This is a genomic window from Sphingopyxis sp. GW247-27LB, from assembly GCF_002277025.1.
In the GTDB taxonomy this organism is placed as follows: Bacteria; Pseudomonadota; Alphaproteobacteria; order Sphingomonadales; family Sphingomonadaceae; genus Sphingopyxis.
Window position 1 is genome coordinate 1 of record NZ_NIWD01000013.1, and the last position, 55856, is coordinate 55856.

55 protein-coding genes and 3 pseudogenes (1 of these 58 running past the window's edge) are annotated in these 55856 nt (G+C 65.8%); 25 read left to right on the forward strand and 33 right to left on the reverse strand.

Going from position 1 to position 55856, the window contains the following annotated elements; genetic code table 11:
- Positions 1–155: 155 nt before the first annotated feature.
- Genes CD928_RS16995 through groES form a run of 3 tightly spaced genes read right to left on the reverse strand, consistent with a single transcriptional unit; the run spans position 156 to position 2387 of the window.
- Positions 156–407 (reverse strand): hypothetical protein, encoded by a 252-nt coding sequence (locus CD928_RS16995; protein WP_095388288.1) that lies wholly within the window; start codon positions 405–407, stop codon positions 156–158.
- Between the two features lies 1 nt (position 408).
- Positions 409–2028 (reverse strand): chaperonin GroEL, encoded by a 1620-nt coding sequence (gene groL, locus CD928_RS17000; protein WP_095388289.1) that lies wholly within the window; start codon positions 2026–2028, stop codon positions 409–411.
- 44 nt (positions 2029–2072) lie between these two features.
- A complete protein-coding gene (groES, locus tag CD928_RS17005; protein WP_095388290.1) occupies positions 2073–2387 on the reverse strand; it encodes a co-chaperone GroES in 315 nt (104 codons plus the stop codon).
- Between the two features lie 260 nt (positions 2388–2647).
- On the opposite strand from groES, the gene CD928_RS17010 reads away from it, so the two are divergent.
- Both CD928_RS17010 and CD928_RS17015 read left to right on the forward strand, forming a co-directional pair.
- The gene (locus CD928_RS17010; RefSeq protein WP_095388291.1) at positions 2648–2875 is read left to right on the forward strand and encodes a hypothetical protein; all 228 of its coding nucleotides are present in this window, start codon (positions 2648–2650) and stop codon (positions 2873–2875) included.
- Positions 2872–3141 (forward strand): usg protein, encoded by a 270-nt coding sequence (locus tag CD928_RS17015; RefSeq protein ID WP_095388292.1) that lies wholly within the window; start codon positions 2872–2874, stop codon positions 3139–3141. The genes CD928_RS17010 and CD928_RS17015 overlap by 4 nt, the downstream gene beginning before the upstream one ends.
- Positions 3142–3240: 99 nt before the next feature.
- Here CD928_RS17015 and CD928_RS17020 read toward each other — a convergent pair whose 3' ends face one another.
- On the reverse strand, positions 3241–3720 hold the full coding sequence (locus CD928_RS17020; protein ID WP_095388293.1) for an Hsp20 family protein: 480 nt from the start codon (positions 3718–3720) through the stop codon (positions 3241–3243).
- A gap of 227 nt (positions 3721–3947) precedes the next feature.
- On the reverse strand, positions 3948–4133 hold the full coding sequence (locus tag CD928_RS17025) for a YdcH family protein (RefSeq protein WP_095388294.1): 186 nt from the start codon (positions 4131–4133) through the stop codon (positions 3948–3950).
- Positions 4134–5122: 989 nt separating this feature from the next.
- Here CD928_RS17025 and CD928_RS17030 point away from each other — a divergent pair.
- From CD928_RS17030 to CD928_RS17040, 3 genes are all read left to right on the forward strand, one after another.
- A complete protein-coding gene (locus CD928_RS17030) occupies positions 5123–6337 on the forward strand; it encodes an NAD(P)/FAD-dependent oxidoreductase (RefSeq protein WP_095388295.1) in 1215 nt (404 codons plus the stop codon).
- A 115-nt stretch (positions 6338–6452) separates the two neighbouring features.
- Complete coding sequence (locus CD928_RS17035; protein ID WP_095388296.1) at positions 6453–7436, forward strand: SDR family NAD(P)-dependent oxidoreductase; 984 nt, start codon at positions 6453–6455, stop codon at positions 7434–7436.
- Positions 7436–8044 (forward strand): TIGR00730 family Rossman fold protein, encoded by a 609-nt coding sequence (locus CD928_RS17040; RefSeq protein WP_095388297.1) that lies wholly within the window; start codon positions 7436–7438, stop codon positions 8042–8044. Before CD928_RS17035 ends, CD928_RS17040 begins: the two co-directional genes overlap by 1 nt.
- Positions 8045–8101: 57 nt before the next feature.
- On the opposite strand, the gene CD928_RS17045 is transcribed toward CD928_RS17040, so the two are convergent.
- The 9 genes from CD928_RS17045 to CD928_RS17085 all read right to left on the reverse strand — a co-directional run bounded on the left by CD928_RS17045 (position 8102) and on the right by CD928_RS17085 (position 16740).
- Complete coding sequence (locus CD928_RS17045) at positions 8102–8932, reverse strand: alpha/beta fold hydrolase (protein WP_095388298.1); 831 nt, start codon at positions 8930–8932, stop codon at positions 8102–8104.
- Positions 8933–9215: 283 nt separating this feature from the next.
- The gene (locus tag CD928_RS17050; protein ID WP_095388299.1) at positions 9216–11069 is read right to left on the reverse strand and encodes a PAS domain-containing sensor histidine kinase; all 1854 of its coding nucleotides are present in this window, start codon (positions 11067–11069) and stop codon (positions 9216–9218) included.
- Positions 11066–13099, reverse strand: a complete 2034-nt coding sequence (locus CD928_RS17055; RefSeq protein WP_095388300.1) for an ATP-binding protein — start codon at positions 13097–13099, stop codon at positions 11066–11068. The genes CD928_RS17050 and CD928_RS17055 overlap by 4 nt, the downstream gene beginning before the upstream one ends.
- A complete protein-coding gene (locus tag CD928_RS17060) occupies positions 13096–13476 on the reverse strand; it encodes a response regulator transcription factor (RefSeq protein WP_095388301.1) in 381 nt (126 codons plus the stop codon). The genes CD928_RS17055 and CD928_RS17060 overlap by 4 nt, the downstream gene beginning before the upstream one ends.
- 94 nt (positions 13477–13570) lie before the next feature.
- Complete coding sequence (locus CD928_RS17065) at positions 13571–14221, reverse strand: response regulator transcription factor (protein WP_095388302.1); 651 nt, start codon at positions 14219–14221, stop codon at positions 13571–13573.
- Positions 14218–14757 (reverse strand): Rrf2 family transcriptional regulator, encoded by a 540-nt coding sequence (locus CD928_RS17070; RefSeq protein WP_095388303.1) that lies wholly within the window; start codon positions 14755–14757, stop codon positions 14218–14220. Before CD928_RS17070 ends, CD928_RS17065 begins: the two co-directional genes overlap by 4 nt.
- 95 nt (positions 14758–14852) lie before the next feature.
- Positions 14853–15464 carry an outer membrane protein gene (locus tag CD928_RS17075; RefSeq protein WP_095388304.1) on the reverse strand — a complete coding sequence of 204 codons (612 nt, stop codon included), beginning with the start codon at positions 15462–15464 and terminating at the stop codon, positions 14853–14855.
- Between the two features lie 74 nt (positions 15465–15538).
- Entirely contained in the window at positions 15539–15961 is a 423-nt protein-coding gene (locus tag CD928_RS17080; RefSeq protein WP_095388305.1) for a hypothetical protein, read from the reverse strand.
- A gap of 29 nt (positions 15962–15990) precedes the next feature.
- On the reverse strand, positions 15991–16740 hold the full coding sequence (locus CD928_RS17085; protein WP_095388306.1) for an SDR family NAD(P)-dependent oxidoreductase: 750 nt from the start codon (positions 16738–16740) through the stop codon (positions 15991–15993).
- A gap of 98 nt (positions 16741–16838) precedes the next feature.
- Here CD928_RS17085 and CD928_RS17090 point away from each other — a divergent pair, with 98 nt between their 5' ends.
- On the forward strand, positions 16839–17732 hold the full coding sequence (locus CD928_RS17090) for a LysR family transcriptional regulator (protein ID WP_095388307.1): 894 nt from the start codon (positions 16839–16841) through the stop codon (positions 17730–17732).
- A 143-nt stretch (positions 17733–17875) separates the two neighbouring features.
- Here the strand turns inward: CD928_RS17090 and CD928_RS17095 are convergent, their stop codons facing one another.
- Positions 17876–18790 carry an MBL fold metallo-hydrolase gene (locus tag CD928_RS17095; protein ID WP_095388308.1) on the reverse strand — a complete coding sequence of 305 codons (915 nt, stop codon included), beginning with the start codon at positions 18788–18790 and terminating at the stop codon, positions 17876–17878.
- A gap of 402 nt (positions 18791–19192) precedes the next feature.
- Here CD928_RS17095 and CD928_RS17100 point away from each other — a divergent pair.
- Positions 19193–19525, forward strand: a pseudogene (locus CD928_RS17100) (ATP-binding protein); the annotation flags it as partial.
- 165 nt (positions 19526–19690) lie between these two features.
- Here CD928_RS17100 and CD928_RS17105 read toward each other — a convergent pair.
- Positions 19691–20134 (reverse strand): annotated as a pseudogene (locus tag CD928_RS17105) (Arm DNA-binding domain-containing protein); the annotation flags it as partial.
- Between the two features lie 328 nt (positions 20135–20462).
- Complete coding sequence (locus CD928_RS17110) at positions 20463–20741, reverse strand: zf-TFIIB domain-containing protein (protein WP_095388309.1); 279 nt, start codon at positions 20739–20741, stop codon at positions 20463–20465.
- Positions 20742–21023: 282 nt separating this feature from the next.
- Between CD928_RS17110 and CD928_RS17115 the strand changes: the two genes are divergently transcribed.
- From CD928_RS17115 to CD928_RS17130, 4 genes are all read left to right on the forward strand, one after another.
- Positions 21024–21704, forward strand: a complete 681-nt coding sequence (locus tag CD928_RS17115; RefSeq protein WP_095388310.1) for a hypothetical protein — start codon at positions 21024–21026, stop codon at positions 21702–21704.
- Positions 21705–21938: 234 nt separating this feature from the next.
- Complete coding sequence (locus tag CD928_RS17120) at positions 21939–22523, forward strand: hypothetical protein (protein ID WP_095388311.1); 585 nt, start codon at positions 21939–21941, stop codon at positions 22521–22523.
- Positions 22516–23055, forward strand: a complete 540-nt coding sequence (locus tag CD928_RS17125; protein WP_255247251.1) for an RNA polymerase sigma factor — start codon at positions 22516–22518, stop codon at positions 23053–23055. The genes CD928_RS17120 and CD928_RS17125 overlap by 8 nt, the downstream gene beginning before the upstream one ends.
- Entirely contained in the window at positions 23052–23375 is a 324-nt protein-coding gene (locus tag CD928_RS17130; RefSeq protein ID WP_095388313.1) for a hypothetical protein, read from the forward strand. The genes CD928_RS17125 and CD928_RS17130 overlap by 4 nt, the downstream gene beginning before the upstream one ends.
- A 12-nt stretch (positions 23376–23387) precedes the next feature.
- Here the strand turns inward: CD928_RS17130 and CD928_RS17135 are convergent, their stop codons facing one another.
- From CD928_RS17135 to CD928_RS17145, 3 genes are all read right to left on the reverse strand, one after another.
- The gene (locus CD928_RS17135) at positions 23388–24116 is read right to left on the reverse strand and encodes a hypothetical protein (protein ID WP_255247225.1); all 729 of its coding nucleotides are present in this window, start codon (positions 24114–24116) and stop codon (positions 23388–23390) included.
- A gap of 13 nt (positions 24117–24129) precedes the next feature.
- Positions 24130–25341, reverse strand: a complete 1212-nt coding sequence (locus CD928_RS17140) for a toxic anion resistance protein (protein ID WP_095388315.1) — start codon at positions 25339–25341, stop codon at positions 24130–24132.
- A gap of 63 nt (positions 25342–25404) precedes the next feature.
- Positions 25405–26364, reverse strand: coding sequence for a bile acid:sodium symporter family protein (locus CD928_RS17145; protein WP_095388316.1), 960 nt, complete (start codon positions 26362–26364; stop codon positions 25405–25407).
- Positions 26365–26732: 368 nt separating this feature from the next.
- Between CD928_RS17145 and CD928_RS17150 the strand changes: the two genes are divergently transcribed.
- The 5 genes from CD928_RS17150 (at position 26733) to CD928_RS17170 (ending at position 31726) form a co-directional block, all read left to right on the forward strand.
- Complete coding sequence (locus tag CD928_RS17150) at positions 26733–27389, forward strand: 5'-methylthioadenosine/S-adenosylhomocysteine nucleosidase (RefSeq protein ID WP_095388317.1); 657 nt, start codon at positions 26733–26735, stop codon at positions 27387–27389.
- A complete protein-coding gene (locus CD928_RS17155) occupies positions 27386–28006 on the forward strand; it encodes a D-Ala-D-Ala carboxypeptidase family metallohydrolase (RefSeq protein WP_095388318.1) in 621 nt (206 codons plus the stop codon). The genes CD928_RS17150 and CD928_RS17155 overlap by 4 nt, the downstream gene beginning before the upstream one ends.
- A gap of 99 nt (positions 28007–28105) precedes the next feature.
- Positions 28106–29938: a translational GTPase TypA gene (gene typA / locus CD928_RS17160; protein ID WP_095388319.1), complete on the forward strand. Its 1833-nt coding sequence runs from the start codon at positions 28106–28108 to the stop codon at positions 29936–29938.
- 88 nt (positions 29939–30026) lie between these two features.
- Positions 30027–30776, forward strand: a complete 750-nt coding sequence (locus CD928_RS17165) for a hypothetical protein (RefSeq protein ID WP_141237187.1) — start codon at positions 30027–30029, stop codon at positions 30774–30776.
- On the forward strand, positions 30773–31726 hold the full coding sequence (locus tag CD928_RS17170) for a hypothetical protein (RefSeq protein ID WP_095388321.1): 954 nt from the start codon (positions 30773–30775) through the stop codon (positions 31724–31726). The genes CD928_RS17165 and CD928_RS17170 overlap by 4 nt, the downstream gene beginning before the upstream one ends.
- A gap of 40 nt (positions 31727–31766) precedes the next feature.
- Here CD928_RS17170 and CD928_RS17175 read toward each other — a convergent pair whose 3' ends face one another.
- From CD928_RS17175 to CD928_RS17185, 3 genes are all read right to left on the reverse strand, one after another.
- Positions 31767–34805, reverse strand: a complete 3039-nt coding sequence (locus CD928_RS17175) for a TonB-dependent receptor (protein WP_095388322.1) — start codon at positions 34803–34805, stop codon at positions 31767–31769.
- Positions 34806–35029: 224 nt separating this feature from the next.
- Positions 35030–37534 (reverse strand): DNA ligase D, encoded by a 2505-nt coding sequence (gene ligD / locus CD928_RS17180; RefSeq protein WP_095388323.1) that lies wholly within the window; start codon positions 37532–37534, stop codon positions 35030–35032.
- A gap of 1 nt (position 37535) precedes the next feature.
- Entirely contained in the window at positions 37536–38411 is an 876-nt protein-coding gene (locus CD928_RS17185) for a Ku protein (protein ID WP_095388324.1), read from the reverse strand.
- A gap of 139 nt (positions 38412–38550) precedes the next feature.
- On the opposite strand from CD928_RS17185, the gene CD928_RS17190 reads away from it, so the two are divergent.
- Both CD928_RS17190 and CD928_RS17195 read left to right on the forward strand, forming a co-directional pair.
- Positions 38551–38997, forward strand: a complete 447-nt coding sequence (locus CD928_RS17190) for a hemerythrin domain-containing protein (RefSeq protein WP_095388325.1) — start codon at positions 38551–38553, stop codon at positions 38995–38997.
- A gap of 99 nt (positions 38998–39096) precedes the next feature.
- The gene (locus CD928_RS17195; RefSeq protein ID WP_095388326.1) at positions 39097–39369 is read left to right on the forward strand and encodes a DUF3297 family protein; all 273 of its coding nucleotides are present in this window, start codon (positions 39097–39099) and stop codon (positions 39367–39369) included.
- A gap of 50 nt (positions 39370–39419) precedes the next feature.
- Here CD928_RS17195 and CD928_RS17200 read toward each other — a convergent pair whose 3' ends face one another.
- The 3 genes from CD928_RS17200 to CD928_RS17210 form a co-directional block, all read right to left on the reverse strand.
- Positions 39420–39989: a CHAP domain-containing protein gene (locus tag CD928_RS17200; RefSeq protein ID WP_095388327.1), complete on the reverse strand. Its 570-nt coding sequence runs from the start codon at positions 39987–39989 to the stop codon at positions 39420–39422.
- 175 nt (positions 39990–40164) lie between these two features.
- Complete coding sequence (locus tag CD928_RS17205; protein ID WP_095388663.1) at positions 40165–42519, reverse strand: bifunctional diguanylate cyclase/phosphodiesterase; 2355 nt, start codon at positions 42517–42519, stop codon at positions 40165–40167.
- 271 nt (positions 42520–42790) lie between these two features.
- On the reverse strand, positions 42791–44542 hold the full coding sequence (locus tag CD928_RS17210; RefSeq protein WP_095388328.1) for a fatty acyl-AMP ligase: 1752 nt from the start codon (positions 44540–44542) through the stop codon (positions 42791–42793).
- A 223-nt stretch (positions 44543–44765) separates the two neighbouring features.
- On the opposite strand from CD928_RS17210, the gene CD928_RS17215 reads away from it, so the two are divergent.
- The 4 genes and pseudogenes from CD928_RS17215 to CD928_RS23880 form a co-directional block, all read left to right on the forward strand.
- Positions 44766–45296, forward strand: a complete 531-nt coding sequence (locus CD928_RS17215) for a RecX family transcriptional regulator (protein ID WP_255247226.1) — start codon at positions 44766–44768, stop codon at positions 45294–45296.
- 33 nt (positions 45297–45329) lie between these two features.
- On the forward strand, positions 45330–45791 hold the full coding sequence (locus CD928_RS17220) for a DUF192 domain-containing protein (RefSeq protein WP_095388330.1): 462 nt from the start codon (positions 45330–45332) through the stop codon (positions 45789–45791).
- Positions 45792–45867: 76 nt separating this feature from the next.
- Complete coding sequence (locus CD928_RS17225) at positions 45868–46254, forward strand: NADH:ubiquinone oxidoreductase subunit NDUFA12 (protein WP_095388331.1); 387 nt, start codon at positions 45868–45870, stop codon at positions 46252–46254.
- Positions 46255–46493: 239 nt separating this feature from the next.
- Positions 46494–46664: pseudogene (locus CD928_RS23880) on the forward strand (DUF2155 domain-containing protein); the annotation flags it as partial.
- A 44-nt stretch (positions 46665–46708) separates the two neighbouring features.
- On the opposite strand, the gene aat reads toward CD928_RS23880, so the two are convergent.
- Positions 46709–47467, reverse strand: a complete 759-nt coding sequence (gene aat, locus CD928_RS17235) for a leucyl/phenylalanyl-tRNA--protein transferase (protein WP_095388332.1) — start codon at positions 47465–47467, stop codon at positions 46709–46711.
- Between the two features lie 8 nt (positions 47468–47475).
- Positions 47476–48303 carry a class I SAM-dependent methyltransferase gene (locus CD928_RS17240; RefSeq protein ID WP_095388333.1) on the reverse strand — a complete coding sequence of 276 codons (828 nt, stop codon included), beginning with the start codon at positions 48301–48303 and terminating at the stop codon, positions 47476–47478.
- A gap of 79 nt (positions 48304–48382) precedes the next feature.
- On the opposite strand from CD928_RS17240, the gene CD928_RS17245 reads away from it, so the two are divergent.
- Together CD928_RS17245 and CD928_RS17250 are read left to right on the forward strand one after the other, a co-directional pair.
- Complete coding sequence (locus tag CD928_RS17245; RefSeq protein ID WP_141237188.1) at positions 48383–48580, forward strand: hypothetical protein; 198 nt, start codon at positions 48383–48385, stop codon at positions 48578–48580.
- Between the two features lie 41 nt (positions 48581–48621).
- The gene (locus CD928_RS17250; RefSeq protein WP_095388664.1) at positions 48622–49110 is read left to right on the forward strand and encodes a demethoxyubiquinone hydroxylase family protein; all 489 of its coding nucleotides are present in this window, start codon (positions 48622–48624) and stop codon (positions 49108–49110) included.
- Positions 49111–49113: 3 nt separating this feature from the next.
- On the opposite strand, the gene CD928_RS17255 is transcribed toward CD928_RS17250, so the two are convergent.
- Positions 49114–50598 (reverse strand): CpaF family protein, encoded by a 1485-nt coding sequence (locus tag CD928_RS17255; protein WP_095388335.1) that lies wholly within the window; start codon positions 50596–50598, stop codon positions 49114–49116.
- Between the two features lie 148 nt (positions 50599–50746).
- Here CD928_RS17255 and CD928_RS17260 point away from each other — a divergent pair, with 148 nt between their 5' ends.
- Complete coding sequence (locus tag CD928_RS17260; protein WP_255247227.1) at positions 50747–51208, forward strand: DUF6265 family protein; 462 nt, start codon at positions 50747–50749, stop codon at positions 51206–51208.
- A 259-nt stretch (positions 51209–51467) separates the two neighbouring features.
- Here CD928_RS17260 and CD928_RS17265 read toward each other — a convergent pair whose 3' ends face one another.
- The 4 genes from CD928_RS17265 to atpA form a co-directional block, all read right to left on the reverse strand.
- Complete coding sequence (locus CD928_RS17265; protein WP_095388666.1) at positions 51468–51725, reverse strand: ATP synthase F1 subunit epsilon; 258 nt, start codon at positions 51723–51725, stop codon at positions 51468–51470.
- A gap of 145 nt (positions 51726–51870) precedes the next feature.
- Positions 51871–53424 (reverse strand): F0F1 ATP synthase subunit beta, encoded by a 1554-nt coding sequence (gene atpD, locus CD928_RS17270; RefSeq protein WP_095388336.1) that lies wholly within the window; start codon positions 53422–53424, stop codon positions 51871–51873.
- A 24-nt stretch (positions 53425–53448) separates the two neighbouring features.
- Positions 53449–54324, reverse strand: coding sequence for a F0F1 ATP synthase subunit gamma (locus CD928_RS17275; protein WP_095388337.1), 876 nt, complete (start codon positions 54322–54324; stop codon positions 53449–53451).
- A 56-nt stretch (positions 54325–54380) separates the two neighbouring features.
- Positions 54381–55856 carry the 3' portion of a F0F1 ATP synthase subunit alpha gene (gene atpA, locus CD928_RS17280; RefSeq protein WP_095388338.1) on the reverse strand. Its footprint extends 54 nt past the window's final position, so the window shows 1476 of its 1530 coding nt (coding positions 55–1530); its start codon lies beyond the right edge, outside the window; it ends in the stop codon at positions 54381–54383.

The window sequence follows — 55856 nt, forward strand, 5'->3', positions numbered from 1 at the left end:
CCAATCTGGATAAGCTCGTTCATCGTTCGACTCCTCTGTTGAAGGAGCCGAAAGGGTCTGCCTGCGGCAGCCCGCGTTCAATCAGGCGTGACGCTCGCTGGGGCGCTTTACATCGAGGCTAACGCCAATCCGCGGAGCGGTTCGTGCAACGGCCATCAGTGACGCGAGAGCTTTCGGTTGAGGTCTTCGCGGACGGCTTCCCAAAACGCGATTTCTTCCTCATTGCCGCGTTCGCGCGCCCACCGAGCCTGACGGGCGACGATAAACGCCGCCTGCCTGCCGTGCTGGAGCTTGATTTGCGCTGCGCAGCTTCGAATGCTTTGTCCGCCAAAGGGCATAACATATCTCCCGTCATTCTCCTTCTCGCCAAGACGTAGGAGGGCGGCGAAGATCGCCGCCCTCCGCATGTCAGAAGTCCATCGCCGGCATCGGCGCGGCCTTCTCCTCTTTCGGCAACTCTGCGACGAGCGCCTCGGTGGTAATCAGCAGCGAAGCCACCGACGCGGCATCCTGCAGCGCGGTGCGAACCACCTTGGCGGGGTCGATCACGCCCGCCTTGACGAGGTCCTGATATTCGCCGGTCGCGGCATTGAAGCCCCAGCTATAGTCATCGCTTTCGAGCAGCTTGCCGACGATCCACGCGCCGTCCTCGCCGGCATTGTCGGCGATCTGGCGCGCCGGGGCGCGGAGCGCGCGGCGGACGATGTCGATTCCCGACTGCTGGTCGTCGTTCGCTGCCTTGAGGCCCTCGAGTGCCTTCAGCGAGCGGAGCAGCGCAATGCCGCCGCCGGGAAGGATACCTTCTTCCACGGCCGCGCGCGTCGCGTGCAGCGCGTCGTCGACGCGGTCCTTCTTCTCCTTGACCTCGACCTCGGTCGCGCCGCCGACGCGGATCACCGCGACGCCCCCCGCGAGCTTGGCAAGCCGCTCCTGCAGCTTCTCGCGGTCGTAATCGCTTGTGGTCGTCTCGATCTGCTGGCGGATCTGCGCGACCCGGCTATCGATATCGGACTTCGAGCCGACCCCGTCGACGATCGTCGTATTATCCTTGTCGATGACGACCTTCTTCGCGCGCCCGAGCATGTTGATCGTGACGCTCTCGAGCTTGATGCCAAGCTCCTCGCTGACGACATTGCCGCCGGTGAGTACCGCGATATCCTCGAGCATCGCCTTGCGGCGGTCGCCGAAGCCCGGCGCCTTGACCGCGGCGACCTTGAGTCCACCGCGCAGGCGATTGACGACAAGCGTCGCGAGCGCGTCGCCCTCGACATCCTCGGCGATGATGAGCAACGGCCGCCCCGACTGGACGACGCTCTCGAGCAGCGGCAGCATCGCCTGCAGGTTCGAGAGCTTCTTCTCGTGGATGAGGATGTACGGATCGTCGAGTTCGACCTTCAGCTTCTCGGCGTTGGTGATGAAGTAAGGCGAGAGATAGCCGCGATCGAACTGCATGCCCTCGACCGTTTCGAGTTCGGTTGCGAGGCTCTTCGCTTCCTCGACGGTGATCACGCCCTCGTTGCCGACCTTCTCCATCGCTTCCGCGAGGATTTTGCCGACCTCTTCGTCGCCATTGGCCGAGATGGTCGCGACCTGCGCGATCTCGCTGTTCGCCTCGACCGACTTGGCGTGCGCCTTGAGGTCCTCGACGACCTTGGTCACGGCGAGATCGATGCCGCGTTTGACGTCCATCGGGTTCATGCCCGCGGCGACGGCCTTCGAGCCTTCGCGGACGATCGCCTGCGCGAGCACCGTCGCGGTCGTCGTGCCGTCGCCGGCCTTGTCATTCTGCTTCGATGCGACTTCGCGGAGCATCTGCGCGCCCATATTTTCGAACTTGTCGGCAAGCTCGATTTCCTTGGCGACGGTGACGCCGTCCTTGGTGATGCGCGGCGCGCCGAAGCTTTTGTCGATCACGACGTTGCGGCCCTTGGGGCCCAGCGTGACCTTCACTGCATTCGCAAGCGTATCCACGCCGCGCAGCATGCGATCACGCGCGTCCGACGCAAATTTCACTTCCTTGGCAGCCATTTTTTCCTCCTTCTTGCTGTCCTTTCAGTGTTGATGAATTGGCGTTACGCCGCCTGCCTGAGCGCCTCGGCCTGCTCCATCACGCCGAGGATGTCGCTCTCCTTCATGATGAGCAGCTCCTCGCCGTCGATCCGCACCTCGGTGCCCGACCATTTGCCGAACAGGATGCGGTCGCCCGCCTTCACGTCGAGCGCGGTGACCGTGCCGTCCTCCGCGCGAGCGCCGGGACCGACGGCGACGACTTCGCCTTCCTGCGGCTTTTCCTTGGCGGTGTCGGGGATGATGATGCCGCCCGAAGTCTTCTCCTCGGCTTCGATGCGGCGGACGACCACATGGTCGTGCAAGGGACGGAAATGCATGCATAACCTCCATGTTGCATAACGATATGATAAGCCGGCGCGCCTGTCCGGGACGCCCGGCGCCGATGAGCTAGGAAGTGAATTTTTTCGCTTCAAGAGGGTCGGCAAAAATTTTTCGATGGCATATCCCGCAAGAAACTAACGCCCCTTATCAAAGGCCTGAACCCTCTTGACTCGACTCGCTTCGCTCCCAAAATCTGTCCCTGAGGCGCTTTGCCGCACGACGAGAAAGGAATGGCGACAAGGAAGGAGGCACGATCATGTCCGAGCCATTTTCCCGTTTTCTTCACCCCTTCGACGTGGCGCATCACCCGAGCCTTGAGCCCGAGGTCAAGCGCGCCCTTCTCGCATCCTGGGCCTCGGATCGCTCGGCGGTCCGCAACAAGCCCGCGCTTCGCAAACCCCCGGGGGCGAAGCGTGCGGTTCCGGTCGACGATGTGCTCGCGGCGCTGCGGTCGCTCGACGGCGGCGCGGCGCGCGCGCCATGACCGACCGGGCGCTGCTCGCGCAGCTGGACGGCTATGGGCTGACAACCGCCGAGATCCATTATTACCGGCCCGATTATCCCTCGCTGCTCCAGCTCTTCGTCTGGCAGGATTATGATCTGCCGCCGGACTTTCCGGTGCTGTTCGATTTTCTGGCGATGTGGCGTCGGCAGATCGTAGCCGCGCTTCATTCGGTGAGGATCGCGCATGATGCGCTGATCGGTCCCGTCGAGTGGCGCGCGGCCGATATCGTCCGGGCGATCGACTGACAGGGCAGGGCGCGCGGCCGCGTGCCGGACGCTTCACGGCGCTGTTGTTCGCCCAGTACAGAATGCGGGGCCGCCGCTTGGGAGCGGCCCCGCGAGGCGTCAGGCGTTCTCGGGTGTCTTTTCCCTCGACGATCCGATCCGGCGCGGTTCGGCGGCGTTGCTGCCGATCTCGATCTTGCGCGGTTTCATCGCCTCGGGGATGACCCGGTTGAGTTCGATCGCGAGCAGGCCGTCGGCGAAACTCGCCGCGCCGACCTCGATATAGTCGGCGAGCTGGAAGCGCCGTTCGAAGGCGCGGCGCGCGATGCCGCGGTGGAGATAGGTGCTCTTCGCATCCTCTTCGGCCGGTTTGCCCGAGACCGTCAGCTGGTTCTGCTGCGCCACGATCTCGATCTCGTCGGGCTTGAACCCCGGAACCGCGAGCGTGATCCGGAAACGGTCGTCGGCCTCGCGAACGATGTCGAACGCGGGATAGCCATCGGACGTCTCGCTGCGCTGCCCTTTTTCGAGCAGGTCGAAAAGATGATCGAAGCCCACCGTCGAACGGCGGTAGGGGCTAAAGTCGAAGTCGGTTCTCATTTCCAAATCCTCCTGATTGAAGCAATTCGGGCATGAGATGCGCCGGTACACAGAGCCGGTGCTCTCCATGTCCTGCAGACCCGGAAAATCCGGCATCCGGCAAAAAATTAGGAAGGCATTTGCGGGTTTCAAGACCCGCGATCTATCCCGGACGGCAGCTCGTCGCAGAGCGCGGAAGGCCGGCCGCGACCGAGGGGCGGAGCCGCGCTGAGCGGCTCCGCGATGGGTCAGGCAACGCGGCTCCCGCCGGTGTCGCTGCTCCACGCAGCGATCTGGTCCTTGACCGCCAACTTCAGCTTCTTGAGCCGCGCGATCAGGACCTCGTCGGGCCGGCACTGGCGCGCTTCCCGGTCGATTTCGGCGTCGAGGCGGGCATGCTCGCGCCGGAGATATTCGATATGTTTGCTGGACATCTTCTTCTCCATGCCAAGTTGAGGATGTTGCAGCCGGCTTGGCTGCGGCAGGGATATAGGAATGGGACAGCCCCGATTTCAATGGGTTGGAATATCTCGTTCCCTCAAATCGGCGCATCCGCCGCCGGTAATGAGAACGACGGGCTCTTGCCCGGAATTGGATAGGCAATGGCCTCTATCGGGCCGAAACGTGTCATCGCTACTTGTGACCTCGGGAAGGTCCGTTATTCGCCATTCGGCACCAAGAAGCGGCCGGTCTCCTACCGGCCAGTGACGGCAAGTTGATTCCCTCCTCCGGGCGCTGCTGGCCAAGCCAGGGCGCCGACCCCATATCTTCGCACAGGGTCATTAGGCCATTGAGTAGAATGGTCGTAAATCGTTCCTGAACGCAATCTGCCATCGCATCATCGAGGCAGAAATCATGCGAGGCGACCCCCCACTCCTTTCACGCATTCTCAGGAACAGCGTTCAGAGAAATGTCTTCCTGTCGCCGCAACCGAGCGCCCGACTTTCTCAGCTGTTCGCATTCGGAGGTTGCCTATGGGCTTCGGTAAATTTGCCGCTTGCCCAATGCGCCAGCGTTATCGCCTTCGCGGTATTTGCGGTGCTCTCGAGCAATGGGGTTCGAAGGGCGCGATTGCTGCGAGGTGCTTTTCTTCGCAACGCACCGTCCCAGATATTCGAAACCGTGGTCACGCTCGTGGCCCTCACGATGCGCCTGTCTCCTCTTGAGCGCGACCTTGTCGCTGCCAGCTTGCTGAACCTTCTGTATCGATTCTGAAGTTCGGTGCCGCCAGCCTGCCAACTTGATGGGAGCGACATTCCGTCACCTCGCCCTGTCCCAAGGAATAGGTCCACCTCGCCATCGGCCTGCAGCCGCTAGCCCCTTGCACGATAGGCGAGGACCGGGCGGTCCGCGATGCTCGCGTCGATCTTCCCCGCGCCCGCTTCAGCGGGTTGGAGAGGCCCCATTCAGCAAGGAGAGTCCCGTGGCACAGAAAATCGTCATAATCGGAGCCGGTTTCGCCGGACTGCTAGCTGCCCTTTCGGCGGCACGGCTGCGTGATGAGAAGGGCGTCTCGCCCGCTGATTTGGCCATCACCGTCGTTGCGCCCGAACCCGCGCTGATCGTCAGGCCACGCCTCTATGAACGCAATCCCGCGTCGATGACGGCCCCTCTCGGCGAGTTGTTCGCCGCGACCGACATCGATTTCCGTGCCGGATGGGTCGACAAGATCGATGCAGGGAAGGGCGTCATCAGTGTGAAGGGCGTGGACGGCTCGGCCGAAATGCTGCCCTATGATCGCCTGGTCGTCGCGGCGGGAAGCCACGGATTTCAACCCCCGATTCCGGGCCTCGCAGACTTTGGTCACAGCGTAAACGAGCGCAATGCCGCAGTTGCGCTCGATCGGCACCTGCAGGCGCTTGCCGAACGTCCGTCTTCCTCGGCGCGCAATACGGTAGTCGTCGTCGGCGGCGGCTTCACGGGGATCGAGGTGGCGACCGAAATGCCCGACCGACTGGGCGAAATTCTCGGGCAGGACACCCCGGTGCGCGTGGTGATCGTCGAGCATGGGCCGCGCATCGCGCACGACATGGGCGACGAACCGCGTCCCTATATCGAGGCACGGCTGCGCGAACTCGGCATCGACACGATCGTCGGATCGGGCGTTGTCGGCCTCGACGAAGTCGGCGTCACGCTCGACAATGGCGAGCGGATCGAGACCGATACGGTGATCTGGTCGGCGGGTATGCGCGCGTCGCCCTTGACCGCTCAGTTGTCGGATGAGCGCGACAATCTCGGCCGCATCATCGTCCATCCCGATCTGCGGGTGCCCGGAGCGCCACATATCTTCGCCACGGGCGATATCGCAAAGGCCGCAACCGACGACAAAGGCAATTTTTCGCTGATGTCGTGCCAGCACGCGCGTCGCCTGGGCGCCTTCGCTGGGCACAACGCCGCAGCCGACCTGCTGGGCGAACCAACACTGTCCTATGACCAGCCATCCTATGTCGTGTGCCTCGATCTCGGTCCCGATGCCGCGATCTTCACCCGCGGATGGTCGCCCCGGACCGTCGAGATCACCGGACCCGAGGCCAAGAAGGTCAAGATGGAGGTCAATACGGTGTGGATATATCCGCCCGCGGCGGAGCGCGAGGCAGCATTCCAGAATGCCTTCGAGGCGCGCACAGTCGATTTCTGAGGGGTGCTTTGCCCGGACTTCTCGAGGGTAGGTGCCGCCTCTCTCAATCTTCGACCGACATTTGTCCGGCGGGTCCAATTGCCGCCCGCCGTTCGCTTTCGAACAGGAACTCTCCATGACTTCTATGCAATTGCCGCTCAATACGGCCTTCGGCCCGTTCACGACCGCCGCCGACGTCGCCGATGGCGTCGATCTGTCGGGGAAGACTGCCATCGTTACCGGCGGCGCATCGAATCTGGGCTTTGAGACGGTCAAGATTCTCGCTCTAAAAGGCGCTCATGTTGTCGTGCCTGCACGCAATGCGGGCGCGGCTCGGCAAGTTTTCCATGATTTGCCAAACGTCGAAGTCGCCGCGATGGATTTGCTCGACCCATTGTCGATCACAGCCTTCGCTTCCGGCTTTCTGGAGAGCGGTCGCGCGCTCGATCTCCTGATCCTGAGTGCTGGAGTCATGGCGACCCCGCTGTTCCGCGATGCCTCTGGCCGGGAAGGCCAGTTCGCGACCAACCATCTCGGTCATTTCCGTCTTGCAGCGGCGCTGTGGCCGCGGCTTCGAAGCGCAGCCGGCGGCGCGCGTGTGGTCGTCCTGTCGTCGCGCGCTCACCAACTTGGCGGACTCGACCTGTCCGATCTCGATTTCCGGCGCCGCGCCTACGACAAATGGTTGGCGTACGGCCAGGCCAAGACGGCAAACGCCCTCTTCGCCGTCGCGCTCGACGCGCGCGGCGCGGAGCACGGCATTCGCGCCTTTTCTGTCCATCCCGGTTCGATACTGGGACCGCTTGCACGTCACTTGAGCCGGGAGGAGATTGAGCAGTTCGGCGCGGTACATCCGGACGGCACGGCCGTTGTCGACCCGCGGCGCGACCTCAAGAGTCCGCAGCAAGGCGCCGCCACGACGATCTGGTGCGCCACGTCGCCCGCCCTGGCGGGTTTCGGCGGGGTGTATTGCGAAGACTGCGACATTGCCTTCATCGAAGCGGACGGCGAACTCGGCGGGCCTGGTGTGCGTCCTTTCGCCATCGACCCCGACACAGCCGAAGCGCTGTGGCACGAAAGCGCCGGGTTGCTCGATATCTGTCAGCCCGGATATTGCTGATGAGCCCCGCGCCCAAGCAGGAGACGCCGCGCCGGCTTTGCGTTTTTTCCGGGTCGAGCACCGGAATCTCGCCCACCTATGAATGCGCTGCGCGGCGCCTTGGCGAGCAGCTGGCACGGAGCGGCATCGACCTGGTCTATGGCGGCGCGGCTGTCGGCCTGATGGGCGTCGTCGCCGATGCCGAGCTGGCGGGCGGTGGTCGGGTCATTGGCGTCATCCCGCAGGCGCTGGTCGAAAAGGAGGTCGCGCATCGCGGGTTGACCGAGCTGCGCATCGTAAGCTCGATGCATGAGCGCAAGGCGCTGATGGCGGATATGTCGGATGGCTTCATCGCGCTGCCGGGCGGGATCGGCACGTTCGAGGAACTGTTCGAGGTCTGGACCTGGGCGCAGCTTGGGAACCATGCGAAGCCGTGCGCTCTGCTCAACGACTTTGGTTTTTACGACGGGCTACTGACCTTCCTCGATCATGTCGTCGGACAGGGCTTTCTGAAGCCTGTTCACCGCGAGATGCTGATCGTCGAGGACGATCCGACATGTCTGTTGCAGACGATGGCGCGATATCGTGCGCCGGCAGCCGGCAAGTGGGTAGGCCGCCCCGACAGATAGCCGCGCCCGCCGCAATGGAACCGGGACGGACACCGCGATCCGTCCCGGACTTTCCCATCAGCTCCGGATGAAGGCCAAGATATCCTTGTTGATCACATCGGCATGGGTCGCGGCCATGCCGTGCGGATAACCTTCATAGGCCTTCAGCGTCCCCTTCGCGAGCAGCTTCGCCGAGAGCGGGGCGGAGTCGGCGAACGGCACGACCTGATCGTCGGTGCCGTGCATGACCAGCGCTGGGACCGCAATCTTCTTCAGATCCTCGGTGAAGTCGGTTTCGGAAAACGCCTTGATGCAGTCGTAATGCGCCTTGGCACTGCCGACCATGCCTTGCCGCCACCAGTTCTGGATCAGACCCTGGCTGATCTTCGCGCCGTCGCGGTTGAAGCCATAGAAAGGGCCCGAGGCGATATCGAGGTAGAATTGCGACCGGTCCTCGGCCAGTGCCTTGCGGAACCCGTCGAACACCTCGACGGGAAGACCGCCGGGGTTGCTGGCCTTCTTCACCATGACCGGCGGAACTGCGCCGACGAGGATCAGCTTTGCGATCGTTCCGGCTTTGGCGCGTGCGGCATAATGCGCAGCTTCGCCGCCGCCGGTCGAATGGCCGATATGCACCGCGCTCTTGAGATCGAGCGAAGCGACCAGCGCCGCGACGTCTGCGGCATAGGTGTCCATCTCGTTGCCGTGGTCGGTCTGCGTCGAGCGGCCGTGACCACGCCGGTCGTGTGCAATCACGCGGTAGCCCTGAGAGAGGAAGAAGAGCAGCTGGTTGTCCCACTCGTCGGCCGTGAGCGGCCAGCCGTGATGGAAGACGAGCGGCTGCGCATCGCGCGGCCCCCAGTCCTTGTAGAAAATCTGCGCGCCGTCACTGGCAGTGATATAAGTCATGGGATCGGCTCCTTTGTGAGCTTTCGGGGGGATTGTGCCAAGGCTGACAGCCGACCAGCCCAGGCCGCCTGCAAGGGTCGCCGCGCCACCGGCGGCGACGAGCGCCCGGCGACCGATCATGAAATCCTGAAGTATGGGCATGCTGTGATCCTTCGCGTCGAACCGATGCCGTATACGGGACGCCCGGGACGGGATCGGCCCACTTGGGATAAGGATTTCGGGCGGCAGCGCGATTATACGGGGGATGCGCCGCGACTATGCCAAGGTCGAGGCAGATTGGCGACTAGTCCTCGCCGCGCTTCGCTATTGGAAGGGTGAAGGTGAAGCGCGCGCCCGTGGGTTCGACGTTGTTGGCTCGGAGTGGGCCGCCGTGTGCTTCGACGATCGAGCGGCAGATGGCGAGACCCATTCCCATGCCGTGCACCTTGGTCGTGAAGAAGGCTTCCAACGCGTGATCGGGGTCGGCAAGGCCTGGCCCCGTGTCGGTGATATCGATCCGTATGCGGTCGCGCTCGACGGCTCCTTCCAGCCGTAACGTTCGGCTGCCCTCCGGGCTCGCCGCCATTGCCTCGATCGCGTTGCGCAGGATGTTGACGAGAACCTGCTGGATCTGGATCGCGTCGATCGCGACGGGTGGAAGCCCGGGGGCGAGCCGAATGTCGAGAGATGTTCGACTTTGCGCGAAGGGCTCGGCGAGAAGGTCGCGCACTTCGCCGACCAGCGCGCCGAGGTCGATGGATCGGCGCGGACCGGCGCTCTTTTGGAAAAGGGCACGGATATGGCTGACGATGTCGGCTGCGGATTCGGCGCTTCGGACGATCCGGTCAACGATGCCCCGCGCGCGGGCAATGTTCGGCTCGTCGCCGGCCAACCACCGCTGGCAAGCTTGGGCGTTGGTCATGATGGCGGCGAGCGGCTGGTTGACCTCATGCGCGATCGATGCCGAGAGTTCGGCGAGGCTCGCCGCCTCACCGGCTTTCGCGAGTTTTTCCTGCGCTTGCCGGAGTTCATCCTGCGCCCGGATCTGGTCGTCGATATCGAGACAAACGCCGTTCCACTGCACGATTTCGCCGGCTTCGTCGCGCATGGCGGCGAGCCGCGTTTCGACCCAGCGAAACGTCCCGTCGAAGCGGCGCTGCCGATGGGTGAGCGCATAGGGCGCGCCCGTGCGCAGCGAATGATCGAGACGTTCGTTTACGCGGTCGAGATCGTCGGGGTGGATGATGGCACCCAACAGGCTTTGCAATCGCGGAACATCGGGTTCGTCCTTCGCCGCGACGTCGAAGCCGAGGAATTCGCGCATGTGGCGGCTGAAGTAGATCGGCCGGCCCGACGGCGTCATGCACCAGATAAGAGCGGGCGCAGTCTCGAGCAGCTCGCGCAGGGAGCGCTCGCTCTCGTGCAGGGCGGCGTCGGTCCGGCGGAAAACGTCGACATCGAAACCCGTGCCGTACCAACCCGTAACGCGGCCGTCGTCGGCGCGTGCAGGGCGGATCGCAAAGCGGTGCCAAACATATTCGCCGGTTGCCCGCAGCACGCGATATTCGTAGTTGAACGGTGTCCCGCCGCGCATGCAGCGGCGGAGCTCGGCAGAAGCGCCTTCATAATCTGCCGGATGCACGCCCTTCTTCCAGCCAAGGTCACCGCCGTCGAGGAAAGCGGCGTCGCTCAGCGGCTCGTTGAAATCGTCCAATGTCATCGCAAGCGATGTCTGGGCCATGGGGGTCGCATAGGTGAAGCGTCCTTCGGCGTCGAAGGCGAACGCAGAGCCGTAGACATCTTCGATGATCTTCGCGGCGTTTACCGCATCGCCGGTTTCCCCGAGCGAGGTGGCGAGCGCCCAGTCTTCGTCCGGGTCGTGAACCAAAGGGCGTACGGGGACGTTGGAGGAATAGGCAGGTTCGGCACGATATTTGTGCCATCGCCATCTGTGCCCCGGCGAGCGCTGGCGGTAGCTGACGACCTGCGGCACGCCGCTGCAAAAGGCGCGCGCTTCGGCCTGTGCAATGGCTTGGCGGTCGCCGGGATGAATCGCCTCGTTCGCATGGATATGTGGTTGGGCATGGCGCCGCCACGCAAGCGCGCCCATCGCAACACCGATTGCCAGACCGGCGAACAGGCCAGCCGGTTCGATCATGATGCCTGACGCGCGGGCGGCAAGCGGACGCGAAATTCCGCGCCGCCCTCTGGATGGTTGGAGGCTGACACTCCGCCGCCGTGCGCCGCGACGATCGATCGGCAGATCGCGAGGCCGATTCCCATCCCTTGCGGCTTCGTGGTGAAGAAGCCGTCGAAGATTTGGCCGAGATGGTCAGGGTCGATCCCCGGTCCCCGGTCGCGCAAAGTGAACAGGGCTTCGCCTTTTGAGCCCGCCGTCGTTGCAACATGGATTTCCCTGTCGGCCTCGCACGATGCCTCGACCGCCTGCGCCGCATTGATCAGCAGGTTGACGATGACTTGTTGGAGCTGGATGCGATCGCCGACGATTTTCGGAACGCGGCGTGCATAGGATGTCGTCACGCGAATGCCGCGTGTTTCGATCTCGTGGCGGACGAAGAGGAGGCTTTCCTGCACGACGTCGTTGAGCGCGATCGGTACCGGTTCGGGTGCCTGCTTGACGGCCATGCTGCGAATGCGGCGCACGATATCGTCGGCGCGGCGCGCGCTCGTCGCGATCCGCGTTGTCAGCTGCGCGACCTTGCCGATGTCGGGTTCGTCGCGCGCCAGCCAGCGAAGGCTGGTCTCGGCATTCGTCATGATCGCCGCCAGCGGCTGATTGACTTCATGGGCGATCGAACTGGTCAGCTCGCCGAGGGTCGAGATGCGCGCGGCGTGGCTAAAATCGGCCTGCAGCTGTCGCAGCTCGGTCTCGATGCGGAGGCGTTCCGTCACATCTTCGAGGCTGAAAATTGTCGTATCGAGTTCGAGCAGCGGTTCGGGATAGGTAACCGAAAAGCGGACGTCGAGCAGGCGACCGTCAAGCGCGCGTATCTTCATATATTCGCTGTAATTCTTGCGCCCGCTGAATCGCCCGATCATGACGCGGCGCAGCGAGTCCGGGCTTTCGGCGAACAGATATCCGACAGGCCGGATTAAGTCCTGTACGCTGGCACCGCCGACGAGTTCGATGGCGCAGCGATTGACGTCGGTGACCGGAACGCTCGTCGCAGCGAAATCGACGAGTTCGGGGTGATCGTCGAGATGGGCCGCGAAGTCGGTGATGCCGCGCGAGCGCAGCTCGGCGTATATCTTGCCCATGTGGCTCGCATCGACCTGCCAGAGCGCGACCGGCATATAGTGAATGAGCTTGCGGTAGCGCGCCTCGCTCGCGCGCAGATAGAGGTAGGATCGATCGTCGTCGGCCGCGCCGTCGACGGCAACGAACAACCGGTCCGGTCGGTCGTCGCCCGCGCGCCACACGGTAACGAGGGGATCGCGCAGGATGCCATCGGAAGCGAGGCGGCGCTGGACGCTGCGGCCCTCGCGGTCGGCGCGTGCCTCGAGGATGAGATCGGCAAGGATCGTCCGACTTTCGAGAGGCCAGAAAGCCGCGACCGATTGGCCGGTCATCAGGGCCCGCCCGCGGTTGCCGCCGACCAGTCTCGCGGTCCGATCATTGACCTCGACGATCCGCGCGGCATTGACGAGGCCGTGGAGCAGTTCGTCGCGTTCGGACGTGTCGGCGCCGGGCGTGCAGGCCGTGAGAAGATCGAGGATGTCGGCGGCGGGCGCGATGTCGATTTCCCAGCTCGCGGCCATGGACCGGTCCGGGACTGGGTCGTCCGCTTCCGTCCGGCCCGCTGCCTCGGGCTCCGCGCGGGCATATTCGACGATGTCGCGCAGCGTTCCGGCGGCGTCATAGCGCAGATGCCGCCGGATCCTTGCGACCCGCACGTCGCCGTCGCGCGTGCGGCGCCGAATACGTCCCTCCCACGCGCCTTCCTGAAGCAATTGCGACCAGGCGTTGGCCTCGTCGCCTGGCGCGGGCGACAGCTGGGCGTCATCGGTCCCGCAAACGGCGAGTGCGGGCCAGCCGAACAGGCGCTCCGCGGCCGGGTTCCAATAGCGTATGATCCCGGCAGGATCGAGGATGACGATGCTCTCCGATGCGAGTTCCGCAATGCCCGCCACATCGCTCTCAAGCGGGTCGAGCAGGGTCGCCGTCACTGCTTTGAGCCCGAACCTGAACTCGCGATTGCCTGCGCGAGCGCTCCCAGCAGATGCTCGTCGGTGACGGGCTTGGTGAGCCACGCGTACGCACCGATCGCGAGCGCATGGGAACGCGTCGATTCGTCGAGCACCGACGACAGCACGATCACCGGCAATCCTGCGCGCTCGCCGCGCAATCGTTCGATCAGTTCGATGCCCGACATCCCCGGCATGCGGATGTCGGTCACGAGGCAGTCGAAGGAGCGGGTTCGCCGCGCAGCAAGGAAGTCACCCGCGCTTTCGAAGCATTCGCAGGCGAGCCCCGAGACCATCAGAAGGTCGCCCAGAGCTTCGCGAACGGCCTCGTCATCGTCCACGATCGCGACGGTCGGCATATGGGACAAGCGGCGGCATCCTCTTTCACGCGGCCTCGCTGGCCGATGGGGTCAATGTCGCGCAGCTTGTAAGCCATTATAACCATACCAAAGTCTAGGCCGGGGCAGGTTCGCGCACCTCCGCCGGCAATTTTTCCCACGCGCGGATCAGTTCGCCAACCGAAGCCGCCTGCATTTTGCGCATCACATTGCTGCGGTGCAGTTTCACGGTGATCTCGGTTATGCCCAGATCGTAAGCGATCTGCTTGTTCAGCCGGCCCAGCGCGACCTCGCGCATGACCTGACTTTCCCGCGGCGTCAGCGTCGCATAGCGTTCGACCTGCTCGAGGACGATTTGCGCGTTGGCACGCTCGGCAATGTCGCGCTCGATCCCGGCGGTTACGGCGTCGAGCAAGGTCTGATCGCGGACCGGCTTGGTCAGAAAATCGACCGCGCCGGCTTTCATCGCCTGCACCGACATGGGGATGTCGCCGTGCCCGGTCAGGAAGACGATGGGCTTGGAAATGCCCGCAGAGGCCAGATGCTGCTGGAGATCGAGCCCGCTCGCGCCCGGCATCCGCACGTCGAGGACGAGGCAGCCTGCGCGGTCGAGAAGCGGGGACTCGATGAGGTCACGGGTGGAGGCGCAGCATTCGGCCTCTATCCCTACCGATAACATGAGCTCGCTGATCGCCGTGCGGACGTCCTCGTCGTCGTCGACCACCAGCACGAGCGGCGGCTGCTTCTCGGAAGCAGGATTGATCATCTTTGCCTATCCTCTGCTTGCGCCGGGCGCGACCGCCTTCCCGCGAGTCGCGCGTCGAACCAGGCTTTGGTGTCGTCGCCGAACTCGGCGGGGGCCTTGCGCTCGAGCCGGGAGCCAATGTCGGCCAGCGTCTCGCTCGCCAGCGCGTCGCGCATTGCCTTTTCGGCCTTGAGCATGACCGCATGGATCGAACAAACGCCGCGTGTCGCCCATTCGGGCGCGCCGTCCTCGAACAGAGCGCAACGCGCGCGTATGTCCTGACAGTCGAACAAGGGTTTGCGCCCTTCGATCGCATCGACCAGTTCGAGCACGCTGATCGCATGGGCCGGCCGCGCGAGCCGATATCCGCCGCGCACGCCTTCCGCCGCCGTCACGATCCCCGCCTTCTCCAGCTTGGCAAAAATCTTGGCCGCGAAGCTCGGCGAAATTCCCTGGAAGAGAGCCAGATCGCGGGCGCTGCGCGGCGAATCGCCCGCATCGATCAGGCCCAGCAGGCAATGCAACCCATATTCCACGCTCACGGTCATGTGTGCCATAACGCGGAGTATATTTGTCCGCGTTTTGCAAGGCAAGACATTCCTGCCTCGCCTTGCCCACCACAGATTTAGTTTTTGAATGGGATGAGCGATCCTCAAAAGTTCCAGGCGACGCCCGCCAGAACTTGATGCCGGTCCCATTTGGTGCCGCCGCTGCCAAGGTCGTTGTAGCGATATTCGACGCGCGCCGAGATATTGTCGGTGACAGCGCGTTCGATGCCGCCGCCAACCGACCAACCGTCGAGATTGTCCTTGCCGCGGCGCGGACCTTCGAGATCGAGGATCTGCACCCTGGTGCGGATATTCTCATAACCGCCGCGCGCATAGACGAGCGTCTTGTCGGTCACGAGGTAACCGGCGCGTACGCCCAGGTCGAAACCATATTCGGGATTGATCGCGGCCGATGCGTCCTTTTGCGCACGCGACAGGTCGTCGTCGAACCCGAAATTGACCGCACCTTCGGCCGACAGCACGAGCTTGGCCGTTGGCTGGAGATTATAGCCGAAGAAGATGCCGGCGGTCGCCGCATCGCGGCTGTCGTCGATCGTGGCGGTGCCAAGGTCGGTCGCGACCGAGCCGAGCCTATTCTGGCTCCAGCCGGCCTGCGCCCCGACATAGGGACCCTCGAAGGTCTGGGCGGCCGCTGGCGCCGCCGTGCCGATGGCGATCAGCGCGCCGAGCGAGAGGGGGAGAGCAAGATTTTTCAACGCATGTTCCTTTCTGTCGTTTGAAAATTGGGGCGCGCGCGACTGGGGGGGGCGGGGCCGCGCGCGCCCCGCAGTCAGGCGCCTTTCCGGGGAGGGAGGAAGGCGCCATCGATGCCGCCCGGCCAGGGCGTCACCGTTTCACCGGCGACCATCCAGGTGCCGGAATCCTTGCGCATACGAAGCTCGTACATCGCGGGCGGAGCGTCAGAGCTCATGCGACGATAGAGGATCGCCGTCGCATGATCGCCCTGCTGCTCGACGTGAAGCACCCGATGTTCGGTCGAAAGCGGCGCTTCGCCCGCGTCGCGACGCGACCGGAATTCAGCGATCGAATCGTCGCGACGAATTCGGGTCACCCCGCCGTCGCTGCCGAGCACCAGGAAAATCTGGTCGGGCGTGTAGAGCCTTTCCATGCCTTCGATGTCATAAGCGCTGCCGACATGGACGACGTCGTGGATCAAGGCGGCGATGGCCGGGTCAACGGGAGATTGGGTCATGCTGTTTTCCTTTGATGCGTGGGGAAAGATCAGAGCAGCGCCATGCCGCCGTCGACGCGGAGGTTGATGCCGGTCACGAAGCTGCTGGCGTCGGACGCGAGGAACAGCGCGCCGCGCGCGAGTTCATCCGGCCGGCCGAGCCGCGCGAGCGGGATTGCGCTCGCCATCATTTCGGCAAAGGCACCACGCTCTTCGGGCGCCACGCCCAGCTTGCCAAGGATCTCGGTTTCGGTCGGCCCGGGACTGAGCATGTTGACGCGAATGCCGCGGTCCTTGAATTCGAGCGCCCAACTGCGCGCGAAGGCGCCGATCGCCGCCTTGGTCCCGGCATAGACGGCGTGGCCGTCGAGCACCTTGTCGCTCGCCAGCGAGCCGACCAGGATGATCGAGGCGCGCTCCCGCAGGTGCGGCGCGATCGCCTGGATCCCGAAGAAAGTGCCGCGGGCATTGATTCCGAACTGGGTGTCATATTCGGCTTCGCACACCTCGCCCGATGGCGTGATCGTGTTGACGCCGGCGTTCGCCATGTAGATGTCCGCAGCGCCGAAACGCTCGCGAACCAGGTCCGCAACCGCGCGGTGGTGCGCCGGGTCGGCGACGTCGCCGCAGATCGCTACCGCAGCAGGGCCGATCGACCGAACTGCCTCGTCGAGTGCGGCCTGGCGCCGCCCGGTGATCACCACCTGCGCGCCCTGCTCGGCGAAGAGTTTCGCGCTCGCGAAACCGATGCCGCTGTTGCCGCCGGTAACCACGGCGACCTTTCCCTTCAAACTGTCCATAATTCACCTCTGTGGTTGGAGACGGAGATGAATTTGGCTTTTCCTGTTCGGAAAATTAGACTGGAGACGGGCATATCATTTTTGCTAAAAACTATCGAATGACCGCTGGCCTCGAACCGACGACCGGACTTCAAGCCTTTGTGCGCGCCGTCGAGACGGGTTCGTTCAGCGCCGCGGCGCGCCTTGCCGGGACCACCCCCTCCGCGGTTTCGAAGAGCGTCGAACGGCTCGAACGACGCCTTGGCGTCAAACTTTTCCTCCGGTCGACCCGTTCGCTGACACTGACCGTCGACGGGACCGCCTATTACGAGCGCATCGCCCCGCTGCTGCGTGCCCTCGACGAAGCCGGCGACGCCTTGAAAGGTGCCGAACGCGCGCAGGGTGTGCTGCGCGCCAGCCTTCCCGGCGTGCTCGGTCCCGCTTTGATGGAAGCGCTCACCCGGGAATTCGTCCCGCGCTATCCCGAGATCAAGCTCGAGATCAGTATCACCGATCGCCATGTCGACCTGATCCGCGAAGGCTATGATGTGGCGTTGCGCGTCGGCGAAATGGGGAATGTCGACTGGATGGTGCGACGTCTTGCGACCCTGCCGCTGATTCTCGTCGCGGCTCCTCAATGGCTCGAACGCGTTGGGCATCCCGCAACGCGCGAAGCGCTCGCGCAATTGCCGCATATCCGGTATCGGCTTGGAGCGCAGGCCTATCCCATTCGCTTCGCCGACGGGACCGACCTGCTTCCCGAAGGGGCACTCGACACCGATTCGGGGCAGGCGATGCGGATTGCGGCGCTCGGCGGCGTCGGCATTGCGCAGCTGCTTCGGCTGGCGGTGACGGATGATCTCGCCGCGGGGCGCCTCGCCGAGATATTTCGGCACGATCCGCTCGCCCTGGTTCCCATCCAGGCGCTGCACGCCTTCGGCCGTCTTGCTCCACTGCGCGTCCGATTGTTCATCGATTTTCTTGCCGACAGGCTTGCAGCGCACTCTGTCTGATCGACCTTTGGCGCGCAGCGAAGCGGGTTCGCACGAATGCCGCATTTCGAATTTCCTCGATTGGAAGGGTCGGTGTTCCGCCCGTTGGGGGCATACCGGCGCGATAGGCCGGTACGCCCCCCGGGGGAGCCTTCGGCCGGAGATCAGAAATCCCAGAAGGCAGCGACCCAGCGGAATGCGTCGCCATCGGCGGCGACGCGGCCCACCGACGGGAAGGGCAGGTGCGTCGCGACGAGATACTCGCCGCTGGCGGCCGCCTGCTGCAACAGGCGGACGCGCACGCGCACCGATTCTTCGGGATCGTGTTCGAAGCCATTGTGCCAGTCGGGATGGTCGAAACCGACGGGGAAGAGCGCGTCGCCCGCGAAGGTCAGGCGCTCGCCGCCCGAGGCGACATGGACGATACAGTGCCCCGGCGTGTGCCCGCCGGTCAGCTTTGCGATCACGCCCGGCGCCACTTCGCACTCCTCGTCGAAGGCCATGATCTTGTCGGCATAGGCATCGATGAACTGCGTAGCGGTCTTGCGCAGGACCTCGGGAACGGGGTTAGGCATCGCGGTCTGTTCGAAGTCGGGGGTCTGCCAGAAGGCGATTTCGGTGGCCGTCACGTGAATCCGGACGTCGGGCCGCAGGCGCTGCTTCACATCCTCAACGAGCAGGCCGCCGACATGATCCATATGCATATGCGTGATGATGATGTCGGTGACCGACGCAAGGTCGATCCCGGCCGCCTGCAGCCGCTTGGGAAATTGGCCGGCGCGCGGAAAGCCGGGGAACTGGCCGCCGAGGCCCGCATCGACCAATATGGTTTTGTCGCCGCTGCGCAGCACGAGGACATTGAGAGCCCAGTCGAACATGTCGGGTCCGACGAACATATCCTTGAACCATTCGGCGCGGACCGCGGGGTCCACGTTGGTGGCCATCGTTTCGGTGGGCAGCGGTAGCACGCCATCGCTGACGACAAGCACGTCGATGTCGCCGATCTGCAGCGCATAACGCGACGGAACCAGCTCTTCGAAGCCCGATTTCTCGGGCGTTGCAATAGTGTCGGGTTTCATGTCTCGATCCTCCTGAAAGCCGTGCAATCACGACGTTCAGCAAGCTAGGTGGCGGTCGGCTCCTGGTCGATTGGATCGAGGCATTGGTTGGGGCATACCTTCGGACAGGGACGATTGCCGGCATCGATAGGCGCAAAGCTGCTTTCGCTTGCTTTGCGGCGCTGACAAGGACCACGCCCTCTGGGAGCGAACGCTTTGGCCTGTAGCTAAACGTCCGCTCTCCCCGTTTGCACGCTACAAGCCGCCAGTCCGAAATCGGCCAGCCGTGGTCAGCTCGTAAAGGCGGCGAGTATCGTGTCGACATAGTTGGCGGGCTTAGCCCAAGGATATTCGCTGACCGTGATTTCCATGTGAGCGACGCCGGTGAGCGCGCAGATCAGCGCTTCCGCATCGACCTTGCAATCGATCTCCGGCGTGGTGACACGCCTCGAAGAGGAGACCCGGATCGGCAAGGGCGGGACCCTGGCGGCGCAGCTGTCGCGGCTCGACCTGATCGTGCTCGACGAGCTCGGTTATCTGCCGTTCGCCCGCTCCGGAGGGCAGTTGCTGTTCCACCTCATCAGCAAGCTTTATGAGCGCACCAGCGTCATCATCACCACCAACCTCGCCTTCGGCGAGTGGCCTACCGTCTTCGGTGATCCCAAGATGACCACGGCGCTGCTCGACCGCGTCACCCACCACTGCGATATCATCGAGACGGGCAACGACAGCTGGCGCTTCAAAAACCGCAGCTGACCGCCACCTTCGGCCCCTTCAAAAATCTATCTTGCGCTGCGCGCGCCTCCGGTCGGGCTACGCCCGCCCTCCGCCGCACGCAGCGCAAGGCGACCTTCAACTAACCGGCATCATATCCGAAAAGGGGGTCCCTCTTCGACGCCGATAGGGGGTCCCTTTTGAACGCCGTTTGACAAGCAAGGGCACGATATGTATCCGGATCCGGCTTTCATCCAAGTCCAACGAAGATGATTTGATCGGGAGATTCTTCCGCCCGAGAATATTGCCGGCGCGTGCTTCCTTCAGATACCAGTCGCACATCTCCGTGACGGTCATGCCCTTGCGTGCCTGGCGGGCCTTATCAGCCGGATCTTCGCCGAGGATGACCTCCGCGAGTTTCAGCTTGGCGAGATCGCGGGCCTTTTCAACGGTCAGAACCCCGAACCGACCGAGGTTCATTCGGCGCTTTATACCTTCTGCGTTGCGATACTGGACGATGAACGTCTTCAGGCCCGACCGCAAAATGCGAATCCCAAAGCCCTTCACCTCGGTGTCCCAGTAGATCAACTGGCTCTCTTTCGGCGCTGCCAGCGCGTCGATTGCCCGTTTCGTCAGCTTTCCGGTTGGCACATCGCTCTCCCTGGAGACAAAGCTCTACAGCTTCCGTTTGTCACCGCTTTGTCTCCAAAGGAGTGAAAATTGGAGACAAAAACAGAGTAGGGCCGGAAATATGTAATCTCAAGAAATGATTGAATTATAGTGGTTTAGGGTAGTAAAGGAAGCTCTGGAAAAGGTTGAGGGGCAAGTTGCCAAGGTTGGGGTCGAGGGTTCGAATCCCTTCGCCCGCTCCAGTTTCCTTATAATGTTGGCGACCTAAGCGGTCACCGGTCGGCAAGCGGTCCCGAAACGGCCTTCCGCAAAGCGGGGCCGCATCGGCGATCGGCGACAGGCGCGACGATCAGTCGAAGAGTTCCTCGAGAAAGGACTTCCGGCGCTTGGGATAGCCGTGACGGTGATCCTTCGCATGTCCATGGCTCTGGTATGGAGGCGGGGGCGCGGGTTGCGGCGATCGGGGCGCCATCTCCCCGGCGGATCGTTCGATGATCTTGTCGAGTTCGCCGCGGTCGAGCCAAACCCCGCGGCACTGCGGGCAATAGTCGATCTCGACGCCCTGGCGATCGCTCATCGCGAGCGGCACCTTGCAGACGGGGCAGGGCATGTTGTGGGCAGATGTCATGGGGAAGCCTCCATATAGATCAAGATCCATCGAAGGCGCCGGTCAGGTGGAAACCCCTCAGCCAAATGGCACCGAGCGCACTCGATGCGGTCCGACATCACGATCGCGTCCGCGCAATCGCCAGAGGGGCCCGGCCCGCATCTCGTAGATATGTTGGCGCGTCCGACTGTCAAGAGCGGCTGCCGTTCGAGGCGCTGACGGGAGAGGCGCTTCAAGGGGTCGCCCCGCCGGCCTCTTCAACAAGATATTGATGACCGGCGGCAGATCTCGCAATGTTCCGGAATGAGCAGGGCATCTCTTCATCGCGCCACGGGGCTGCGCCAGTTTCTGAATCCAGAGCAGCAGCGCGACTGGCTGGACGGGAAGAGCCTATTGCCCGACGCCGCCGAGCGGGCGGAGTCCTTCGAACAGCGGTTCAAATATGCGGCGCGCTTCCAAAAGCTGCTTCGGCGCCCCCAGGCGCAGGACGTTCTGGCGATTCTCGGCCTCTACGGCAAAGACTGCCTTCCCGTGCCGCGCATGACCGAGCGTCATTACTGGTCGGTCTCCTGCCTGCCGTCGACGTCGGACAAGCCCTTGGTCCGCGTCAGCGCGAGCTGGATGGAACTCTTCACGCTCTATGCGGAGGGCGAGGATGTCCGCGCGCGCTTTATCGTCCATCTTTCGGATTTCACGACCGACGCATCGCTGGTGCAGGAGCATGTGGACGATCGCTTTCTCGAGCAATGCGTCCGGGCCCCCGAAGACGTCGGCTATTTCTTCCCGCGCGGCGCGGATATTTTCGGCGTCACGGTTCGCGGCGCCCCCTCCATCCGCAGCTTCCTCGCATCCTCGCGCGCGTTGCGCGCGGTGCGAAGGTTCAATCTGACGCACATGAATCGCGGCAGGAATGCCTATCAGGCGAGCCATTCGTACAGCGTCGCGGATCATATGCTGGGGGATGGCGATCCGGGATGCGCATGACCCGGCGTGAAACCCGGCCGGCCTTCGCGGCCGCGCAGGCCTTATCCCGATATTCGCACGCGCTGCATCCATTGGCGCGCCTCGTGCCGTCCAGCCCATGATCGGCCCTTGCCGGTCCTGGCGGCGATTCCGCGCGGCGATTGTTGAGGTGCACCCCGGCACCGACGTCGCTGCCTTGCCGGGAATCGCCGCCTGTGGTTTCACCATGCCGGTGCGGCATGAAGGAGAATGACGATGATGAGCCTGCTTGCCGCGACCGCCGCCACGGTGGCGCCTGCCGCCCCTCCCGCTGCCGCGGCGCCGGTGGCGCTGCCGTCCCCGCCGGTCAGTGCCGCCGATGTCGCGGCCTATATCGACCCGCGCGACATCGCCGCCTATGTTCCGGCGCCGCCGCCGACCACCGAGTTGGTCGCGGTCAGCGACGGCTTCTTCCGCCTGCTCGAGAATATCACCATGGTCGCGCTGTTCGTCGTCGGCTTCTTCCTGCTCGCGCGGCTGCTTCATGCGTGGATGCTCCATCGCTCGATCCGCCGCGCGATCGAGGCGAAGTCCGACGCCGTGGGCTCGATGATCGACAAGCTCAACAAGCCCTATGAGCATCTCGGGACGCGCGGCGATGCCCCCGGCGACGACCGCAACGGGCTGGTGCTGCTCGCGATCGGCCTCGCGATGGCGGGTTTCGGGCTGATCCAGGGGCATGAGGAGGTGATCCGCGTGTCGGCGGGCGCCGCGCTCTTCCCCGCCTTCGTCGGCATCGCCCTCCTCGTGCGCCGCCGCCTCGTGCGCGCCGAGGCTGCCGGGGAGCGCGCCGCTGCGTGACGATGGCCACGCCGATGAGGATTGGGCGCTCAACCGGCGCGTCGCGGATGGGGATCGCGCGGCCTTCCAGCTCCTCGTGCTGCGGCACGAGGGGCGGCTGCGCGCGTTCCTGGCGCGCGCGGCGGGGAGCGATGCCGACGATCTGGCGCAGGAAGCCTTCGTCCGCGCGTGGCAGCGCGCCGGCGATTATCGGGGGCAAGGAAGTTACGCGGCCTGGGTCATGGGGATCGGCTGGCGGCTGTTCCTCGACCAGCGGCGCACCGCGCGGCGGCGCGAGGGGCTCGCGGCGCAGGACGAGGCGCCCCAACCGAATGCACCGCACGGCGCGAGCGACGCGGCGATCGACGCCGACCGGCTGCTCGCCGGTCTGTCGCCGCAGGAGCGCGCCGCGCTCACTCTGTGCTTCGGCCACGGCTGGTCGCACGGCGAGGCGGCGGAGATCATGGGCATCCCGCTCGGCACGCTCAAGTCGCTGGTCTTGCGCGGGCGCGCGAAAGCGCAGAAACTGATCGCCGAAGGAGCCGGGTCATGAGCGGATCGCGCGAAACCGATGGGGATGCGATGCTGGCATCGCTGCTTGCTCCGCCCGCGCGCGGCGGCGACCGGAGCTTCGTGGCCGAGGTCGAGCGGGCGATCGACGCCGAAGCCGCTTATGCGGGCGCGCGGCGGCGCTTCTGGCGCAGCTTCGCCTTCGAGGCGCTGGCGGTGACGGCGCTGCTCGCGGCGCTGTGGCTGCTGTCCGCGACGCCGCTGCTCGCGCCCTTCGCCGGCCCCGCGCAATGGGGGGTTGCCTCGCCGCTGCTGCTCGTGCTGCTGCTGTGGTTCGGGACGCAGCGCTGGCGCCAGGCCTGACGAGACGCCCGATCAGGCTGGCTTGCCGGTGATATCCTCGGCCTCGAGCCCCTCATATTTGAGCTGGAGATAGCGTTCGCGCGTCGCGAGCTTGTCGAGTTCGCCCGCGGCGAGGTTGCGCGCCGCCTCGCCGATCTCGCGTTCGAGCATCTTGAGCCCGCCGACCAGCGTCTCGTCGGGGGTGCGTCCCGCGTGCGCCTCGCCGCGCAGCCCGGCGGGGATGCGCTGATAGCCCGCGACGAGTTCGGGCAGATCCTCGCCGACCAGCTTGCGGATGTTCGCCGCGGCGGGTTCGGCCGGATCGAGCGTCTGGAGCTGCGGCGCGAGCAGGTCGAGCTGGACGCCGATGCCGTCGACGAGGGTGCGCGCGGGCGCCGGCAGCGCCGGGCGCTGCGCCTCGAGCCAGATTTCGGTGCGCCCCGCGAGCTGCTTCAGATCGGCCTTGGGCAAGTCGCCCTGCCGCGGTTCGGGAAAGGGCGGCCATTTGCCGAACAGGATCGCGACGCCGATCAGCAGCAGCGTGACCGCCATCACCCCCGCGAAACCGAGCGGCTGGATCAGCATGCCGAACAGCGCCGCCGCGATCAGCACCGCGCCGCCCGCCATGCAGATGCGGCCGATCTTCTTGAACAGATGCTGGCGGCGCAGCGCCAGGCTCTTGGTGCCGATCGGCCGGCGACGCTCGCGCGACCGTTCGATCGCGGCGTTGCCTGCCAGGACGGTGCGATCGACCTCGCTCATCGTCATCGCGCCCTCACGCCTCCAGCGCGGCGAGCGGGCTGTCGGCGCCGCCGACGCTCGCCTGCGCCTGGCTCGCGCCCTCGGCGCGCGCGATATAGCCCTTCGACTTGGCGACCTCGCCCTCCAGCGCGGTCACGGTCGTCTTCATCGTGTCGAGCGCCTTCAGCTTGAAGGTGTCAATCGCGTCCATCGTGTCGTAGATGTTCTGGAAGGCGCGGCTGAGCGTTTCCATCGGGATCGTGCTCGACGCCGCCTGCTCGTGGATGCGCGCGGTATTGTCCTTCAGCATCTTCGACGTGCCGTCGATGATGTTCGCGGTCGTGGTGTTGAGCGCGGTGATCTGTTCGAGGACCAGCTTCTGGTTGGTCATCGCCTGCGCGACGGTGATCGCGGTCTTGAGCGCGCCGACGGTGGTCGTGGACGCGCGGTCGACGCCCTTCACCAGTTCGACATTGTTCTTCTTGACCAGGTCGAGCGCGAGATAGCCCTGCACCGTCACCGCCATCTGCGTCAGCAGGTCCTGCGTGCGCTGGCGCGCATAGAAAAGCGCGTTCTCGCGGATGATCTTCGCCTTGGCGGGGTCGGTGCCGTCGAGTTCGGCCGCCTTCGCCTCGAGCCGCTGGTCGAGCGTGCCCGCGATGTGGACCATCTGCTCGAGCTTGCCCATCGATTCCCACATCTTGCGGCGCTCGACGTCGATCGCGGCATTGTCCATCAAGAGCTCGTCCTTGCCGTTGGCGAGCGCGGTCAGGATGCCCGAGATATGCGTCTGGGCGCTGCGGTACTGCGCGAAATAATTGGTGATCTTGCTGCCGAAGATCTTGTCGAGGAAACCGCGCTTCGACAGCAATTTGCCGTTCGCCGACGGGTCGAGCCGCTCGACCGTGCTCCTCAGCTCGATCAGATTCTGGCCGATGTCGGTGTCGCGGTCCATCGCCTTGATCGGGCGATCGAGGAAGCGGTTCGAATGGTTCGCCGCCTCCAGCATCTCCTTGCGGCCCATATTGGTGATCTGGTCGATCCGCTTGCCGAATTCGGGCGAATTCTCGTCCTGCGCGACGAGATCGTCGATGAAGCCGTCGACGCGCTCCTCGAGCTTCGACTTCTGCTCGGTCGACAGCGGCACGAGCCCCGCCGCCTTTTCGGGCGCCAGCGGGGGCAGCGGTTCGGGCGGGGTCAGCTTCAGCTCGTCGGTCGCGGTCGCCGTTGCGGTGTTGTCGCTCATTCCTTTTCCTTCCACCCCGATGCCGCCAGCCTATATGGCATGCGGCCCTGTGTTATTCAAGCACTACACCGTTTCCGGGCGGTTGAGCCAAGGCGCAATCCACGCGGACAGGATCAGCTGCGCCATATGATAGACGAGGATCGGGACGAGCACCATGCCGGCGGTGGCGGGCGGGAACAGCGTTGCGGCAAGCGGGGCGCCGACCGCGATGCTCTTTTGCGCCCCGGCGAAGAGCAGGGTGACGCGGTCCGGCCTGCGCAGCCGCAGGAGGCTGCCGAGCAGCCACGCACCGGTGAAGGAAAGCGCGAGCATCGCCGCGACGGCGGCGAAGGCGATGCCGAGCTCGCGCCCGTCGAGCAGGCGCCAGATGCCGCCGACGACCGCGGCGGAGAAGGCGACATAGACCGCGATCGCGATCGAGGTGCGGTCCATGAAGGTCGCCGCGCCGCGATGCGCGAGCACCCACGGCCGCAGCCAGCGCTGCGCCACCTGGCCGGCGAGGAAGGGGAGGAGCAGGATCAGCGCGATACGCAACGCCGCCGCGCCGTGAATCTCGCCCGCGCTGCCGGCGAGCGCGGCGAACAGCAGCGGCGAGGCGATCACCCCGACGAGGTTGAGCAGCGCCGCCGCGACGACGCTCGCGGCGACGTTGCCGCCCGCCATGCTGCTCGCGGCGGTCGCCGACTGGACCGTTGAGGGCAGGACGCCGAGGAACAGGAAGCCGAGCGCGAGCGTCGCGGGCAGCAGCGGCGCGGTCGCGGCCTGCGCCGCGAGGCCGAGCAGCGGCATGAGGGTGAAGCAGAAGGCCAGATTTCCCCCCTGCAGCTTCCAGTTGCGGATGCCGTGCAGCACTTCGTCCCGCGGCAGCCGCACGCCGTTGAGGAAGAAGAGCAGCACGATCGCCGCGGTCGACACGCCCTCGGCGACGGGCACCGCGCCGCCGCGCACCGGCAGCAGGCTCGCGAGGCCAATCGTCGCCAGCAGCACGGGAACGAAGCGGTCGGGAAAGAGGCGGGATAGCATGGGCGCCGGCGATGGCCCAGCGCGCCCGGGTTGGCAACCGTCCAGGACGGGCCGGTGCGGCCTCCCTTGCAACGATGGTGACCGAGCCGTTGCAGAAGGAAAGCGAGGGGCAATCGATGCGGCGCATCATGAAGGGGCCATCATGGCGGCGGTTTTGGGGTGGATTTAAGCCATTCCCCTCCCTTTTAGGGAGGGGTTAGGGGTGGGTGCGCGAGCGGAGCGAGCCCGCAAAAGAACGCCGCCTTCGGCGGCTACCCACCCCCAGCCCCTCCCTAGAAGGGAGGGGGAAGACATGCCCGCATCCGGCCGTCCCCCGCCATCCTCGCGAATCCGTTCGCATCGGGCGCGGCTGTCGCTAAGGGGGTGTCATGGCGCGCATATTGATCCTGGCGGCGCTGCCCGAAGAGGGCGAGGCGCTGTTTCCCGGCCAAGGGACATCCATTGGGGGACCTTTCGCCGCGCGTCGCCTGACCGTGCATGGGCATAAGCTCACTATCGCGACCTCCGGCCTGGGCAAGGTCAACGCCGCGCTCTGTGCCGGGGTTCTGGGCGCCGATGCCGAGCTGTTGCTGATGAGCGGGACGTGCGGGGCGCTGGGGGCGGTGGAGGCGCGCGCTTACTGGCTCGCCGAGGCGGTGCAGCACGATTATGGCGCCGCCCAGCCGGGCCTTTTTCGCCGCTACCGCGCCGGGGAATGGCCGATCGGGGAAGCGGGGGACGCTCATTTCGCGGCCATGCCTGACCCCGGCCTCGGCCTTCCGCACGCGCGGATCGCGAGCGGCGACAGTTTCGTCGCCTGCCCGGACGCCGCGGCAGGTCTCGTGGCTGGCCTCGGGGCATCGCTCGTCGATATGGAGGTCGGCGCCGTCGCGCAGGTCGCGGCGCGGCTCGGGCTCCCCTGGGGCGCGGTCAAGGCGGTCACCGACGAGGCGAACGAGGGCAGCGGTACGGATTTTCACGCCAATCTGGTCCGCGCGGCGCGGCTCGCCGCGCGCGAAATCGAGCGGCTGGTGGCGATGCTGTGAGGCGGGGTGCGGCGCTCGGGCTGATCGCGCTCGCGGTGGCGATGGCGCTCGCGGTGCCCATCCGGCAGCGGTTCGAACCGAGCGATGCCGACATGTTTGCGGCGTGGCGCAACGGGCCGGCGAAGGCCGAGGTTACGGCCATCGAAGCCTATCTCGAACGCGAGAAGGTCGGCCGGGTGCTGCCGCTTGCCGACCTGTTGCGCAGCGACGCGCGCTGGCGGAACTGCCAATCGGCCGAGCCCTTCGCCGTTCCGCCTTCGGCGCAATGGCCCGCGATGGCCGGGACGCTGCGCTATGTTCGGGAGCAGCTCGTCCCCGCGATCGGGCCGGTGCGCGTCGTTTCGGGGTATCGCGATCCTGTCGCCAACGCCTGCTTCAAGGGCGCGAAGGCGAGCCGGCACCTGCGCTTCGCCGCGCTCGACCTGGTCCCGGTGCGGCCGATCCCGCGCGCCCGACTGATCGAGGCGCTCTGCGGGCTCCATGCGCGGACGGGGCCACGGTTCGCCGTCGGGCTCGGCATCTACAACGCGACGCGTTTCCACGTCGACACCGCGGGTTATCGCCGCTGGGGCGGCGACTATCACGCCGCCTCCTCGCCGTGCGGAGGCGGCACCTGATCCCCGGCAATTTTGTTGCGCCGCAGCAGCGCTTCTGTTAGGGGCGCGGCGTTTCGCGGCGCTCCGGGCGCTGCCCCTTTCCATCAAGGCTTATCCCGCATGTCTTTGCGCAATATCGCCATCATCGCGCACGTCGATCATGGCAAGACCACTCTCGTCGATCAGCTTTTCCGCCAGTCGGGGACGTTTCGCGACAATCAGCGCGTCGAGGAACGCGCGATGGACTCGAACGACCTCGAAAAGGAACGCGGGATCACCATCCTCGCCAAATGCACCTCGGTCGAATGGGGTGCGGGCGAGAATGCGACGCGGATCAACATCGTCGACACGCCGGGCCACGCCGACTTCGGCGGCGAGGTCGAGCGCATCCTCAGCATGGTCGACGGCGTCATCCTGCTCGTCGACGCGGCCGAGGGGCCGATGCCGCAGACCAAGTTCGTGACCGGCAAGGCGCTCGCATTGGGCCTGCGCCCGATCGTCGTCGTCAACAAGATCGACCGCAGCGACGCGCGCGCCGCCGAGGTGCTCGACGAGGTGTTCGAGCTGTTCCTGACCCTCGACGCGAGCGACGAGCAGCTCGATTTCCCGATCCTCTACGCCTCGGGCCGCGGCGGCTTCGCCTCGGACAGCCCCGACGCGCGCGAGGGCACGCTGGAGCCGCTGTTCAAGACGATCGTCTCGCACGTCCCGACCCCGGGCCTGCCCGAGGATGCGCCCTTCACCTTCCTCGCGACCTTGCTCGACCGCGACAATTTCATCGGCCGCATCCTGACCGGCCGCGTCCAGTCGGGGACGGTCAAGGTCAACCAGCCGATCCACGCGCTCGATAGGGACGGCAAGGTGATCGAGACCGGCCGCGCGTCGAAGCTGCTGGCGTTCCGCGGGCTCGACCGGGTTCCGGTCGACGAGGCGAAAGCGGGCGACATCGTCGCGATCGCGGGCCTGACCAACGCGACCGTCGCGAACACCATCGCCGACACCAGCGTCAGCGAGCCGATCGCCGCGCAGCCGATCGACCCGCCGACGCTGTCGATGCGCTTTGCCGTGAATGATTCGCCGATGGCCGGCCGCGAGGGCAGCAAGGTGACGAGCCGCATGATCCGCGACCGCCTGACCCGCGAGGCCGAGACCAATGTCGCGATCCGCATCACCGAAAGCGCCGACAAGGACAGTTTCGAGGTCGCGGGCCGCGGCGAGCTTCAGCTCGGCGTGCTGATCGAGACGATGCGCCGCGAAGGCTTCGAGCTCGGGATCAGCCGCCCCAAGGTGCTGTATGGCGAGGATGAGGCCGGCAAGCGCACCGAACCCTATGAAACCGTCGTCATCGACGTCGACGACGAACATAGCGGCACGGTGGTCGAGAAGATGCAGATCCGCAAGGCCGAGCTCACCGACATGCGCCCCTCGGGCGGCGGCAAGACGCGCATCACCTTCAGCGGCCCGTCGCGCGGCCTGATCGGCTATCACGGCGAATTCCTGTCCGACACCCGCGGCACCGGAATCATGAACCGGCTGTTCGAGAAATATGGCCCCTATAGGGGCGTGATCGCGGGCCGCCAGAACGGCGTTCTGATCTCGAACGGCAATGGCGAGGCGGTCGCTTACGCGCTTGGCCCGCTCGAAGAGCGCGGCATCTTGTTCGTGTCGCCCGGCGAGGCGCTCTACGAGGGGATGATCATCGGCGAGAATGCGAAGCCCGAGGATCTCGAGGTCAACCCGATGAAGTCGAAGCAGCTCACCAACTTCCGCTCGACCGGCAAGGACGACGCGATCCGCCTGACCCCGCCCAAGCGCATGACGCTTGAACAGGCGATCGCCTATATCGACGACGACGAGATGGTCGAGGTCACCCCGGCGAACATCCGCCTCCGCAAGGCGATCCTCGATCCGCACGAGCGCAAGAAGGCGTCGCGCAAGAAGGAAGCGGCGTAGGGACCCGTCGGCGGGTCGCGCCGCCGACTTTACCCCTTGAGTTCGGCAGATTCCCGTCGATACTGCAGGTCTAGCGAAAGGATCGGATGTGGCTGAAGTTCGTGAGAAAATGGCCTGGTCGTTGCAGGAATACCGGGACATCATATCGAAGTATAAGCCGATCATCTGCGATTATCCGGATACCGCGGGCCGCGACAGTTTCTGCATCATCCGGCACGATGTCGAGTTCAGCGTGTCGCGTGCGTTCGACCTCATGAAGATCGATTCGGAATGCGGGATTCGCGCCAGCTTCTTCTTCCAGGTCATGAACGGCGCCTATAATCCGCTCAGCGTCGCCAATCGGGCCCTGATCCGCCAGATCGCCGAGGCCGGGCATCATGTCGGCCTGCACCTGTACGTGTCGCACATCGAGCCGGGCGACGTCGCGACGCTCCGGCGCGAACTGGCGTTCCAGCGCGACATTCTGGCTGCGATCCTCGGCCGGGCCGTCGACCGCTTCAGCTACCATCGTCCGCCCCGCTGGGTGCTGGCGCTCGAGGAACCGGTTCTCGACGACATCATCAATGCCTATGCGCCCGAATATTTCGAGCTGACCGACGGCGCGCCGCCCGCCGAGATACTCTATATGGCCGACAGCCAGCACAATTGGAAATATGGCCACCCGCTCGACGACAGCAAATACCGGAAATTCCAGATCCTGCTGCACGCCGACGAATGGACCGGGGACGGCGCGGAGGCGCGCGACAATTTCCACGAGTTGATCGAACGGAACCGGGCGGAATTCGTCGAGATCATTCGATCCGAATGCAATCACTATGATCGGATCATGGCAAATTGACCGGGCGCCATTTCAGCCGCGTCGTCTTTGGCAACAAGAAGACCGCGCTGTCGCTCATCCGCCATCTCGTGCGGATCGACATGGCGCCCGATCTCGTCGTGACGCTGGGCGAGACGGCGCGCGCCGGCGTCGATATCGCCGGGGGCGCGAACGATATGGCGGGGGTGTGCCGCGATCTCGGCATCGCGGTCTATGAATGCTCGAACTACCGGCTGAGCGGCGCGGACGATCAGCGCTTCTTCACCGAAAACGGTTTCGATCTCGCGATCTGCACCGGCTGGCAGCGGTTGATTCCCCAGGAGATTCTCGACCGTTTCGCAAGCGGCGTGTTCGGCTTTCACGGCAGCGGAATGCGCTTTCCCAACGGCCGGGGGCGTTCGCCGCTGAACTGGACCCTGCGGCTCTCGGGAGACCGGGTCTTCCACAATTGCTTTCGCTACGCGGCCGGCGCGGACGATGGCGCCCTGTTCCAGACGACCGAACTTCCGATCGCCGAGCGCGACACCATCGCGATCCTGCAGTTCAAGGCGCTGGTCGATATCAAGCTGAGCGCCGAGCGCCTGTTCGCCGCGCATGCCGCGGGGGCAATCCCCTTGATCGATCAGCCGGATGGCCCGTCGATCTGGCTGCCGAAACTCACGCCCGACGATAGCCGGCTGCAGTTCGCCTCGATGCCGCGCGACCAGCTGCTCGGCATCATTCGCGCTTCGGCCCCGCCCTTCGCGGGCGCCTTTGCGACGCTGTCGTCCGGGGACGAGCCGCGGCGCTGCGTTTTCAGGAACGCGATCGCTTATGACGGTCCGATGGGCGAGCATTGGACCTCGGCTGCGCCCGGGACCATCCTCGACGCTTCCTCCGACTTCTCGGTGATCGCTTGCCTCGGCGGGCCGCTGCTGGTGATCGATTCGGCGGACAGCCTGGAGGACAAGGTCGGCGAACGGCTCGATTGAGCCGCCCCGGCCCCGGATTCTCCGCCGCCGCCCTGGAACCTCAGAACTTCACGCTCAGCCCGGCGGTGATGCGGCGGTCGGTGAGGCCCTGGAAGCACAGCAGCGCCTTGTCGTTGACGCAATATTGGTTCTGGTCGCCGCGCAGCAGGTTTATGCCCTCGACGCCGACATTGATGTGGTCGTTGATGTCGTAGTTGATGCTGGCGTTGAGCTGGCCGCGCGCGCCGTTGATCAGCGGCAGCCCGAAGAAGAAGGGGTCGTTCGACACGTAGCTCGACCGCCACGTGTAGCGCAGCCGCGCGTTGAGCCCGTATTTGTCGTAGAACAGCGTCGTGTTGTACGAATATTTCGACAGGTTCGCGAGGGTGATCAGATCCTGTGAGCCGGGGTGGCCGAGCTGGGTGAAGACGGTGCGCGGTCCGTCGGCGGCGCGATATTCGTGCGCCGAGCCGCCGGTCTTCTGATAGGTGAAATTGCCGATGAAGCCGAAGCCCGAGGCGAAGCCGAGCACGTCCTCCCACGCCGACAGATCGTGCTGGAAGGCGATTTCGACGCCGGTCTGCGTCGTGGTGCCGGGGACGTTGAAGGTCGAGCTGCGCGGGACGCAGATGCCGACGCCCTGGATCGGGTTGTTGATGTTGCGGTTGGCGATCGGGTTGTAGATGCCGCCGCCGGGGCAGGCGGGGTCGATCGAGATGTGGAGATTGCCGTCGGCGTCGAGATTGGGGGCGGGATCCTCCTGCCGCTGCGCGAACAAATTGGTGCGGCTCTTGTGGAAGAAGCCGATGCTGATCAGGCTCGACGGCGCGAAATAATATTCGCCCGACAGGTCGAACGACCACACCGCCTCGGGAACGAGGTCGGGGTTGCCCACCGCGACCGGCGTGTTGGCGCCGGTGCCGAACGAATAGGAGGTCGACAGCGTGTCGAAGTTCGGACGGCGGATGTCGCGCGAGATGCCGGCGCGGACGAGGAACTTGTCGGCGGGCTCGAGGACGAGGCTGAGGCGCGGCAGCAGGAAATTATAATTGCTCTTCGCGACGATCTGGCCCGTGACCTGCCCGTTGGCGATATTGTTGCCGATCGAGGAGAGGTTCGTCCGGAGCCAGCGGACGCCGACGTTGCCGCGCAGCGGCATGCCGGCGATGTCGCCCTCCATATTGGCCTGGAAATAGGCCGCGTTCGTCGTTTCCTTGATGCTGAAGAAGCCGGCGAAGGATTCGGTCGGCGTGGCGAGCGAGGCGACCGGCGGGCCCTGGGTGGCGGCGGCGTTGCTCGCGGCGATCGCGGAATTGAGCGCGTCGAGCACGCTCGCCGGGTCGCGGAACGCGAGTCCGCCGTCGATCAGCAGGAAGTCGCCGAAATAGAGGTCGCGCCCGTCGGCGGCGTTGAAATTGCTCGGCCCCGGAATCAGGATATCCGAAAACAGGTCGCCCGACGGCCGGTTCCAGGCGCTCGTCGTGTTGGTCAGGCTGACGTTCCGCGAGAATTCGTTGTTTTCCGCCGAAGTCCGGTTCCAGCGATAGCCGACGTCGATCGAGGTCACGAACGGGTTGAGGTCGCTGGTGTCGTAGTGGAGGTCGAGCCGCGCGGCGCGTTCCTGATTGTCGGTGGTGTTGGCGCCCTGCGCGACCTGTTGCAGCTGGTAATTGGCGGGATCGAGCAATTGCTCGGTCGTCGGAGCGAAGGGGCTCGATTGGTCGATGCCGAATTGCAGCGTGCCGCCCGTCAGGTCGAACGCCAGCGGAACGCCATTGTCGATGCTCCGCCCGATCGCCGGCTGCGGCCCGTTCGGATTGATGAAATCGAGCGCGGTCGAGAAGTTCGGGAATTTGGATTTTGAGGTCGACAGCGACACCTCCGCGCGCACGGTCAGCTTGTCGGTCGCATCCCATTGGGTGCCGAAATCGAACACCCGGCTCTTGGTCACGCGCGCGCCGGTGTCGCTCGACGTCCGCATATTGGGGTCGATCACGGTGCCGGTCGAGCCGCCGATGCCGATCGTGCCCGCGACCGTCGCCTGAACCTCGCCGAGGTCGATCGGGCCGTCGGGCCCGTCGAGCGTCCCGAAATCGACCGTCTCGAAGGCGGTGTTGTCGGTGGCGTCGACGACCGACGGCGTCGCGGTGCCCGATATCTGCACCCGGTGGCTTTGCTGCCCGCGGGTCTGGTTGTTGAGCGTCGCGTCGAAATAGAGCTTCAGATTGTCGCTCGGCTTCCATTCGAGCGCGGCGGTGCCGTTGTAGGTTTCATATTCGTAATTCTCGAGCCCCTGCTGGAAGAACTGGATGCGCAGGAAGGGAAAGGCTTCGGCGCTGGGCCCCGAGCCGGGGAGGACCACGGCGTCGCGGTCGACGCGCGGCTTGAAGGCGGCGACGTCCTGCCGGGCGTAGCTGCCGCTCACCACGATGCCGATCTCGCCGATGCCGGTGTCCCAATTGTTGCCGATGGTGGCGGACAGCCGCGGCAGGGTCGATTTCGCGAGGTCGCTATTCTCCATCTGCGCCCGCGCCGCGATCAGCGGTCCCTGCAGGTCGAGCGGGCGGATCGTCCGGAGATTGATCGTGCCGCCGACCGATCCCTCGATCGTCTGCGCGGTCGGCACCTTGATCACCTCGACCGAGGCGATCAGCGAGGCCGGCAGGTCCTCGAAGCTGATCCCCGAGCGCCCCGCGCCCGACCCCACGGTCGACACGCCGTTGATCTCGACCCGGTTGGCGTCGGTGCCGCGGATCTGCACGGCGTTGCCGACACCGGCCTGGCGGGTGATCTGGACCCCGGTGACGTTTTCGAGGACTTCGGCCAGATTCTGGTCGGGCAGCTTGCCGATATCCTCGGCCTGAATCACCTCGACCAGATTGTTCGCGTCGCGCTTTTCGACCAGCGCATTCTGAAGCGAACTGCGGATCCCGGTGACGACGATCGCGTCGCCGTCGCCTTCGTTGGTCGGGGCCGGGGCCGGGGTTTCCTGCGCCTGCAGGGGCGCGGCGATCAGGACCGCGGCGGTGCTCGCGAGCAGCGTGGCGAGCGAGCGTCCGCGCGAACGCGCTCCGGTTTCGGTTGTCCCCACCCCTGTCATCGACTCTCTCCCTGTCCATTTTGGTTATGGGACGCGACGCTGGATTGGTCTGCATAAAATGTCAACCAATGATGCAGACCAAGAAATATTATAACATGCAAATATTGGTAGGACATTGTGTCCTACCAATTTAAGGGGGAGAGGGTTGCAAGGGAATGGCGGGACCGATCGCGGGTCCAACCCGCGCGGCCGAACGGGTCGGGGACGGCGCGAGCGCGCGCCGGTCAGTAATCGGGCAGCGCCTGCCGCGCGAAGCCCCAGCCCTTGAGCTCGGCGCTCGCGGCGCGGTCGAGCAGGTCCTGGGCGTCGGCGATGCTCCAGCGGCGCGGGCTTTCGACATCGGCGAGCGCGTCCCAGCCGATCGGCGCGGCGACGGGCGCGCCCTCGCGCGCGCGCGCCGAATAGGGCATGATCGCGGTGCTGCCGCGCTGGTTGCGCAGCCAGTCGATGAAGATCTTGCCCTTGCGCCTCGCCTTGCTCATCGTCGCGACATAGCGGTCGGGCTCGGCGAGGCTGAGTGCTTCGGCGAAGCGCTTCGAGAAATCCTTGTGCGCGTCCCAGCCGTGCCCCGGATCGAGCGGCACGACGACATGCACCCCCTTGCCGCCCGAGAGCATCGCGAAGCTGACCAGCCCGATGTCGGCGAGTCGGCGGCGGATATCGGCGGCGGATTTCTTGACGTCGGCGAAGCCGAGCCCCTCGTCGGGGTCGAGGTCGAACACCATGCGGTCGGGCTTTTCCAGCGCATCGACATGGCTGTCCCAGCCGTGGAACTCGATCGTCCCCATCTGGACGCAGGCGAGGATGCCGTCCGCGTCCTCGACATAGAGATAATCCTCGTGCCCCCCGTCCTTTTCGCGGATCGGGACATGATGGACATGGTCGCCGAAGCTGCCCGAATCATGCTTCTGGAAAAAGCATTTCTTCGCGCGTCCCTGCGGGCAGCGGACGAGGCTGACCGGGCGGCGCGCCATGTGCGCGAGCATGATGGGCGCGACCGCGGCATAATAGTCGGCGAGGTCGCCCTTGGTCGCCTTCGCCTCGGGGAAGATCACGCGGTCGCGGCTGGTGATGACGACATCGCTTCCGGGTGCGGGGGCGGGTTGCCGCGTTTCGGGGGTCACGTCGCTTGCCTCCTTGTCGCTGCGCAGGCCGAGGAAGCTCGCGTGGCGCACCGATCCGCTCGCTGTATATTCGGCGAAGGCGATTTCGGCGACGAGTTCGGGCTTCAGCCAATGGACCTTGCGCGCGGCGGCCTTGTCGACGGCGAGCGGCGCGGTCTTGCGTTCGCGACTCGCGAACCTCTTCGCGAGGTCGGCCATGGTCGCGGCGTCGAAGCCGGTGCCGACATTGCCCTTGTAGACGAGCTCGCCGCCCTCGCGCTGCGCGAGGAGCAGCGAGGAAAAGGGGCGCGCCTTCGCCGACGATGGCTTCCAGCCGACAAGGATGAATTCCTGCCGCCGGGTGCATTTGACCTTGACCCAGTTCTTCGTGCGGCGGCCGGCATAGGCGGCGTCGGCGCGTTTCGAGATGATGCCTTCCTGCCCCGCGCGGCACATCGCGCCATAGAGCGTCTCGCCGGCGCCGATGACATGATCGGCGACCGCGATCGGCGTACTGGCGCCGCGGAGCAGCGCCTCGAGCCGCTCCTTGCGTTCGAGATTGCCGAGTTTGGCGAGCGATTTTCCGCCCTCTTCGAGGAGGTCGAAGGCGAAGAAGAGGAGCTCGGTGCCTTCGTCCTGCGCGCCGTGGCCGCGCTTGAGCACCGCCTGCAGCGACGAGAAATCGGGGTTGCCGTCCGTGCCATAGGCGACGATCTCGCCGTCGATCAGGCAGGGCGGCAGGTCGAGCGCCGCGACATGCTTGACGAGCGGGACGAACTTGTCGGTCCAGTCGAGGCCGTTCCGGGTATAGACGCGCACCTCGCTTCCCGCCGCGGCGATCTCGGCGCGGTAGCCGTCATATTTGATCTCGTGGAACCAGCCATTGCCCGCCGGCACCGCATCGACGAGCGTCGCGAGCTGGAGCGGGCGGAATTCGGGGGGCTTTCCCTTCGCTTTCGGCCTTGCGACCTTTTTGTTATGCGCGGCGGCGGTCTGCATCTTTTTTGCGAACGCCGCGCCCTTCGCCCCTTTCAGCGATTGCTCGCCGCCCGCGTCGCCCGCGATCTCGGCCATGGTGCGGCCGGTCAGCACGCTGGTGAGGTGGCGGCCGGTCAGTTCGTCGCCGCCGCCGGCCTCGGCGTCGTTCACCTTGCGCAGCAGCCAGTTCTCGCGCTTCTCGCCCGGCCGCGGCTTCATGCGGACGAGCAGCCATTCGCCCTTCATCCGTGTCCCGTCGAGGATGAAGTGAAGATGGCCTTTTTCGATATCCTTCGCGCTCTTGCCTTCGACCGGCGCCCAGCTGCCGCGATCCCACAGCATCACCGTGCCGCCGCCATATTCGCCCTTGGGAATCACCCCCTCGAACTCGGCATAGGCCATCGGGTGGTCTTCGGTGCGCACGGCGAGGCGCTTGTCGGCGGGATCGGCGCTCGGGCCCCTGGTCACCGCCCAGCTCTTGAGCACGCCGTCCGCTTCGAGCCGGAAGTCGTAGTGGAGCCGCGTCGCATCGTGCTTCTGGACGATAAAGCGGTGGCCTTGGCCCTTGGCGACCTTGCCCGCGGGCTCGGGGGTCAGCGCGAAGTCGCGCTTGGCGTTATATTGCGCAAGGGGGTCGGCGCGGGCCATGTCATGCACGCTTGCGCGCCGGCGCCTTCTTGGCCGGAGCCTTCTTTGCCGGTGCTTTCCTGCGGGCTTCGGCGGGCGCCCGCTTCCTGCCCTCGACCGAGGCCTTGAGGGCCGCCATCAGGTCGATGACGTTCGACCCGCGATCGATGCCCGCGGGTTCCTCGACATCCTCCAGCACCTTCTTGCCCTTCGCCTTCGCCTTCTTGGCGATCACGCGCTTCAGCGCGTCGACATAGTGATTGTGATAGTCCGACGCGTCGAACTTGCCGCTTTTCTTGTCGATCAGCGTTTCGGCGAGGTCGAGGAGGTCGGGGTCGGGCTTCGCATTGCCGACGTCGCGGAAATAATTGGCGGCCTTGTTCACCTCGTCGGCGTAGCGCAGCACCTCGAGCACGAGGCCCTTGCCGCAGGGACGCAGTCCCACGAGCTGTTCCTGCCCGCGCACCGAAAGCTGGCCGAGCCCGACCTTCTTTGAGCGTCGCAGCGCCTCGCGCAGCACGATATAGGCCTCTTCGGCGAGTTCGTCGGCGGGGACGACATAATAGGGCTTGGCATAATAGAGGATGTCGATGTCGCCCGCGTCGACGAACTGGACGAGTTCGAGCGTCCGCTTGCTCTCGAGCTTGACCGCCTCGATCTCCTCGTCCTCGAGCAGGACATATTGGCCCTTCGACGTCTCATAGCCCTTGATGATGTCGTCGGTGTCGATCGCGCCGATGCCCGGCACGATCTTTTCATAGCGGATCGGCTTGCCGCTCGGCTCATGGATCTGGCGGAAGCTGATGCTCGCGCCCGATCTGGTCGCGGGATAGATTTCGACGGGGATCGACACCAGCGCGAGCCGGATTTGCCCCTTCCAATAGGCGCGGGCGGCCATCGAGAGTCCTTTCGCTGCTCCCCCACCAAATGATCGGCAGGGCCCGCGGGTTCCGCGGCGCTCGCCCGCGCGGGTTTTACCCTCTTTTCATGCTCGCCGATTAAAGCGAAGATGGGGCCGTTCGCATCGAGGGAAACCTATGCCCTTCGTCCACGAAATGCGCCGCCTGCGCGCCGAGCATGCCGAACTGGCGCGGCTGTCGCGCCAGTTGGCGGATTTGCTCGAGGCGTCTGCCGCTCCGCCATCGACCGAGATCGAGCCGATTCGCGCGCAGCTCCGCGACACGCTGACGCGTCATCTGAAGTGCGAGGATTGGGCGCTTTATCCGCGTTTGCGGGCGGCGGGCGAGACCGACGCGGCGCGGCTCGCGCGCGACTTCGCCGATGCGATGGGCCATGTCGCCGACGATTATGACGCCTATGACCGGCGCTGGCCGCCCGCGCGCGTCGCGGCCGAATGGCCGGCATTCCGGGCTGAAAGCCGGGCGATGCTGGCCGCCCTCGACGAACGGATGGAGCGCGAGAACCGCGAGCTTTATCCGCTCGTCGACCGGCTGGCCGAGCAGGGTCTTCAACCGTCGAGATGAAAGGCGGGTTCGCGCGCGGGTGCCTGCCGCGGCGCGCGGGGCCCCTTGATTTGCGCGTCCCGCTCGCCTAGCCGCGCCGCAGAGCCTGGAGATTTTCAAATGACCGATACCCCGCCCGATCACCTGTCGACCAACCCGCGGTCGCCCCATTTCGACATGGAGGTGCTCCAGCGCGGCATCGGCATCCGCTTCAAGGGCAAGGAACGCACCGACGTCGAGGAATATTCGATCTCGGAAGGCTGGATTCGCGTCGCCGCGGGCAAATCGAAGGACCGCTTCGGCCAGCCGATGACGATCAAGCTGTCGGGCGAGGTCGAAGCCTGGTTCGAGGATGCGACTGCGGATAGCGGCGACGAAGGTGGCGAAGCCTAATTAAATCGTCATTGCTTCGCTTCGCCCGCAATGACGGGAGGATGTGGAGCTCAGTTGCCCAGCGACGCCGCGACCAGTTCGAGGCCGTTGCCCGGCTTCCAGTCGTTCTTGGCCCACACCGGCGCGTCGAAGCCGCTGCGCGGATTATCGCCCGCGTCGCCGTTCGGATAGATGAAGCCCTGCACCGGATTGACGCGCAGACCGAGATCGCCGATCGGCGCGTACCAGACGCGCACCGCGCTCCAGTCGCCGGCGTCGCTGACGTCGACGACGCGGACGTTGCGCTCGATCTGGCCGCGGCGGCCGTTGATCGGCGACCAGTTGGCGTGGCTGATCAGGATTTCGCGGTCGCTCACGACCTTCTCGACCACCGCGACATGGCCGAGCGGCATGCTGCGCGTGCCGGCGAACGCCATGACCGCGCCCTTGCGGGGTTCCTGGCCGCGGTCGTAGTCGCCCGCCGCCTGCGCCCACCAGGTCTTCGCATTGCCGTGAATTTCGACGCCCGATTCGGCGCGGGCGAAGGGGACGCACTGAAGCGCGGCGGCCGGGGTGCTGATCAGACCGGCGAGCATCAGCACGGACGCGACGGCGGCACCCAGAAAGCGGCGAACAGGCATGAGATGCGACCCCCCATTGGCTTGTCTTCAAGCGTGGAGGCTGTGTGCGCGAAGCCGGCGAAGGCCACCAGCGTCGCGCGACGAAATGCGGGATCGCTGCGGTGGGCTGCGGAACCTTTTGGTAAGTATTTCAATTCGTCGCGCGGGCCTATCGGTTCGCCGCCGCGGAGCGGCGTCAGGCCGCGGCGCTGGGTAGCGATTCGGGCGCGCGGAACAGCGTGAGGACGTCGCTCGCGGGCATCGGGCGGCCGAAATAATAGCCCTGGATGTTGCTGCAGCCGAGGCTGCGGATCGTCTCGACCTCGCGCTCGGTTTCGGCGCCCTCGGCGGTGGTCGCCATGCCGAGGCTGTCGGCGAGCGCGACGACGGCGCGGATGATCGCGATCGATTCGGTGTGCCCCTTGGCCGCGCCCACCACGAAGGTCCGGTCGACCTTGATCGTCGAGAATTGCGTTTTCCTCAGATAGCCGAGCGACGAATAGCCGGTGCCGAAATCGTCGAGGCTGAGGCGGATGCCGAGCGCGATTAGCTGGTCGAGCAACTGTGCCGCGCCGCCACCGTCGCGCAGGAACACGCTTTCGGTCACCTCGATCTCCAGCCTCTGGGGCGGAAGCCCGCTCTGCGCGAGCGCCGAGACGACGAGCGAGGCGAAATTGGGGTCGGTGAGCTGTTCGGCCGAGACGTTGATCGCGACCTTGAGGTTCGACGGCCAGCGCATCGCCTCGGAGCAGGCGTTGCGCAGCACCCATTCGCCGATCGGCGCGATCAGCCGGCTGTCCTCGGCGAGCGGGATGAAACGGCCCGGCGAGACATTGCCGAGCTTCTGGCTGTTCCAGCGGATCAGCGCCTCGAACCCGTTGAGGGTGCCGTCGTCGGCGGTGACGACGGGCTGGTAGTAAAGCTCGAACTCGCGACGTTCGAGCGCGCCGCGCAGTTCCTGCTCCATCACGCGCCGCTCCTCGGCCTGCGCATGGAGCGAGGCCACGTAAGGCGCGACGACGTTGCCGCCCTTGTCCTTCGACTTGTAGAGCGCGAGGTCGGCGTTGCGGGTCAGCGTTTCGACCGTCGCGCCGTCCTGCGGTCCCATCGCATAGCCGATGCTGGCGCCGACGAAGAGCTGGTGGTTGTCGACGACATAGGGGCGACTCAGCGCCGCGATGATCCGGTGCGCGATCGTCTCGGCCTCGACCGCCGAGGCGACGTCGTGGAGCACCACCGCGAACTCGTCGCCGCCGAGCCGGCCGCAGGTCATCCCGCCGGCCATCAGGCTCTTGAGCCGCGTCGCGACCTGCGCGAGCAGCTGGTCGCCGACCGGGTGGCCGAGCGTGTCGTTCACCGCCTTGAAGCGGTCGAGGTCGATCATCATCAGCGCACAGCGCGCCTTGGCCCCCTGCGCATGCGCGAGCGCGCGGCCGAGATCCTCGTGCAGGCTCAGGCGGTTGGGGAGGCCGGTGAGATTGTCGAAACGCGCCATGCGGGCGATCTGCTCGGCCGAGGCGCGCTGTTCGGTGACGTCGGAGCCGACCCCCCGAAAGCCGAGGAACTTGCCCTGATCGTCGAGCCGCGGCGAGGCCGAAAGCTCCCACCAGCGCCGCTGGCCGTCGATCGTGACGGGGACGATGAGCGTCGAGAAGCTCTCGCGCCGCTTCATCCGCTCGGCCATGTCGTGCAGGCTTTTCGGGAAATCGCCGGTTTCCCAGGCGTCGCCGGCGAGCGCCTGGAGCAGCGGCACGCTTTCGAGCGCATCGGGCGTGGCGCCGAGCGCGAAGGCGAGGCGCGGCGAGACATGAACGAGGCGGCGGCTGTTGTCGGTCTGCCACAGCCAGTCGGCCGAGGTTTCCTCGAACTCGCGCAGCAGCAAGCTGACGGTCTCGGTCTTTTCGTGCAGCGTTTCCTCGGCGCGGCGGAAACGGACGTGATTCTGGGCAAAACGGATGCAGAAGCCGCAGAGCAGCAGCCCGGCGACGAGCGCGATCGCCGCGAGCTGCGGCGCGCCGGCGAGCAAAAGCGCCGCCGCCGCCGACAGGCTGACCGGGACGATGAACAGCGCGCAGGCGAGCGGGAGGCTGTGCGCGACCATCGCGAGGGTCAGCATCATCAGCAGCGCGATCGGCCAGATCGACAACACATGCTCGAGCGTCGGCGACAGGCCCTCGAACCAGAAGGGGACCGACCACAGGAGCGCCGAATAAAAGGCGTGGCGGTGGCACAGCCGGAAGATCGAGGCGCTCGAAAGCGTCGGGTCGCCAAGCGGCAGGACGGCGAAGGAGCGGTAGGACCAGAGGCTGAACAGCAGCGCCGTCGTCAGCCAGCCCCCCGCGATCTCCCACGGCAGGCGGGTGACGAGGGTGAAGGCGGCGACGAGCGCCATGCCGATGCCCATCCACAGCCGCAGCGCCCCCTTGCCGCGAAGCGGCGCGAGCTGAAGCAGACGGAGGTTGCCGATCTCCTCGTGCCGCGACCCCAGCCCCATCAGGGTGCGCGCGGAAACGTCGTCGGCCGGTCTATGGTCGGTCAGCAGGCTTGTCACAAAGCCCGTCATAACGGCGCAGGGTTACCCGATGGTAACCGTGCGCGGCGCCCCGCCGCGCGATTCTGTGTCGCGGCGGGACGGAATTGGGGGATGGGAAATCGTGCGCTGCTCGGGAGGCCGAAGCCGATCTCCTATATCTCGTCACCCTGAACTTGTTTCAGGGTCCATGGTCTGCCCGCGAATGAGACGCGGCGCAGCAGGAGAGACCTGGTCATGGATGCTGAAACAAGTTCAGCATGATGAAGGAAGAGGTCGTGGCTCCGAGCCGCTACGCCGCCATCGCGAAGGGCTGGATTTCGCCCGCCAGATATTGCGCGCGCGCCTTCGAGCGGCTCAGCTTGCCCGAGCTGGTGCGCGGCAGGGTGCGCGGCGGGATCAGCTCGACCAGGCAGTTCATGCCGGTGATCGCGCGGACGCGGTCGCGGATCGTCTCGCGCAGCGCGATGCGCTCCGCCTCGTCGCTGGTGCGGCACTGGACGAGCACCGCGGGGGTCTCCTCGCCGCCGGGTGCGGTGATCGCGAAGGCGGCGATGTCGCCCGACTTGAAGCCGGGAAGCTGCTCGACCGCCCATTCGATGTCCTGCGGCCAGTGGTTCTTGCCGTTGATGATGATCATGTCCTTGGCGCGGCCGACGACATAGATGTAGCCGTCCGACAGATAGCCCATGTCGCCGGTGTCGAGCCAGCCGTCCGCCATGCAGGCGGCGGTCGCCTCGGGGTCGCGGTAATAGCCGGTCATCAGCGACGGGCCGGTGCACCAGACCTTGCCGACCGTCTGGTCGGGGAGGATGTTGCCGGCCTCGTCGCGTACTTCGATCGTCATGTCCTTGACGGCCTTGCCGCAGTTGACGATCGCGCGGTAGCGCGTCGGCCGGCCGGCGTCGCCGGCGCCGCCCGACAATTCGGTTTCCTCGACCAGTTCGACGACGATCCCTTCGCCCGGCGGCATGATGCTGACCGCGAGTGTCGCTTCGGCGAGACCGTAGCTCGGCAGGAAGGCGCTCGCCTTGAAGCCCGCTTCGCCAAAGGCGTCGACGAAGCTCTGCATCACGTCGGGGCGGATCATGTCGGCGCCGTTGCCTGCGACGCGCCAGCGCGACAGGTCGAAACGCTCGGCGACATTGGTCTGGCTGGAGATGCGGCGCGCGCAGATATCGTAGCCGAAGGTCGGCGAATAGCTGAGGGTGGTGCCCTGGTTGCGGCTGATCAGGTCGAGCCAGGCGAGCGGGCGGCGCGCGAAATCCTCGGTCTTGAGATAATCGACCGATACCTGGTTCGCGACCGGCGACAGGAAGCAGCCGACGAGGCCCATGTCATGATACCAGGGCAGCCACGACACGCAGCGGTCGCTGTCCTGAAGGTGCATGCCGTGCGAATGCGCCGACAGATTGTTGAGCAGCGCGCCGTGGGTGACCGCGACCCCGTGCGGGAAGCGGGTCGATCCGCTGCTGTACTGGAGATAGCAGGTTTCGTCGGTCTTCTGCTCGGGAAGCTCGGTGATCGGGGCCGCCCGCTTCTCGAACGCGCTCCAGTCCATCGGTGCGACGCCGCGCTGTTCGGCGGCCTCGGTCGCCATCGCCGCGATCTCGGGCGGGAAGAACAGCATCACGGGGTCGCAGCTGGTGAGCTGGACGGTGAGCTGGCCGACATAGGATTCGCGGCCGCCGAAGCTGGTCGGCAGCGGCAGCGGGACCGGCCAGGCGCCCGCGTAGATGGTGCCGAAGAAGAGTGCGGCGAATTCGGCGCCGGTCTCCGCGATCAGCGCGATGCGGTCGCCGGGTTTCACGCCCGCAGCGACGAGCCGATAGGCGGCGCGCTTCGCATCCTCCTTGAGTTCGCGATAGCTGTAGGCGCGGACGAGCTTGCCACGCGGATCGTGGAAATTGAGCCCGCGGCTGCCCGCGGCGGCATAATCGAGCGCCTCGCCGACGGTGGCGAAGTCCGAAAAGCGGCGCGGCTGCGCGCATTCGGTGGGCGTGGGGACGAGTTCGTCCGGTGCGACGTTGTTTTTTTCGGTCATAGGGGGTGCAAAGTCCCGGGAAGCGGGGTGCGCGGCAACAAGCATGTCATCTTTCGGATCCATGATGGCGCTCGGCGATCCCTTGCAAGTGGAACAAATCGGCCCTTTTCGGACCTTGATGGCCCGATATGGCGGCGCTGGTCGTTCTCAATCGGGCCCGACTGTGGCATAAACATGGCATATGCCCAATCGCCGCGCTCCATCCGACCGCCGGAAAAAGTCGTTGGACGCCGCACGGCTCGACGAGCTGGCGCTCGCCTATGTCGCGCGATTCGCGACGAGCAGGGCCAAGCTGGCACGCTATCTCGCTCGAAAGATACGCGAATCCGACTGGACGGACGAAGCGGACGCCATGACGTCATGCGAAACGGTCGTCGCGAAAATGGAGCGGCTCGGCTTCGTCGACGACCGGCAATATGCGGCGATGCGCGGCGCGGCGATGACGCGGCGCGGGCTCGGCGCGCGGCGGGTGAAGGCGCAGCTGTGGGTCGACGGCATCGGCGAGGCCGACGCGGGCGAGGCGATCGAAAGCGCCGAGGCGGCGGCGTTCGCCGCGGCGCTCGGCTTTGCGCGGCGGCGGCGGGTCGGCCCCTATGCGAGCGGGCCGGCGGCCGACCCCGCGCTGCGCGAGCGCCAGGTCGCGGCCTTCGCGCGCGCGGGCCACGCGCCCGGCCTCGCGCGCCGCATCCTCGCGATCGCGCCGGGTGACGAAGCGGCGCTGGCGGCGCTGGACGAGGGCGCGGCGCTCGACTAGGAAAAGCCCCCGTTCTGGCGAAAGGAAGTGCCGATGCGCGTGATCTTGACCGCTCTTGCCCTGACGATGGCGATGCCCATGTCCGCCTGCGCGAAGGACAGCGACGCGCAATCGGAAAGCGCGGCGACGATCCCGCTGACGATCCAGGAAGGCGGCAAGACGCACAAGTTCAATGTCGAGGTCGCGCGCACCAGCGAGGAGCAGGCGCGCGGGCTGATGTTCCGCACCAGCCTGCCCGCCGACGGCGGCATGATCTTCCCCTTTCCCAAGCCGCGGATCGCGAGCTTCTGGATGAAGAACACGCTGATCCCGCTCGACATGATCTTCATCCGCGCCGACGGCAGCATCGACCGGATCGCCGAGAACACGATTCCCGAATCCCTCGATCCGGTGGTCAGCGGCGGCGACGTCGCGGCGGTGCTCGAACTCGCGGGCGGCACCGCGGCGAAGCTCGGCCTCGACGAGGATGCGACGGTGAGCTGGAAGGATCGTTGAGGCGGGCGCATAAACGTCCGAGCCGCGCCCTTTCGCGCTTGCGAAGCGCACGGCCTTGCCTGTAAACGCCGCAGCCATGAGCATCCTGGGCAAGATTTTCACCTGGTGGGACGGCGCGACCGTCGGCACGTTGTTGAACAGCTGGCGCACCGGCACGCAGGTCGGCGAGGACGGCCTCGGCAATCGCTATTTCCGTTCGCGCGACGGCAAGCGGCGCTGGGTTCTCTACAAGGGGTCGAACGATGCGAGCCGCGTGCCGCCCGAATGGCACGGCTGGCTGCACGGCACCTTCGACGAGCTGCCCGCCGACATACTGCCCGCACCGCGCGCGTGGGAAAAGGATGCGACCGCGAACCTGACCGGCAGTCTAGGCGCCTATCGCCCGGCGGGCGCGCTCGAACGCGGGGGGCGCCGCGCCGCCGCGACCGGCGATTACGAGGCCTGGCGGCCCGGCGCCGAGTGAACGCCGCAATGCCGCGTCCGCTCGTTTCCGCGCTCGTCCTGCTGCTGGCGGTTCCGGCGCTGGCGGGATGCGACCGCGCGGCGGACAAGACGGGCGGAAGCGCCAAGGCGCCCGAGGTCGTGCGCTCCGAAACCGTGCCGCAGGAAGTCGGCGGCATCGAAGGCGCGACCCCGATGGCCGAGCGCGTCGCGGTGCTCGGCCTCCTCAACAAGCGCAACGGGCTGGTCCGCGACCTCGAGATGAAGCCCGGCGAATCGGTGCGCGTCGGCCGCGCGATCGTGCGCCTGCGCGCCTGCGAGCAGACCGCGCCGTGGGAGGATCCGCCCGAAACCGGCGCCTTCGTGCAGCTGACGGTGCAGGATCAGCGCGACGACAAATGGTATCGCGTCTTTTCGGGCTGGATCTTCAAGGAACGGCCCGAGCGCAACATCATCCAGCACCCGATCTTCGACGTCTATGTCAAAAGCTGCGCGATGACATATCCGGGCGGCGAACCCGTCGCGCGGTCGGTGCCGAAGCCGGCCGCGGCCGCGGCGCCCACGGCGTCGAGCGCGCCCCAGTCGCCGGCGACGAACGGCGGCGAGGGCAGCGCGGCGCCCGCCGCGCCTGCTGCGCCCGCGCCAGCCGCCCCCTCGGTGCCCGACAGCACCGAATAGAGCTGCGCGAGATAGTCGGCCTGCGGGATTTCGATCGCGCCGAGGCTCGCGAGATGCGGGGTGATGAACTGGCAATCGAGCAATCGCCAGCCGCCCGCACGCAGCCGTGCGACGAGGTGCGCGAGCGCGACCTTCGACGCGTCGCGCGCCCGGCTGACCATCGATTCGCCGAAGAAGGCGCGCCCGAGCGACACGCCGTAGAGCCCGCCCGCGAGCTCGCCGTCCAGCCAGCATTCGACGCTGTGCGCGTGGCCGAGCCGGAACAATCGCTCGTAACTCGCCTTGATCACAGGATTGATCCAGGTCGTCGGCCGGTCGGGCGCCGCCTCGGCGCAGAGTGCGAGCATCTCCGGAAAGACGGTATCGGTGGTGACACGGAAGCGGTCGGCGACGATCGTCTTCCTGAGACTGCGCGACAGGCGGAAGCCATCGAGCGGCAGGATCGCGCGCAGCCGCGGCTCGACCCAGTGCACCGACGGGTCGTCGGCCCCGTCGGCCATCGGGAACAGCCCCTGCGCATAGGCGCTGAGCAGCAGCGCGGGGTCGATGGTTTCAATATGCCGCGTCAGGACACAGGCTTCACGAATTTCAGCGTCATGCGATCCGATTCGCCGATCGCCAGATATTTTTCGCGGCCCTCGTCCTTCTGGCTCAGCGTCGGGGGCAGCGTCCAGACGCCGCCCGGATAGTCGTGCGTGTCCTTCGGGTTGGCGTTGACCTCGCTCTCGCCCGCGAGCTTGAACCCCGCGGCCTCGGCGAAGCCGACGATCGACGAGCGCTTCATATAACCGCTTTTCTCCTCGAGCGCCGAATCCATCGCCTCGGGCAGGCGATGGTCGACGACGCCGAGAATCCCGCCGGGTTTGAGCATCGCATAGATCTGCCGGAACGCCTCGGCGGTATTGTCGCTGCCATCAAAGCGCCAATTGTGAACATTGCGAAAGGTCAGCACGACGTCGGCGCTGCCGTCGGGCACCTTCGTGCCGTCCTCGTGCGGGAATTCGGCAAGCTTGACCGCGCCATAGACGTCGGGTTTGCCCGCCTGCCAGCCCTCGATCGTCTTGAGCCGGCCTGCGGGGGCCGCAGCGTAGAGGGTGCCGCCGCCGGTCCTGGTCAGCGGGGCGAGGATTTCGGTGTACCAGCCGCCGCCGGGCCATAGCTCGACCACCGTGCCGCCGGGCTTCACACCGAAGAAGGCGAGCGTTTCGGCAGGGTGGCGATAGCGGTCGCGCGCAGTGTTGGCGGGGGTGCGGCTCGGCGCGGCGACGGCGGCGGTGATCGCGTCTTCGCCCTTGTCCGCATTTTCCTGCGCGGTGGCCTTGCCCGACGGCGCGCTGCACGCGGCGCAGGCGGCAATCAGAAGGGCACTTGCAACGGAAGGAAAATGACGCATATCGGCACCTCTCGGCTGGGGAGGACCGGTCGCGCCGGCCCGGGTGGGCGGCGGCCATAGTGCGAAGGGAGCCCGATCAATGCAAGTGTCCATGCTGTCGGTCAGCATCGGCGCCGCCGCGCTGTTCGGGATCGCCGAGGCCGCCGACTGGCGCCGCCGCCACCGCCGCGACGTCGACAATGTCGGCTTCATGCCGTGGCGCGGAATCGCGCTCGCCTCGGTTGCGGTCGCGCTGCTGAGCGCGGCGGTTTGGCTGCATGGCGGAGCGGGGACCTGATCGCGCGGCTCCGCACGGGGGAATCGCTCGGCGACCGCGTGATGAAGGTCGATCATGCGGGCGAGCATGGAGCGGTCTGCATCTATCGTGCACAGCGCTTCTTTGCACCTTGGCGAGCGCCCGGCTTGGTTGCGGAACTCGATGGATTTTTGGCGCATGAGCAAGATCATCGCGCACGTTTTTTCGCCGAGCTGGGCCGCCGGGGTCGCGGCCGCTGCAGCAGCTATCATCTGTGCGGCGGGGGCGGCTTCCTGTTGGGAGTCGTGACCGGCCTGGCGGGCGCCAAAGCGGTAGCGGCGACCACGGTCGCAATCGAACGGGTCGTGCTACGCCACATGCTTCAACAGATCGAGGCGCTGAAGGACAGCGATGCGGCGGCAACCGCGATATTGCGCGAGATCATCGTGGAGGAACAGCAGCATCACGACGAATCCGTCGAGCGGCTCGGGGGCAGCCACTGGTCGCGGTTCATCGACCCGATCGTGGCCGCTTCGACCGAAGCGGTGATCTGGCTTGGGATGCGGCTCTAGGATTTAGAGGCACGCCTCGAGGAACGGCTGGTCGAAGCCGAACTGGCGCGCCTTTTCGAGCGTGTAGGGGCGCAGGCCCATCGAACGGTATTCGCCGACGATCTTTCCGTCCTTGTCCTCGTCCATATATTCGAACTTGAACAATTCCTGGGTGACGATGACGTCGCCTTCCATGCCGATCACCTCGGTGACGTTGGTGACGCGGCGCGAACCGTCGCGCAGGCGCTTGATCTGGACGATCAGGTCGACCGAATCGGCGATCTGCTTCGAGATCGCTTCCTTCGGGATCTTGATGTCGCCCATCAGCACCATATTCTCCATACGGCCGAGGCATTCGCGCGGGCTGTTGCTGTGCAGCGTGCACATCGAGCCGTCGTGGCCGGTGTTCATGGCAGCGAGCAGGTCGAAGCATTCGGCGCCGCGGACCTCGCCCATGATGATACGGTCGGGACGCATGCGCAGCGCGTTCTTGACGAGGTCGCCCATGTGGATCGCGCCATTGCCCTCGAGGTTCGCGGGGCGCGTTTCGAGCGGCAGCCAGTGCGGCTGCTGCAACCGAAGCTCGGCGGCGTCCTCGATGGTCAGCACGCGCTCGCCGGGGTCGATCATCTTGGAGAGCGCGTTGAGCATCGTCGTCTTGCCCGAACCGGTACCGCCCGAGATGACGATGTTGAAGCGGCTGGCGCCCGCGATCTTGAGCGCGGTGCACATTTTCTGGTTCATCGCGCCCCATTGGCAGAGCATGTCGAGCGTGATCGGCTTGGCCGAGAATTTACGAATCGAGATCGCGGTGCCGCGAAGCGAGAGCGGCGGCACGATCACGTTGACGCGGCTGCCGTCCTTGAGGCGCGCGTCGGCGAGCGGCGTCGTCTGGTCGACGCGGCGGCCGACGAGGTTGCAGATGCGCTGCGCGATCTGGAAGAGATGCTGTTCGTCGCGGAACTGGATCGGCGCGATGACGAGCTGGCCCTTGCGCTCGACATAAGTCTGGTAGGGGCCGTTGACCATGATGTCGCTGATGTCGGGGTCGGACAAAAGCTCTTCGAGCGGGCCGAAGCCCAAGAGCTCGTCGACCAGCACCTTTTCGAGCGCGAACTGCTCGCGGCGGTTGAGCGTGATGCGAAGCTCCGCGAGCACTTCGAGAATGATCGGGCGGAATTCCTCGGTCAGCTCGTCCTTGCTCAGCGTCGCCGCCGCCTCGGGGTCCACGCGTTCGAGCAGGCGCGGGAGCACCTGTTCCTTGATCTTGTGAACCGAGGCTTCGAAGCCCTGGAGCTTCTCGGGCTCCATCGCCTCGGCGCTCGACCGCTGGTTCAGCCGGTCCATCGCCTCGAGTTCGGGGGCGAGGGCGCCCGGCGCGGGCTCGGGAATCGGCGCCGTGTCGAGCGCGGGGAACTGCCCGCCGCCGGCGGCGCCCCCCTGCATCGGCTTGGCCACGCCAAAGGCGGGGCGGCCCGCGGTTCCCGGTCGGCGTCCGAATGCACTCATCGTTTCACCCTGCTTCGCTTCGGTCCTCGTGCGGGGATTGCCGCGGCTTTCGCGAGAAAACCCCCGTCGAGCACGGTGAATAAGGGGGAAACTTTGATATTCTCCTAATGCCGCGGCGGGATGTCCCGCGCGGAGGAGGGGAATGACGATGCGAATCATGATCTTGGGGCTGGCGGCCCTGCTCGCGGCGTCGCCGCTCGCGGCCGCCGATTCGCCCGAACTGCCCGGCTGGATGGAGGGGGCGTGGGAGCAGACGGCCTCCGAAGGGCGCTGGGCCGACGAATATTGGACCCCGCCGCGCGGCGGCATCATGGTCGGCGCGGCGCGAATCGGGAAGGGCGACGCCCTTGGCGTGTTCGAGCATACGCGGATCGTGCGAAAGCCCGACGGAACGCTCGCCTTCGTCGCGCAGCCGTTCGGGGGTCCGGCGGCCGAATTTCCGATGGCGGCGGCGGGGGAGCGGATGATCGAGTTCGCCAACCCGGCGCATGATTATCCGCAGCGCATCCGCTATTGGCGCGAGGGAAACCGGCTGAAGGCGCGCATCTCGCTGATGGACGGCAGCAAGGCCGAGGATTGGGATTACGGCCGGATGGGCAGCGGGGGATAGGGGCGTCAGGCCACAATGAATGCGGGCCGAGAGAACGTCCGTTCATGACCGATAACGGCCGTCGCCCCCGCGAAGGCGGGGGCCGCCGTCGTCTTACGCAGCGGCGCAGGAATAAGCCTCCAGCGGCCCCCGCCTTCGCGGGGGCGACGAGTTATGCAACGTCCGCTACCCACCCCAAAGCCCGCATTCCCACCCGGCAGGACAGGCAAAGAAAAGGGCCCCGAAGGGCCCCTTTGATCCGGCGATGACCGCGCGCGCGTCAGCCCGCGATATGTTCGGCGAGGACGGTCAGGCCCGCCTCGTTCACTTCGGCGAAGCCGCCTTCGACTTCGATCGTCTCGGGCGCCGCGCCGGCGCTCGCGTAGATGGTCAGCGGGCCGTTGCGCAGCGTCGCCATGAAGGGCGCGTGGCCTTCGAGCACCGAGAAGTCGCCCTCGCTGCCCGGCACGGTGACCATATAGACGTCGCTCGACCGCTCGAGGCGGGCGGGGGTGACGAGTTCGAACTTCAGGGCCATGATCTTCATCCTAAAGCCCTCTCCCCCTGGGGGGAGAGGGTTGGGAGAGGGGAATGGTGCTTCGTTCGAGCCCCTCTCCAACGCCGGCTAGGCAACCAGTTGCCAAGCCTTCGTATCCTCTCCCCTGAAGGGGAGAGGGCTTCTATTACGCCTCTTCGGCCAGCTTCGCGGCCTTGGCGACGGCTTCGTCGATGCCGCCGACCATGTAGAAGGCGGCTTCGGGGAGGTGGTCATACTCGCCGTCGACCACCGCCTTGAACGACTTCACCGTGTCTTCGATCGCGACGAACTTGCCGGGGATGCCGGTGAAGACTTCGGCGACGTGGAAGGGCTGCGACAGGAAGCGCTGGATCTTGCGCGCGCGGGCGACGGTGAGCTTATCCTCTTCCGAAAGCTCGTCCATGCCGAGAATCGCGATGATATCCTGCAGCGACTTGTACTTCTGCAGCGTTTCCTGAACGCGGCGGGCGGTCTCGTAATGCTCCTGGCCGACGGTCGCGGCGGTCAGCACGCGGCTGGTCGAATCGAGCGGATCGACCGCGGGATAGATGCCGAGTTCCGAAATCGCGCGGTTGAGCGTCGTGGTCGCGTCCAAGTGGGCGAAGCTGGTCGCCGGCGCCGGATCGGTCAAGTCGTCCGCGGGGACGTAGATCGCCTGCACCGAGGTGATCGAGCCCTTGTTGGTCGAGGTGATGCGCTCCTGCAGCGCGCCCATGTCGGTCGACAGCGTCGGCTGATAGCCCACCGCCGAGGGAATGCGGCCGAGCAGCGCCGACACTTCGGACCCCGCCTGGGTGAAGCGGAAGATGTTGTCGACGAAGAACAGAACGTCCTGGCCTTCCTCGTCGCGGAAATATTCGGCCATGGTCAGGCCCGAGAGCGCGACGCGGGCGCGGGCGCCCGGGGGCTCGTTCATCTGGCCGAAGACGAGCGCCACCTTCGACCCGTCGGGGGTCGGGTTGCCGTCCTTGTCCTTGGCGATGACGCCGGCGTCGAGGAATTCGTGATAGAGGTCGTTGCCTTCGCGGGTGCGTTCGCCGACGCCCGCGAACACCGAAACGCCGCCGTGGCCCTTGGCGATGTTGTTGATCAGTTCCTGGATGAGCACGGTCTTGCCGACGCCCGCGCCGCCGAACAGGCCGATCTTGCCGCCCTTCGCATAGGGGGCGATCAGGTCGATGACCTTGATGCCGGTGACGAGGATCGCGGCTTCGGTCGACTGGTCGACGAATTCGGGGGCCTTGGCGTGGATCGGGGCGACGGTCGCGGCGTTCACCGGGCCGCGCTCGTCGATCGGGTCGCCGATGACGTTGAGGATGCGGCCGAGCGTCTGCGGGCCGACGGGGACCGAGATCTGCGCGCCGGTGTCGGTCACCGGCTGGCCGCGGGTCAGGCCGTCGGTCGCGTCCATCGCGATCGTGCGAACCGTGTTCTCGCCGAGGTGCTGCGCGACTTCGAGGACGAGGCGGTTGCCGTTGTTGTCGGTTTCGAGCGCGTTCAGAATCGCGGGCAGCGTGCCGGTGAACTGGACGTCGACGACGGCGCCGATGACCTGCGCGACGCGGCCCGTCGCGGTGGCGCCCGACTTTACATTGGGCGTCGCAGCCTTCTTGGGGGCAGCGGCCTTCTTCGGCGCAGCAGCCTTGGGCGCGGCGGCCTTTTTGGCGGGAGCCTTCTTTTCAGCGGGAGCGGTTGCCATGGTCTTCTTCCTTGGGTTGATCGATTACAGCGCTTCGGCGCCGGCAATGATTTCGATGAGTTCGGTGGTGATCGCCGCCTGACGCGTGCGGTTGTAAACGATGGTCAGCTTGTTGATCAGGTCGCCCGCGTTGCGCGTCGCATTGTCCATCGCGGTCATCGACGCGCCCTGTTCGGACGCGGCGTTTTCGAGGAGACCCTTGAAGATCTGGATGGTGACGTTGCGCGGGAGCAGGTCGGCGAGGATCGCTTCCTCGTCGGGCTCATATTCGACCGCGGCGCCGCTCGATGCCGGAATGTCGGCGGGCGGCGGGACCGGGATCATCTGCTGCCCGGTCGCTTCCTGAAGCAGCGCCGAGCGGAACTTCGAATAGAAGAGGTGCGCGACGTCGAAGGCGCCGGCTTCGTAAAGCTCCATCACCTTCGTCGAAATCTCGTGCGCCTGTTCGAAGCCGATGTCGCGGATGCCGGTGGTTTCGTAATGTTCGATGATCTGGCCGGGGAACAGGCGGGCGATCACCGGGCGGCCCTTGCGGCCGATCAGATAGAAGAGGACCTTCTTGCCCTGCGCCTGCAGCTCGTTCGCCTTGTCGCGCGCGGCCTTGACGATGTTCGAGTTGAACGCGCCGGCGAGGCCGCGGTCGCTGTTGAGCACGACGAGCAGGTGCGTGTCGCTCTTGCCGGTGCCCGAAAGCAGCTTCGGCGCCGAATCCGATACGCCGACCTTCGATGCGAGGCTGGCGACGACGCCTTCGAGGCGCTCGGCATAGGGGCGCGCGGCCTCTGCCGCGGCCTGCGCCTTGCGCAGCTTCGCCGCAGCGACCATCTTCTTGGCCTTGGTGATCTTCTGGGTCGATTTGACCGAGACGATCCGCCCTTTGAGTTCCTTAAGCGATGCCATTACGGCCCCTCTTGTTCGTCAGCCCGGCGCGAAGGCCGGGCTCACGGTAACTTGGCTTACGCGAAAATCTTGCCGAAGGCGTCGAGCGCCGCGACGAGACCCTTCTTGGCGTCGTCGCCAAGATCCTTGGTGTCGCGGATCGTCTTCAGCACGTCGGCATGATCGCTGCGCAGATAGGCGAGCATCGCCTGTTCGTAGCGCGACACGTCGGCGGTGCCGACATTGTCGAGATAGCCGTTGGTGCCGGCGAAGATCGATGCGGTCTGTTCCTCGAACGGCATCGGCTGGAACTGCGGCTGCTTCAGGAGCTGGGTCAGGCGCGCGCCGCGGTTGAGCAGCTTTTGCGTCGAGGCGTCGAGGTCCGAACCGAACTGCGCGAAGGCCTCCATCTCGCGATACTGCGCGAGCTCGAGCTTGATCGAGCCCGACACCTTCTTCATCGCCTTGGTCTGCGCGGCCGAGCCGACGCGGCTGACCGACAGGCCGACGTTGATCGCCGGGCGGATACCCGCGTTGAACAGGTTGGTTTCGAGGAAGATCTGGCCGTCGGTGATCGAAATCACGTTGGTCGGAATATAGGCCGACACGTCGCCCGCCTGGGTTTCGATGATCGGCAGCGCGGTGAGCGAACCCGCGCCATTGTCGCTGTTCATCTTCGCGGCGCGTTCGAGCAGGCGGCTGTGGAGATAGAAGACGTCGCCGGGATAGGCTTCGCGGCCCGGCGGGCGGCGCAGCAGCAGCGACATCTGGCGATAGGCGACGGCCTGCTTCGACAGATCGTCATAGACGATGACGGCGTGCATGCCGTTGTCGCGGAAGAATTCGCCCATCGTCACGCCGGTGTAGGGCGCGAGATACTGAAGCGGCGCGGGCTCCGACGCGGTCGCGGCGACGACGATCGAATATTCCATCGCGCCATTTTCTTCGAGCTGGCGGACGATCTGCGCGACGGTCGAGCGCTTCTGGCCGACGGCGACGTAGATGCAATAGAGCTTCTTCGATTCGTCGGTGCCCTTGTTCGCTTCCTTCTGGTTGATGAAGGTGTCGATCGCGACCGCGGTCTTGCCGGTCTGGCGGTCGCCGATGATCAGCTCGCGCTGGCCGCGGCCGACGGGGACGAGCGCGTCGAGCGCCTTGAGGCCGGTCTGGACGGGCTCGTGGACCGAGGTGCGCGGGATGATGCCCGGCGCCTTCACTTCGACGCGCATGCGCTTGTCGGCCTTGATCGGGCCCTTGCCGTCGATCGGGTTGCCGAGGCCATCGACGACGCGGCCGAGCAGGCCCTTGCCGACGGGGACGTCGACGATCGTGCCGGTGCGCTTGACGGTGTCGCCTTCCTTGATCTCCGAGTCCGACCCGAAGATCACGATGCCGACGTTGTCGGCTTCGAGGTTGAGCGCCATGCCCTTCACGCCGTTGGCGAATTCGACCATTTCACCGGCCTGGACATTGTCGAGGCCGTGGACGCGGGCGATGCCGTCGCCGACCGACAGCACAGTGCCGATCTCGCTGACCGTGGCGTCGGTTCCGAA

Coding starts and splice junctions, on each gene's coding strand:
- CD928_RS16995 (WP_095388288.1), bottom strand. CDS start 407: ATGCGGAGGGCGGCGATCTTCGCCGCCCTCCTACGTCTTGGCGAGAAG.
- groL (WP_095388289.1), bottom strand. CDS start 2,028: ATGGCTGCCAAGGAAGTGAAATTTGCGTCGGACGCGCGTGATCGCATG.
- groES (WP_095388290.1), bottom strand. CDS start 2,387: ATGCATTTCCGTCCCTTGCACGACCATGTGGTCGTCCGCCGCATCGAA.
- CD928_RS17010 (WP_095388291.1), top strand. CDS start 2,648: ATGTCCGAGCCATTTTCCCGTTTTCTTCACCCCTTCGACGTGGCGCAT.
- CD928_RS17015 (WP_095388292.1), top strand. CDS start 2,872: ATGACCGACCGGGCGCTGCTCGCGCAGCTGGACGGCTATGGGCTGACA.
- CD928_RS17020 (WP_095388293.1), bottom strand. CDS start 3,720: ATGAGAACCGACTTCGACTTTAGCCCCTACCGCCGTTCGACGGTGGGC.
- CD928_RS17025 (WP_095388294.1), bottom strand. CDS start 4,133: ATGTCCAGCAAACATATCGAATATCTCCGGCGCGAGCATGCCCGCCTC.
- CD928_RS17035 (WP_095388296.1), top strand. CDS start 6,453: ATGACTTCTATGCAATTGCCGCTCAATACGGCCTTCGGCCCGTTCACG.
- CD928_RS17040 (WP_095388297.1), top strand. CDS start 7,436: ATGAGCCCCGCGCCCAAGCAGGAGACGCCGCGCCGGCTTTGCGTTTTT.
- CD928_RS17045 (WP_095388298.1), bottom strand. CDS start 8,932: ATGACTTATATCACTGCCAGTGACGGCGCGCAGATTTTCTACAAGGAC.
- CD928_RS17050 (WP_095388299.1), bottom strand. CDS start 11,069: ATGATCGAACCGGCTGGCCTGTTCGCCGGTCTGGCAATCGGTGTTGCG.
- CD928_RS17060 (WP_095388301.1), bottom strand. CDS start 13,476: ATGCCGACCGTCGCGATCGTGGACGATGACGAGGCCGTTCGCGAAGCT.
- CD928_RS17065 (WP_095388302.1), bottom strand. CDS start 14,221: ATGATCAATCCTGCTTCCGAGAAGCAGCCGCCGCTCGTGCTGGTGGTC.
- CD928_RS17070 (WP_095388303.1), bottom strand. CDS start 14,757: ATGGCACACATGACCGTGAGCGTGGAATATGGGTTGCATTGCCTGCTG.
- CD928_RS17080 (WP_095388305.1), bottom strand. CDS start 15,961: ATGACCCAATCTCCCGTTGACCCGGCCATCGCCGCCTTGATCCACGAC.
- CD928_RS17085 (WP_095388306.1), bottom strand. CDS start 16,740: ATGGACAGTTTGAAGGGAAAGGTCGCCGTGGTTACCGGCGGCAACAGC.
- CD928_RS17090 (WP_095388307.1), top strand. CDS start 16,839: ATGACCGCTGGCCTCGAACCGACGACCGGACTTCAAGCCTTTGTGCGC.
- CD928_RS17095 (WP_095388308.1), bottom strand. CDS start 18,790: ATGAAACCCGACACTATTGCAACGCCCGAGAAATCGGGCTTCGAAGAG.
- CD928_RS17110 (WP_095388309.1), bottom strand. CDS start 20,741: ATGACATCTGCCCACAACATGCCCTGCCCCGTCTGCAAGGTGCCGCTC.
- CD928_RS17115 (WP_095388310.1), top strand. CDS start 21,024: ATGAGCAGGGCATCTCTTCATCGCGCCACGGGGCTGCGCCAGTTTCTG.
- CD928_RS17120 (WP_095388311.1), top strand. CDS start 21,939: ATGATGAGCCTGCTTGCCGCGACCGCCGCCACGGTGGCGCCTGCCGCC.
- CD928_RS17130 (WP_095388313.1), top strand. CDS start 23,052: ATGAGCGGATCGCGCGAAACCGATGGGGATGCGATGCTGGCATCGCTG.
- CD928_RS17135 (WP_255247225.1), bottom strand. CDS start 24,116: ATGAGCGAGGTCGATCGCACCGTCCTGGCAGGCAACGCCGCGATCGAA.
- CD928_RS17140 (WP_095388315.1), bottom strand. CDS start 25,341: ATGAGCGACAACACCGCAACGGCGACCGCGACCGACGAGCTGAAGCTG.
- CD928_RS17145 (WP_095388316.1), bottom strand. CDS start 26,364: ATGCTATCCCGCCTCTTTCCCGACCGCTTCGTTCCCGTGCTGCTGGCG.
- CD928_RS17150 (WP_095388317.1), top strand. CDS start 26,733: ATGGCGCGCATATTGATCCTGGCGGCGCTGCCCGAAGAGGGCGAGGCG.
- typA (WP_095388319.1), top strand. CDS start 28,106: ATGTCTTTGCGCAATATCGCCATCATCGCGCACGTCGATCATGGCAAG.
- CD928_RS17175 (WP_095388322.1), bottom strand. CDS start 34,805: ATGACAGGGGTGGGGACAACCGAAACCGGAGCGCGTTCGCGCGGACGC.
- ligD (WP_095388323.1), bottom strand. CDS start 37,534: ATGGCCCGCGCCGACCCCCTTGCGCAATATAACGCCAAGCGCGACTTC.
- CD928_RS17185 (WP_095388324.1), bottom strand. CDS start 38,411: ATGGCCGCCCGCGCCTATTGGAAGGGGCAAATCCGGCTCGCGCTGGTG.
- CD928_RS17190 (WP_095388325.1), top strand. CDS start 38,551: ATGCCCTTCGTCCACGAAATGCGCCGCCTGCGCGCCGAGCATGCCGAA.
- CD928_RS17195 (WP_095388326.1), top strand. CDS start 39,097: ATGACCGATACCCCGCCCGATCACCTGTCGACCAACCCGCGGTCGCCC.
- CD928_RS17200 (WP_095388327.1), bottom strand. CDS start 39,989: ATGCCTGTTCGCCGCTTTCTGGGTGCCGCCGTCGCGTCCGTGCTGATG.
- CD928_RS17210 (WP_095388328.1), bottom strand. CDS start 44,542: ATGACCGAAAAAAACAACGTCGCACCGGACGAACTCGTCCCCACGCCC.
- CD928_RS17220 (WP_095388330.1), top strand. CDS start 45,330: ATGCGCGTGATCTTGACCGCTCTTGCCCTGACGATGGCGATGCCCATG.
- CD928_RS17225 (WP_095388331.1), top strand. CDS start 45,868: ATGAGCATCCTGGGCAAGATTTTCACCTGGTGGGACGGCGCGACCGTC.
- CD928_RS17240 (WP_095388333.1), bottom strand. CDS start 48,303: ATGCGTCATTTTCCTTCCGTTGCAAGTGCCCTTCTGATTGCCGCCTGC.
- CD928_RS17245 (WP_141237188.1), top strand. CDS start 48,383: ATGCAAGTGTCCATGCTGTCGGTCAGCATCGGCGCCGCCGCGCTGTTC.
- CD928_RS17250 (WP_095388664.1), top strand. CDS start 48,622: ATGAAGGTCGATCATGCGGGCGAGCATGGAGCGGTCTGCATCTATCGT.
- CD928_RS17255 (WP_095388335.1), bottom strand. CDS start 50,598: ATGAGTGCATTCGGACGCCGACCGGGAACCGCGGGCCGCCCCGCCTTT.
- CD928_RS17260 (WP_255247227.1), top strand. CDS start 50,747: ATGCGAATCATGATCTTGGGGCTGGCGGCCCTGCTCGCGGCGTCGCCG.
- CD928_RS17265 (WP_095388666.1), bottom strand. CDS start 51,725: ATGGCCCTGAAGTTCGAACTCGTCACCCCCGCCCGCCTCGAGCGGTCG.
- atpD (WP_095388336.1), bottom strand. CDS start 53,424: ATGGCAACCGCTCCCGCTGAAAAGAAGGCTCCCGCCAAAAAGGCCGCC.
- CD928_RS17275 (WP_095388337.1), bottom strand. CDS start 54,324: ATGGCATCGCTTAAGGAACTCAAAGGGCGGATCGTCTCGGTCAAATCG.